A 57,671-nucleotide genomic window follows, 5' to 3' on the forward strand; every position below is an offset into this window, starting at 1 on the left:
CGGAACTCCGCCCCATACGGCGTGGGCATGGTCAACATCCTTCCACGAGCACAAGCTCGCTAGATCAAGGAGTCAACAAAACCGGGGGCAGTCCCCTGTGTTGGAACTGCAAACAGGATTGGTACGACCAAAACGAACCACTGGTCCTAGCCACGCGAGACAGCCTCCTTCCAGACGCGCGGGTGCTGGCAGAAAGACTGATGGAAACAGAGCAGGTTCCCGAGCTGTACAAGAGTCTGATTCAAGGAAAGCTCGCCCATATCGTTGCCTACCGAACAGCCCTTGCAGCGATCGAAGGGAAAGAACCGCCGGCAGTGGGCGACATTCCAGACGCTGTGCGTCTGCTCCGCCGGCCGTCTGCCGCTGACGTCGGTCGTAGTGTCGCTCACGCAGAACCAGTCGAGATGTTTGGTGTGCAGTTCTGGGCGGAGGGCTTCGGTCTCCCTACCGGCGTTACGGAAAACTATGGGCTAGGTTTGCCCCTTGCTCGAACAATCGCCCTTGAAATCCATGCGTTGCTGCCCGTTCCGCAGGGAATCGAAACTGCTGCCGCAACACGTGCTCTCACAGAGAAGATCAAGACGATCCTTTACACCCACCGGTTCATGGAGAACCTGCGCGTCACAGTGGCCAAGGAACTCCGGCTACCAGTCCCCGCCAGCGTCGGCGACGTCAGACCCGGAAGAATCGACATCACTGCCATGTACGGCCTGATCCCGAGCATCGTTATCGAATTGGATTCCACAAACAAAACCTCAAGCCTGGACAAACTCGAATACGCGCGAGACCACGGCGCCTACCCGATATGGGTTCGATGGAACGCATCGGCCGCAAGCCCAGCAGGCAGAGCTGGGATCGTCACGGTCAGCCCATCAGGAATCCACGGCTTATTCCTAGGAGAGGACACCTGTACGTAAGCCACGGACAACGGCTGAAGTTCTGGTTACTGGCCGGACTGGGTGAGCCCCGTTGCATGGGTAGGCTGGGCATCTACCTCCTGCCCTTGCTTGCCGCCATCTTCCTTTCTATGGCGTACCGCTTCTGTTCGGGAAGAAGTTCGTAAACCGACTGAATGCGGGCAGGGCGTGTGATCAATTCGTCCACAAGCTCGTTGATGGTCACAAAGAAAAGGTCTATGAGGTCCGACTCGCTGCCATCCATGTAGATGACAACCGACGCATCGTCGTCCCTTGCTCCATGGAGCGCTGTGTTTCCGGCATGTCGGATGATCTGAACGCCTTTAGCGAGAGCAGCCGTGGTTTTTTCAGACAATACAATCAGGCGCTCATCCAAGGAAGCCGTGGGATTCATTTCCGGGGTAAGCGTCTTGGATAGACGCTCCAAGGAAGCACGGCAGAGTGCAGCCGCTGCTCGGCTCGAATGCGGTAGCACGGCAGAGGCCTCCAGGTAGAGCTTTTCTACGTCTTGGGGCATACCCTCTACCGGCTCAGGCACCTCCAGTCCCGGGCGATCGGCAGGGTATGTCAGTTCCCCGTCCAGCCACAGCGAGTGGTCGTCGCACCCTGCGCAAAGGCTGGCTTCCCAATCACCGCCTATGTTGTCTCGGACCGGCTCATAGTATTGATGCCCCATCTCGTCTTGGCCAGCTGGGTATGACAATCTCCGCCACTCCTGCGCGGCAAAAGCACCACACTTGGGGCAGTTGAATCGCGGGACGTGGTGTTCTGGAAGAGCAAACCTTTTTGCCATGCGTTTAGCATTCCATACGCTCTTGGCACGCCGGTGCGTCTCAAAATCGATCCTTTACTGGTGCATCACTGGTCTCACGCACGCCGCTTGGTCGAGGCGTTCGGCCTCTCCGCATGTACCATGAGCAAACTTGTTCATTGCTTTGGGGAGTGCCATGAGTAGCGCAATACCGATCGGGTCGACGTTGTCCCCAAATGCTCGGAAGGGCCGATACGGAATCGCCTATTTCCAAAACGTTTGCGCGCAGTTCGGTGTCGGTTTTGATGAAACTTCCGCAGACGAAGATGTGCTTGCCATCGACGGCACAGTTCAGTTCCCCGCACTCCCCGTGCGCATCCAGATTAAGTGCACCAAAAAGGTCTTCGGACCAGCGGGCAAGCTCTCCTGGCCTGTAACGGAAGAATGGAAAACCAAGTGGGCAAGAAATTTTGGTCCTGCCTACTTCGTAGTGGTTCAAGTCCCAAATGACATACCTGGTGACTGGATAGAGTACGGCGGAGCCGACATCACAACGCATCGTTCAACAGCGTACTGGGCAAAGATCGATACGAGTTCAATGGGTGGTTCGATTTCAATCCACCGAACGAACCGTCTAACGCCCGATACTCTCGCGCAGTGGAACGCCGACCTCTGGTCATGCTTCTCGGAAGAAGCAGCATGATGGCCACGGAGGGCCTCGAGTGGTTCCTAACCAAACACGAATGGCGACCGACAGCCCAAGGTTCCGCAGGTAAGCTCTGGACGCATGAGAAGGGTGCCGTGGTTGCCATCCCCTGGCAGCTTTCCCCGTCTGATTTGCAGTGGGACGGCGTGATTTCCCGTATTGCCGCCCCACTGAACGAGCCCACGCCGACCGTGGCGACTGCCATCCGTAACGCTTACATTGATGTAACAGATTTTCGGGCGGCGGACGACATCCTCATTGAAGGAACGATCCCCGTTGAAGCCGGTTTTTCCCTAATTTCGACCGCTAGAACAATCCTGAGAGCCAGTGCTACGACGTCGCGCGGCGTTAGGTCGCAGATCGGCGGAAATTATTCCAAGCCGGCAGAGAGGATCGTGGAACAGGCGCGCTTTGGACACACCAAGAAGGGTTCGTACATACTCCCCATGCTTGTTCCTCTGGACGCCAACTCGATCAGGGGCAAGGACTCGGACGGACATCAGCTGTTTTCCTATGATCATGAACCCGAAGAACGACGGGCAACTAGGACGATGGCACAAGCTCTGACAGCTGTGCAGCAGCTGGTTGTTGACCCAGGGAAGGAGCCCTCCATAACTACCCTTGATGACTTGGTCACGGCTGGCGTCAGCCGCGAGATGGTTGCAGCATTGCATGACGTTGTTTCTACTGAAGCCGTCTCCACTTTCTCAGCCACCTTCCAATGGGCGGCCGCGCTGGAATCCAATTCGACACTGCCCAAATCTGTGTCCATCGCAGCGGGAGCCTCAGATCTACTCCAGCTGACTGCCAAAAAGATGCGCCCCTCTCCAAAAAAGCAGACGGAATCATTCACTGGGCCCATCGTGCAACTGCGCGACGAAGAATCCCTGACGTTTGGCGAGGTGAAGATACAAACCGTCCGGAAGGGGCGCAGCTGCGAAATAGCCGTTTTCTTGGCCGACGACAACCTTCGGAAGTCGCATGAATGGTTCAGCACTAAGGAAACGCTTGTCGTGGAAGGAGAAGTCACCTCGGTTCCGGGCAAAGGACTCCGTATCACGTCCCCCGCGAGGGTCCAACCACTACGCGAAACGATGCTGTTCGGCGCCACCTAACGGAGATTCTGACCGCGCTGTCCCAGGAAGGCAACAGACAAAGCTGCCGACAGGGCGTCGGTCCTCCGCCGGACACAGCTTGGCAGTTGCGCGCCGTTGCTCCGGACAGCCATCGGACAGTTCCGTAAGACCTGTCCGAAGATGCGGCCTGGTCGGACGAGAGGACCACTTACGGTGTTAGGGCTCGTGACCTTCTATAAAACGTTGCTCGGGACATTCCGAGATCGCGGGCAACCTGCGCAGCGGGATCGCCGCCTTCGACCAAGCGGAGAGCGCTTCGAATCTGACTGTCAGTGACCCGGCGGGGTCGGCCGCCGAGGTCCTTTCCAGCTTCTCGGCGTTTGTTGACGGAATCGATAACGCGTTCGCGTTTGATCTCGTGTTCCATTTGCGCGAGAGCCGCCATGATCGTGAACACCATCGAACCCATGGGCGTCGATGTGTCGACGTCGCCACCGCCGAGGTTCAAGACGCGCAAGCCGGCGCCTCGGCCGCGGAGCTCGTCGGCGAAGGCGAGCATATTTTGGATGGACCGCCCCAGACGGTCCAGCGTGGTGATAACGAGGGTGTCGCCATCGATTAGCGCGTTAAGCGCCCGATCGAACTGGGGGGGTACATCGGCCTTTGGCGATCCTCTGCCCAGAAACGCATTCAGCCCTGACCGGCGGTCACCATACGCGCATGGCACCCAGCTTGCACGTTCGCCCGCAGGCCAGGTGAGAACTGACCTTTCCGCCACCTGAGGTTTGAGTCCAAGCTCCACAGCTGCTGTGTGGTCATGGGGCAGGCTGCCCCTGTGGCTCACAGCAGCTGTCCAGCACACCACTCCGGGAGCAGCCTCGACACCTAACCAACACCTTGTGGCCGGCGGTCAGTCGATGCGTTTCTGGAACGAGACCATGACCAGGGCCGACGCGATGTACCGGGTGACCTGGACGTTCTCATGACCAATGAGTCCGGTGGGTCGGCGTTCAGTGAAAGGCACTGGCGTGACCGTGTGTGATGCAGGCTCCGCGGTCCATAACTGCTCCCCCGCCTCCTGGAATACGGTCACCAGGTCTTTGAGGTTCTTGTCCAGGCGTTGGGCGAGCTCCCGGACCGAATCCTCAACGGTGGGTTGCGGCTCGCTCACGACGTACACCGTTTCAATGCGGCTCATCTGTTCTTCTTTCTCAGCAGTCGTGGGCGCCGGATGCCGAACAGGCTTCCGGCATAAACCAGCACCGACCAGCTCACCAGGCCGGTAACAAAGGAAACCGCGGCGTCGCCCAGGAACGACACGTTCGTCCGCGCTATCGCATTCCCCAGAGCCTGACCGGTAAGGATCAGATAGATCCCGGCGCAGGCCCACCCTGACAGTGCCAGGATCAGGCCGATCATCGTTCGTCTCATTGCGTGCCTCTTGGTTCGCGCAGCGTGCCGCCGGCCATGGGGCAATCGCGGCGGGAAGTGCCGTCACCAACAAAGGCCGCCTGCACGGGAATCCAAATCCCCCGGTTACTGTTCCGGCGTCCCCTCCGGCTTCCCTGCCGCCCTGCTTCGGCGGGACCGGGATTCGGCCAGGGCCGCGCGGGCTTGGGCGGCTTCGGTTCGAAGCTGGTCCACCTGGCGCTCATAGGTGGCCCGGAGGTCATCCACCCGTTGGTTGCCGTGGTCGCGTTCGCGTTCGGTGTCGGCCCTGGCGGCATCACGCTCTGCCGTGAGCACGGCCACGGATGCCCGCAGCTCGGCGGTTGTTTCGCGGGCACGGTCCAGATCCGCTCGGACAGCCTCCAGCTGCGCGTGGGCTTCCCCCGCTTCGGCTTCGGCACGCTGTGCGCGTCCTGCCTCTGCGGCCGCGCGGCTCTCTGCATCTGCTTTCCCGCGTTCCGCGGTCCCGGCCCGGGCAGTGGCCGCATCCCTTTCCCGCTCGGCGCCGGAGAGCTCGGCGCGGGCGGCCTCGACGTCGGCGCGCAGCTCCGCCGCGGCGGCTTCCGCCTGTGCCCGGTCCTGCTCGGCGTCCGCGCGGGCCTGGGCAAGCTCTTCCCTCAGGTCCTCTCCCGCAGTTCGGGCAGCCAACAGCTCTTCCCGGGCGGCCGAAAGCTCTTCTTGCAGCCCGGCCAGATTCCCGGTCAGCTCCTCGACCTGCTGCGTGGCCTCCGCCGCGGCGGCGTCGGCCTCGTCTTTCTCGACCTCCGCGCGGCGCTGTGCCTGCTCGGCACGCGTTGCCCGGGCAGCCGCGGCGGCGATCTTCTCAGCAGCCTCGGTCGAGATCGACTCGATCTGAGCTTCTGCCGCGTCCGGATCCCCCACCGTGCGCAGTTCCTCGACCAGCGAAGCCAGCTGCTGTCCCAAGTGCTCGATCATCCCCGCAACCTGACCGCCGATCTCGCTCGCGCGCTGACGCGCCGCATCCACGGGCCGCGCCTCTTCGGCCCGCTCCTGGTTCTCGCCAAGCCGCTGCCGCGCCCGCCACGCGGCGGCACGGTTATGCCGCGGGTCATCGCAATACTCCGGAGGCCGCCCCGTGCCAGCCTCGCCAGCCATCGCAGGACGCCGGCAGCCAGGAAACCGGCAGATGCGCTCCTCGGTCTGTTGCTCAGTCATGACGTTACGGTAACACAATACGGAACATAACGAAAGACGAAATACGGAACGAAACAAAAGGGACGATACTTGTGTTGTTGATCGCGGCGTTATATGGCACGGATTTAGCGGCGCTTTTTGGCACTTCACGGCATATGCTCCGGATTATGGAGGCGATCGCCCGGACGCCGGATCGGCGCCCGCTGGCGGAGTTGAGCGAGGGCCAGCGGCGCAGGGCAATGACGCGCCTGGAAGTACTTGCCCCACATCTCCATGAGGGCGTGCCTGTCACCCGAGCGGCGGCCGCCGCCGGGGTGCCGTTGCGGACGGCGCGGAGATGGCTGTCGGCCTACCGGGCCCGGGGGCTTGCCGGGCTGGTACCAGCGCCGCGTTCGGATCGGGCTGCGGCGGTTTCCGGCCGATCTGATGACATGATCGAAGGGGCTGTACCTGCAGCGACCCGCGCCGTCGGTTGCGACGGTGCACCGCGCGCGGCCGCTGTCGCCGCCGTCCAGGGCTGGCCGCTTCCCAGCTACACACCGTGCGGGAGATCGTCAGCGGCATGGACGTATCGCTGGTGATGCTGGCGCAGCAGGCGCTACCTTGACGTGAACCTCGCCGCGTTCGTCGGCGAGCCGGTCACCATCCGCCACGACCCGCGCGATCTCGCCGAGATCCGCGTCTTCCACGCCGGAGCGTTCCTATGCACGGCCGTCTACCAGGAGCTGGCCAACTTCACGATCAGCCTCAAAGACCTTCAAGCAGCCCGCACCCGGCGCCGGCGCGAGCTGCGCGAAGAGATCAAGGATCGGAAATGCCTGGTCGACGAGCTCCTCGCCGTGCACCAGGCCGCCGCCCTACCCTCCCCCGAGGCACCGCGCACGAGGCTAAAGCGCCGGTTCACACTTTCCGAGAGCCGTGAAGATGAACGCTCAGCATCAAGGACCATTAATTCTGTCCAGATAGATTTATTAACGGCGAAGCCTGTCCCGTAACGCCTCGTCCAGCAACTGAGTAATGGTGATTCCGGTTTCTGCGGAGTAAGCATCCAGCTCATCACGAAGACCGATCTCGATCTTCGACGAGAAGGGCTCCATGCGGCGCTTTCCCCTCGGACGTCCTGGACCGGGCCGCTTCACTTCACGTCCGGCGGCAGGCAGTTGCTCCGTTGGAGCGTACGCCCGTTCGCCACTGCCATGAGTGGGCTCATTGGGTTGGGCTCGGTCGGCCCGGGCCTCAGGTGCGGTCAGCACTTCAACAACGTCGGCGGCGGGAGCTTTTCGTATTGACGACTTACGTTCCAACGCCATGGCTAGTTAACTCCATCCAGGTAGCGCGCGTGGGCGACAAATTTTTCCGTCATGATGGCGGCTCCCCTCCCTGAGAGCTTTGTCAGCGGCGATCTCGTGCTGACGGAGTCTTGCATTGCTGTCCTGAGAGGGAGGTGGGGCTCTCGAATGTCCTCGCCGTAAGTGTTCTCCAGCTCGCCAATCTGAAAGGAATGCTCGGAGGTCAGGGGTGAACTGGTTTTGTTGATGATGATGCCCAGGAAGTCCAGCTCGGGGTTCAAGTGCGGCAGTGACTTGACCTTCTTTACGGTTTCAAGAAACTCCGTCACGCCCTTAACCGAGAACGCCGCCGGTTCAGTGACTGCCAGAACTCGATCCGCCCAAATCAGTCCGTTCAGCGTAAGCCGGCCTAGTGCCGGAGGGAGGTCGATGAGGACATGGTCATATTGTTCTAGCTCTTCGGCCCCCCAGGCTGCCGTCTTAAGGCGCATTTCGGGCGTTAGCAAAGCCTCTGACTCGAGTCGCGCAAGCGATTCGGAGCTTGGGACGAGGTCAATACCTGCCCACGTGGTGGTAGTGATTGCCTGGCCCAGAGTGCCGGCCTCTCCCCCGTAGAGCACGTCGAAGACGTCGAACTCCCCTGATCCTTCAAGCGCCTCTGTAACGTTTGCTTGTGGATCAAGGTCGATAACGAGGACACGCCGTCCTATCAAACGCAACCCCGTTGCCAGTCCCAGCGTTACTGAAGTCTTGCCGACACCGCCCTTACGGTTACCGATCGCCGTGATCTTCATGCCCTAATCCTCCTCAAGCTTTTGAGACGAAAGGATGGGGGCTACGCTCGCCATCCTTATTTTCGTCAATCAATCTGTCCTTATACCAATCTATCAGCCCATCCGTCAGAACATCAATCTATATGTATGTCTATCTATCCTTACATCAATCCATCAATCTTTCATTATTTCTGTCATGACAGAAATAATGAAGAGTAGACGATCTCGCATTGGACGTTGACCTGAGGCAATGCTTGAACCCTCCCTCCGAATCACCCCCCGGGGGGGCTCGGGGCACAGTGCGGTCGATCATGCGTGGCGCTCCAAGGGATTTTGTGATCCACTGAGCCTATCCATCAATCTTTCAATCTTTCTGTCATGACAGAAATATTGAGCAGCTGATCATCGCGCACTCAATGGTTCACCTGGCAGTTACCCTAGAAAACCGGGGGACCTCCGTGGATCCTTGGAAGACCCCACCGGCCGTTCGCAGCAGAGTGCAAACAGGGGAGTGCTTCGGGGGAGGCCCGTTACAATCTTTCAATATTTCTGTCATGACAGAAATATTTAATCCATTTCTTGGCGGGATAACCTACGGAGCTCGAGAACATTCGGCGGGTCAGCGAGCATCTCGAGGGCGGCCGGCTCGCTGAGTTGAGTGAGGCCATAGCCAAGGCAGGAAACGTCCTCATCGTTGGGTTCCGAACGGGCTATCCGGTTGCCATGCGGCTACGTGAGTCCCTCGCCCAAGTGCGTCCCCGGGTACTCCTCGCGCCCCAGCCGGGTCAGTCTCTGGGTGAAGAGCTCGTCCATGCCGGCGCCGGCGATGTCGTTATCGTTATCGGGTTTCGCCGTCGCGTCTCGGGCTTCGGGGACATCATGCGATTCCTGCCCCGCACCGGCGCCAAGACGGTGCTGATCGCCGACTCAACCGCGCGCAGGTATGCTCGGTCGACGGCCGGAACCCGCGCACAAGTCACCAGCATCCCGCCAACAAAGGTCGCAGAGTCAAAGTTGACAAGGAATCCTGACAGTCAAGACAACCGATGGAATGGGATTTTAGAGACGGCTTGCAGGTTGGGAAGGTTGGAAACCTCGCCTCCGACGGACGTCTGGGATGGGACCGTGTAAACGCATTACAACCCATCAAGTTCACGCAAGTCATGCTGCGTGCCATAAGTGCATTTGCTCATCTGGTCGTATCCAGTGTTCCTCGACCTCAGGATCAAAGAAACTTGTCTCATCGATCCGATCCTTCAGGAAACGATCCAAAAACGCATGCCAGACTGCACGTTCGTGGCGGTTACGGCTGATGTGTTCAAGGTAGTCGTCGAGAACACCGAGGCGATCAGCCAAGGTACGGAGGTTGACCGTCGTGGTCTTCCACGTTCGTCCGTCACGAGCGATCATGCCCAAATCTTCCATCGCTGCCAGGGCAGCTGAGGATGCGTTGCGGCTGATCCCAGCAGTCCTGGCAATCGCGGCCGTAGTGAGGCAATGCCGGCCGCGTTCGATGGCCTCATAGACGAGGGCAGCTGGGTCTCCCAGAGCCCGAAAAACGGGACGAACAGCGTGGATCTTTCCTTTGCGCCAGCTCAGCTCTTTGGCCAGTTGCTGGTAGTGCTCGGGGAGCTGGATGAGGTACACGTCCGCTGCTTTGTGGCGTGCGTCAGCTATCTTGGTGAGAATGCCATCGGACGCTTGAACCAGAACGGGCAATAACCTGGCAATGGTGACATGGTGTTTTCCCATCGAAGCGGCCAAGGTACGGCAACCGACATCGAGAATGTCTGTTTCCTTAGCCCTCATGTAACCCAGCAATCCCCGCATAAGCAGTCGGAGACTAAGTCCCTCCCTACCCCGTGTTTGCAGTCTGTGATCCAGTACCGCGTAGAGGATATTTTCAAGATCATTCACAAGCTGGTGCACACCAGCGCTGGTCCGGTTTCCTGCCCCCCCTGTGGGTAAGGGCGGGCTTGTGTTGTTAATAAGGGCACTCTTTTCCCGGTCTCTACGAGGGAGTGGTTTTTGGGGTGCCTTGCTTCCGGTGAATACCTGGGCTTTGGCCCATTCATAAGGAAGGAGCCGGCCCTGACGCTCCGGGTCACCATAGAGAGCGGCAAGGCCGGGGAACTGGCCGGCGAGTTCGTTTTGGATGTCCTGGATGGACCAGCCGCAAGCGCTGAAGTGGTTCAGGACAGCCATGCGCGCTTCGGAGGGGCTCTTGTACCTGGCAGTGTCGTATAGCCCGGTTCGGGCGGCCCTGCGGAGTGGCGCCTCGCTGCCTATCCTCAGTGATAGTGCCTGCAAGCCGCCGGTCCTCTGAGTGGCCACGGCTTTGGCTTCCCGGGCTTTCAGCGCGCGCTTGCGCGCCAGCTCTGGCGCCAAGGCAGTACGCAGCTCTATCACGGCGTGTCGTGGGTTGCGGCGGCGCAGGATGCCATACGCCTGGGACAGGGGAGTGATGAGCGTTTGGTGGCCACCGGACTTATGGACCGAACCAGGGACACGAATACACCCATCTGTAATGTTCTGGTGCGGGCTCGGGTCCAAGCTGGTAGCCATCAGGGCCAGCGCTTCGACCAACTCCCGGGCCTCGGCCGCGTCCATGCGATCCTGAAGCGGAACGTACAGGTGTCGTCCACCGTTGGGGGAGAAGTCCTCCACAAAAGACATGCCGGACGCCGACAACAGTCGGCCTACCCGGGCTGCGTCAGAGTCCACGACGCCCTTAAGGGCCTTCGAGGTATCGAAGTCCAGGCAGAGGGTGGCAACACTGCCATCCGTTCCGTGCACCATCACCGCTGCAGGGCGCTCCGGCAGCGAACGAGTGATCCTCGGTGCATTCTTCGGCCGTGGATACTGAAACCTTTGGCCAAACCAACGCCCCAGACGGTACGAAGGCGCCCCGGCGATCAGCGGAGCAAGGCTCCATTGGTCCGATGGGGACGCTTCTGCCGCGACACTCGGATTTGGATGTGTTGACGCCAAAACGGCATCCGGTACCATAGACAGCAACAGCCTCTCTTTGAGGGGTACGGAAAATCCACCCACCAGGGTGGGTGTTCTACAAGTTCAGATCTGATCCCGCCAAGAACTGGATCTGAACAGATACTTTGATGAAGGCCCGCATAATGCGGGCCTTCAGTTTTTAACTAGCCTGTGCGATAGGCAAGATCTCCTGTGTGTGCTCGGCCCGAAACTTCTCCAGATCGATGGAGTCGATGTGGGCAGCAACTAGGGGGGTTAGGTAGTCCACCGCGTTGCAGTCAAGAATGTCTAGGATGTCGCGCAGTTTTTCAGCGCGAGTGATGTCCGGTTTGACGTTGAATGTATGCCGTGGGCCCTTTGACGGGCGTCCACCCTGTGCGAGCTTTCGGAGTGCCATAGTGCTATCTAATCGGTTTTTGTTATCGAAACCTCTGATAGCGTCGGGCGTGTCGCGTCCTTTGTTCGACGGAGTGTTCCACAGCTCACATCCCCATGGCGTGGTAATCGCCATCGAAGTGAGCGGTCTCTCCAGTTGTAACTTGAACCAGTCGGAGAGTGGGGCGTCGATTGCTTCGGCTGTTGGCCGAAGGTTGGTTCTGTCACAGCCCAGGGTTGCGCGGATTTCCCCCACGCCATCTTCGCCATCGATGTTTACTAGGGCCTGGGCTGGCAACACAAGGCAGTTCAGTGGTGCCTTCGCCCCAATAAGTTTGGGGGCACAGTATTCCTGCATGTGTGAATCACCCGAATCCGGCTTGAGAGAACCTGTGGTTACACAGGGACTTGTTGCGGCGGCATTGACTTGAGTCCCCCAAGAACCCAAGTAAGCGACAGACTATATACATGCTCCGCACATGTACAACTCACGGCCTGTACCCCTCGGGGGATCCGGTAATATTTTGAGTCAGCTGTCCGCCTTCTCTTTGTGGCGGTCTACACAAGTGGCCGAGCTTGGCTAAAGGAGCTGTAACGATGGCAAATGGGGGCCGCAGCGTGTTTCTTACGCAGCAACAGAAGAAGGAGCGGCTTGCGGATCGCATGGGCATCCTGGTGGATATCTGGGAGTCAGATAACAACACTGCCCTCACGTACCCTCACGTCGAAAGCGCTCTTTCCTCACACGGGATCCACCTGTCACGGACACGCTGGTCCTACTTGGTCAATGGCACTGGCAGCCTGGTGACGGATCAAGAACTCCTGACGGGCATCGCAGAGTTCGTTTTTAACGTGTCGGCTACTTATCTCTGCGATCTCAACAGTGAGACCCCGCCTGAGGTAGAGGCCCGGATGGACTTCCTTGTTCAGTTGCGAAAGCTCAAGGTGAAGAACTTCGCCGCCAGAAACCTGGGAGCCATGTCGCCTGAAACGCTGAGGACAATCACTGAAATCATCGATGCGTCGATGAATGAGGAAAAGTAAATGACTCTCCCACCGGTTCAGGACAAGGTTCGGGAATTATGCGGGGACGGTACGACGTCAATGACGGAAGTCCTCGAGCGTCTAGCCGTAATCTGCGAGAAACCGATCAAGCTGATCGAGCAGGAGGGGTCGTGGGGAACTCTGACTGCCTTCAAATTGGACTTTGAAGATCACTTCAAGATCTTTGTCCCGCCGCAAGACTCGACGCAGTACAAGCTTCACTGCATCTATCACGAGCTCGGACACATATATCTGGAGAGCTTCCAAGGTCCCTTGGTTCTGCCGGATTTCTCTGAAGAGATGCTGAAGGCGGCTGCCGGCGCGAAAAGCATGAGCTGTTGTTCTGTTCCGAATCATCCCGTAGAGCGCTGGGTGGAGGATTTCGCATTCGAGATGTCAAAGAAGACCCGCACACGCAGCTCGTCCGATCCTGATCCGTTCCTCTGATAGACCATGAAACAGTTGCTCTTTGCGCTGCTGAGTGCCCTGTGCCTCCTTCGGATCCCTTCGGTAGTCAAGGTGGCGGAAGCCCGGGCATCGTGGGTGGCATCGATGTTCGGCCTGACGGCGCTTTATGTCCTGGGAACGGTTACGCCGCTGGCGTCCATCGACAGCTACCTCGGTGGCGTCAACGTGACGAACCTGCTTCAAGCCATCTTCGCGCTGCTCGCGATCTTCTTCTTCAACGACAGCGTGCGGCGGTTAGCGCACGTACCAGTCAGGTGGACTTACTACGCTCCGTTGCTGAGCATTCCCATCATGATTGTCAGCTTCGCCCTCATTGAGGACAAAGCTCCAACCTCTGCGGACTTCATTGATTACCGAATGGACCAGCTCGCAACTACCGTGTACAGCGGCACGTACATGTTCGCTTTGCTATTCACCGTGCTTAGGATCATCTACATGCTTCGGCACAAGGCGAGGGGTCTGTACGCAACATTCTCAGCGGGCCTGCTCGTGGTTGCGGCGGCCGTCTCGTGCCACATTGCATATGTGCTGCTGTTCCACTTCACGCCCTGGCATTCCTTCGCAGAGGCGATCGGAGCCTGGTTTGACCGTCTTTTCTATGCCGGCCTCTCGGTGACGGCTGCGGGGTGGCTGATTCTTTTCCTGTCCAAGCAGCTGCCGAAGTTACGGCTCTGGATGATCGATGCGCTTTGGCTTACTGCGTTGAGGATCCGGGTAAATGCAGATCAGACTCGGGTTAGTCCGGCCTGGGACCTGTTCAATGAAACGCTCGAAAACGGGGTCTACAAAAGCCTCATTGTTCTTCACAACTACCAGCGGGGGAACAAGTGCCCGTTCCCGGAGTCTGTTCAGGGCAGGATCAGCCAGATCGAGGCCAAGCTGGACGCGCGGGTCTAGCCTTCGGTCAGGATCGTTTGGTTGATCCAACTCGTGAGTTCGTTGGTGAAGGTGTGAGGTGACACATTCCACTCCTGGGTGTGGTGCGCTTCAGGTAAAGGAACCAAGGTGACGGTGTCGGGGTTCGCGCGTTGGAACGCCGCCGAGATTTCCCAGGGAACCTCCTGATCCGCGCTCGAGTGCAGGACCAAGGTCGGGATTGACACCCGGTTAGGTATGTCGACCCATTCAAGGGCATCGAAGTTAATCGGTTCGTCCAGCCCGAGCATCTTCGCGAACGGGGGAGCCTGCAGCAGGGACATGACAAGGCCGGCACCTACCGCAGGCACGCCGGCGGCCTGCGCTCCTGCCGTGATGGTCTTACGCCAGCTCGTGACCGGTCCTACCAGAACGATCCCGGCGATCCGGCCACGGTAGGCGCTGTGCTCCGCTGTGAGCAGGGCGATCGTCCCACCCATTGACCAGCCCGAGAGGATGATTCGCTGCGCGCCGTGAGCCACGGCGTAGGCCACAGCGCTTTCCACGTCTCGCCATTCCGTCTGCCCAAGGTGGCTCGATTCGGCCTGTGGTGTGCTGACCTCCACGTCGCTGCGGAATGAGGGCACCAAGGAGGTGAATCCCAAGGGGCTGAAGGCGTGGACGTCACGGAACATGATCGAGCGGTCGGTCCAGCTGCCATGGATGTGGATCACCCATGTGTCCGCGTTCTTACCCTCGAATAGCCATGCCGGCGCCGCACCGTACGCGGTGGGGATGTGTACCTCTTCATAGCGTGGGCCGACCGCAGACGGTTCGAAGAACACGTCGGGGGTCCAATCCACGATTGGCCCAAGGGATCCGGGCACGGAACCAGGCGGATAAATCCGCCGCTCTACGTACTTTTGATCCTCATTGATCAGCGTGATCTCGCCGACTCGGGTGTATTGCTCTGTCGCGGGGTCGAAGACCGCAAAGTCGCCCGGGGCTTTGGTGTAGTCATCCAAATCGATGCGGACTCTACGGCCGTCATCTGTCACTTGGGCGCGACGGTAGTCCTTTGGGCCCCGCTTGACGATCTTGCGGGCCATGACGACGGCGAACCCGAATAGTCCGGCAGCGGGCAGGAGGAAACCGACGCAGATCAGCATGCGCCGTGTCGTCAGCATTACTTCTTCATCCTCCAGCGCGGGTCAAGGCTGAGCAATGGAACCCACACATCGTAGCGTCCCTGCAGATTCTAAGTATGCATAATCCATGACCACTACAAGCGTTGCACATGTTCATTGCATGCGTGTAACGTGCTTTATTGGATCAAGAGGTATTGCTCTTTGACAGGCTTGTTATGAGGTGCGGGTGGTCATCTATCCCGGAGGTAGTCGATGTAGGCAGGGAGCAACTCAAACTCCACAGCATCAATATTGGCCTCATACTTTACTCGTTTGCCGCGCCGTTCACCCGCGGGCGAGTCGGCTTTAACAGCGCCGGCAGCTTCAAGCGCTTCCAGGTGATGTTGGAGGCTGGGCCGAGTCAGCTTCTTGTTGCCGTCCAGGATGATTCCCTTCAGGATCTCGCCGGTGGTGCACGGGCCCTTCTGATGCAGATAACGCAGGATGGCCGCGTGGGCTCGGTTCCCGAGAACTTCGATGGCTGCCTCAACCTCCTGCGGGTGATTGGGCTGTATGAGGCGCGGCATGCGTCTATCTTGCCCGATTATTTGGATTGCCTGAGTTCCGGTAGCGAGTGTATCGCTAAATGATCATCTTTGGTCTACAGTCGGATTGTAGGCGCTATGGGGGAGGGGGCGCATAACGAAGAAACCGTTGGCAGCGCACATAAAACGCAGCGGTATGCGAATGCAATGACAAAGCAAAGCGGGCTTTCTCAAAATGTCCAGCGGTGGAGTTTGTAAGGTGCCGGACCCCAAAAGGGTTCGATTTGGGGAACTAGGAAGGTGGGACCTTTCCATGACAGAGTTGAATTTTCCGGGCGCTCGACGCTCGGATATGTATGTAGAAACGGACGAACGGCCTGAGCCGGCAGGCGTGGCCACGAAAGCTTTCGAGGAGCCTGCGGATCCGTTTGTAGAGCGGGAAGAAGTTCGGGCCGCAGCTCCCGTCCAGGCTCCCAAAAAGAATGCGGATGATGAGGACACAGAGCCGATTGAGCCTGCCAAGAGCGGTTTGAACGGGTTCCTGAATCGGCTCTTCAGGGGTCTATTCAGGTTTGCTCCGTCGGCAAAAGAACTGGATGCGCGTGAACTTAAAGCATCGCAGGGCCGCTTTGAGGATCTGATCCGCCAGTCCACCTGGACTCGCGCCGTCGGGGTCGCCGTGGCCAACAAGAAGGGCACGGCCGGGAAGACACCCCTTTCCATTCTCCTGGGCGGCGTCCTGGCCGCCATCCGTGGCGGGTCCGTGGCAATCCTTGAAACCTCGGACGACAAGGGCCAGCTCGCCTACCGTGCTGAAGGTGATCCCCAACTGGGTATGGGAGAACTGGTCGCGAACGTTTCCAACGTCCGCACCCAGTCCCAATTACGGGGCTACACAGTGACGCAGACAAGCTTCGCCTCAGTGATCGGTTCCACGCCCCAGTGGCGGCCACCGCTGACCCGCGAGAACGTGCTCGATGTGGCCTCAATCGTGGACGAGCACTTCACGATCCGCGTCATGGATACGGGTAACCAATACAGCTCAGGGCCATTCGGCGCTGTCGTTGAAGTGTCCGACGTCCTTGTGATCCCCACGATGCTCGCTCAGGACGCCGTGTCTGAGGCGCTGGAGCTGCTGGAGTTTCTGGAACACCAGGGCCGGGACGCGGCGCGGCTAGCCCGGACGGCCATTGTGGTGATGATGTCCGACGGCCGCCCGGAGTTCAAACCCTCCCGCCTGAAGAAGCAATTCATGGACAAGGGCATCGCCGAAGATCACATCTACGCCGTCCCCTACGACACCCACGTGGCCGAGCGCGGTGCGCTCACGCTCAGCAAGCTGGCTCCGGCCACCCGTCAGGCATTGACGGCCATCGCCGCCGGCGTCGTCGCCCAAACCAACCAGAACGCCTTCGCAAAGGATCGGAACCGATGAGCGTCATTCTTTCCACACTCGTAGAACTCTCAGCGCACGTTGACCCTTCCACCGTCGTGCAGGCCGGCCCGGTGCCAATGATCGCGAACCCCTTCCCAGGCATCCCCGATTTCACCTCCTTGGGTGGGAAGTTCACCGAATGGTGGCAGAGGCTTTTTGCTGCCGCGTGGGGTATCGCCATCATCGTGGCGGGCGTCTACCTGATCATCGGTTTGACCGCGATGGCGAAGGCCGACTCGAACAACCCACATGCTCACGCAGAGGGCAAGAAGAAGGCCGTGGGAGCGGGTATCGGTCTGGGCTGCCTCGCCGGGTTTGGAGTCATCGCCGGGGCGATCCTCGCGGTGGCGGGCTGATGGTGCGCCGGAGCCCCGCGGCCGGCGGCCGCCGCGGGCTCCCGCTTTGGGCATGGATCGTGACCGGCCTCGTCGTCGTGCTCGCCCTAGTCGGCGGCGTGAGCGCCTGGTACCAGGGGAGTCCGCGAACAGGCGAGCCTGCTGCTGACACTCCTGCTCCAACTGCTGACGCGGCAGCGATACCCAACGGCTGCTTGGCAGGTGCACTGAACGATGCCGACGGCCTGCTGCAGGCACAGAAGGATGCCCCGCACAGTCAGACTGGGGCGGTGGGATTCGGCGCCGCCGTTCTGCGCTGGACCGCACAGTATCCTCGGGCCAGTGCTAACGACGCGGCCACCGTCGCACAATCCATTCTGGCGAGAGGTGCATCCGGAACGATCGCTGATTTGGCCGCGAACGGCGCAGCTCCAAAGAGCTACCCTGGCGTGACGTCTGCATCGTTGAATCTGGCTGACGGCCGATACGTGGTCGAGGAGGCCACCCCCGACATGGTTCGGGTCACGGTTGGGGGCGCCGAGATTGTCAACGGAAAGTCGACTGACCGTAAGTTCGGCTCCACGCTGACGATGGTGTGGGAATCCGGAGTGTGGAAAGTTCGCAGCGATGGATCTGAGCGGAGCCTTGATGAGCTCTTCGCCGAAGGTTCCGCGTTCTCAGGGGGGTGCTGATTCATGCTGACGCTGGTTCCTTCGGAAGACAGCCCGGATCCCGGCGTTCTCGGAGGACTGGTCAAGGGGGTCACCGAAGTCATAGGGGCTACTAAACCCGTGGCGGATGCCGTAGGCGGGGCAGTGAATTTCGCTGCTGATCCTCTGGGGGCAATCTTTACTGCCACCCGAGCTGGCGCTCAGGGCTTGGCGAAGGATCTGCTGCCGGCGTTGTCCAAGGCCACAGAGCCGGATCTGTCGGTGGATTGGTTCATCAAGGCCTATGCGATCAGTTTCGCCCTGTCCATTGTGGTGTGGGGTTTCCTGCTGGTGTTCCAGTTCGTTGCAGTCGCACGGGGCGCTTTGGCCGGCCAGGAGTTCGCAGAGGTCCTGACGACGAAAACGGCGCTGTTCTTCGGCGGTGCGCTGTTCGGTCCGTTGATCGGTGTGATGGCGGTCAAGACCTTGGGTTCATTGTCGGACAGCCTGATTTCGTGGGGCATCGTTTCATCGTCTGAGCGGATGCTGGCAACGATGGACTCGATGCTAAAGACCGACGCGGCCGCTTTCCCTGGCGGCGTGGTCGTGGGGATCGCGCTGATGGTCTGCATGATCATCGGCCTGTTCGTCGTCGTGATCATGCTGGCGGTGATGCTGGTGACGCTGTATTTCTCCGGGGTTATGGCGCCGCTGGGCATGGTCTGGTTCACGTCGGCCAAGCACGGCTCGTTCGGCCGGAAGATCCCTCTGTTGTGGTTTGGCATTCTCGCTTGCCATCCGCTGCTGTTTTTCATGCTGGGTGTTGCGTACAACATGATTGCCGCGTCCGCGTCCTGGATGAAGTGGAGCGATGGGCTCGGAACGCTGATGAACATCATCGCGTCGTTTATCGCGTTGATGATCGCAGGCTTGGCCCCGATGATGCTCATGAAGTTCGCCCCGGTCATTCCCTCGGGGGCTGGCGGACAGAACGGCCCCTCACTGACTCCTCCTCAAAAGGACTACGGGCCGCAGAACATGCGGGACGTGAAGGACATGAACCGCGGCGACTCTTCTGCCGGTGGTGATTCCGGTTCCGTGGGCTCCGACTCGGCTTCACAGGATCGGGCTGCGTCTGCGGAAGATGGGTCGCTGGTCCGAAAACTCCGCGAGCTGAACGGCGATTCGCAAGCTGACGCGGCTGCAAGCCCGGATGGCGTCCCGGTGGCACCCAAGGCGCCCATGGGAGGCGGCCCCAAGGCCAGTGTCGGCGCTGGTGCCGAAGCTGGCGCCGGTAGTTCGGTTGCCGGTGCCGGTGGTGCGGCAACGGGCGCTGGCGGTGCGGCGGCCGGCGGTGCGGAGGCGATGGCGGCCGCGGGTGCCGCCGAATCCTCGACCGGTGTTGGTGCAGCGATCGGTATTCCTACCCTCTTGGCTGCGGGCACGATGGCGGCCGCGGAGAAGGCCAAGGATATGGGCGAGGCAGCGGCACGGCTGGGCGCGGCAGGTGGAGAGTACGCGGCCGGCGGTATGGACGACGAAGCGGAACGGTACGGGGGATAAGACGATGGCGACACGGTTCATTGGCGGGGAATCGGGGCACCGGAGTTTCTTTGGCGGTATCAAGTCTAAGTCGCAGCTGATCGGCTTGGGCGGGTGCCTGGCTGTCGGCTTCTTCGGGATGATGTTCACCGGCTGGCCCGGGCTGCTGGCCGGCGTGCTCTCGGGCGTGGTCGTTTACCTGCTCACGGCATCGACGCACCGGGGCTCGTACTGGGAGCGGCGGACGCGGCGGGTCCGTTGGAAGGCGCGCCAGAAGGCCGGCACTGACCGGTTCGTCCCGTACACCGCAGCCGCGTGGGACGAGGCCAGCGCGTTGGCCGACATGGCCACCGGCAGTGCCGAGAAGGCGCGGATCATGACAGCGGTCCGCTCGCGTCCGGACGGGGCCGACGGGATGGGCTGGCTTGACGCCCGCACCGGCAAACCCGGGATTGCCTGGCACGCCCCGGTCGGGGAGCAGCCGTATCTGTCGGTGGCGTTCGAGGTGTCCGGGCAGCTGCGCGGCGCAGAATCGCAGCGTAAGCAGGAGCAGGCGCAGGCCGGTTTCGGGGCCTTGCTGGCAGGCTTCGCGCCGGCTTCCAAACTGGTCAGCGGTATCCAGTCCATCACGCGTGTGCTGCCGCCGGACCTGGCGCTGAACGAGGCCTGGGTCCAGGACCACCTGGCGGCCGACGCTAATCCTGCGGCTGTGCGGTCGTATCAGGAGGTTCTGGAAAGGACCGGACGCGACACGTTCGTGCAGCGGCACCTGATTGTGGGCCGCTGGCCCCTGACACCGGATTTCTATGCCACCGCCGCCCGTTACGGTGCGGGGCGGGATGGTTGGCGACTGTTGATGGCCGCGGAGATCTCGTCCCTGGCCCGGTCCCTGCGGGCCGGCAAGCTCGGTGAAGTGCGGCCGCTGACCGCACGGGCGGTCGTGGCGATGATGCTGCACCAGCAGAATCCGTCCCGTCCGCCCTTGATGGTGGCCGGGGTCCGGGCCGACCGGATGGGTCTGCCGTCCCGGGATGAGTGGAACTCCACCTGGGTCACCGGCACGAACCCGATCACCGGCACTGAGGTGGTGTGGGGTCACCGGACGGCGATGATCAGCGCCGAGAACATGGAAACGGGGGAGCGGACCCCGTACTGGCTGCTGGCCCTGCTGCACAACGCCGGGTCCGGGGCGAGGACGCTCAGCTTCCAGCTGGAAACCGTCCCGGCCGATCAGGCCCGGCTCCTGGCGTCAAAGGACGTCGTCCGTGACATGGCCGCCGTGATCGCCAAGCAGAAGAAGGGCCAACTGGTCGATCCGGCCACGGATGTGAACCTGAAGTCGGCCCGAGCCCGGGGTGCTGACCTGATGCCCGGCACCGGCCAGCATGGCGTGAACTGGGTTGGCTTCATCACCATTTCCGCCCGCACCCAGGCCGGCCTGACCGACGCCGCCCGGCGGCTGGAGGAATCGGCCGGAACCGCCGCCGGCATCGGCAAGCTCGAATGGCTGGACACCTACCAGTCCGCCGCCTCCGGGACCACGTGGCCGATCTACCGGGGCACGAAACCGGCCACACCAACCCTCGGCGCCAAGATGATGGACCAGCTGGCAGGACGCGGCGAGAAGGAAGAGAAGGTCGCCTGATGGGCACGATCGAAAAAGCCGGCGTCGCCGAACACAGCAAAGACGCCATCACCGAACCCGACACCACAGCATCCGAAACCACAGCACCGGCCCAGGCTGATTTTCCTTTGATCCCGGAAGCGGGTCAGGCAGCCGTGACGGATCCGGCTGGGACGGGATCCCTTACAAAGGATTCCTGGATCCGCCGGATCCCGCTGCTGCGGGTGTTCGCTGCCCCGCACATCGCACCGGCCCAAACCCTGGAATCGGGGGAGTGGCCCCCGTACGCGGAGCAGGGAACCAGGCTGCGGGTCCGGGAACGGGCGGCCCGGAACGGGTTCTACGCCCCCTTGTTCCAGGGCGCTCCGACCACCACCCGTCAGGCCGAGGTCCTCAACACAGCCCTGATCGCCGCCCCTACCGGCGTTGAAGGTGTCGCGGCCGGCCGGGACGTTCTGTCCCAGACCGCGATCAGCAAAGACCCGATCACGGATTACAACTCCACGCCCCGGCGGATCACCTCGACCAACGTCCTGGTCGTCGGAGACGTCGGGGCGGGGAAGTCCGCCTACACGAAAACGGTGTACGTGATGCGGCCACTGATCCTGCGGCATCGCCGCGCTGTCGTCTTTGACAAGAAGAACGAAAAGGGCGAGGGCGAGTACTCACACATTGTCCGGGAGTTCAACGGCGACCACATCAAATTCGCCATGGACGGGTCCGGGGTTATTTTCAACATCCTGGACCCCGCCATTTCCGGGGTGAACGATGACGGGCTGAATAACCAGCTCGTGTACCTGAACACCATCCCGGCGCTCATGCGTGAAGGCCAAGGCCCCAATGAGTGGGAGCGGAAGGCGCTGCGCCTGGCGTACCGGGCGATGATGAAGAAATTCGAGGGGACCCGCACCCCGACGACGGCGGACCTGCACGACCTGCTGGGCCTCATCGACCCCATGGATCCCAGCCTTCACGGCATGAGCGGGGCCACGCTTGAACAACTGCACCAGTCCGGGATCTCCATGAGGTTCTGCTTCAACGAGCTGCTGGAGACCTATGGGGCGATCTTCGACGGCGAAACCTCGGCCGACGTCCGGCTGAACCGGAAGCTGACCTCGTTCGATATTTCCCAGCTGCCCGACACCGGGCCAGCCATTCCCATGGTGATGGGGCTGGCGAACCTGTGGCTGCTGGGCACGGTCCGCCGTCCCGAAAACCGGGGCATCCGCACCAACGTGATCAACGAAGAGGCCGGGCACATCCTCGCAGGTCCCTTGGCCGTCCAGCAGCGGTCGAACATCAAGCTCTCCCGCGGCCTGGGCCTGTCCAACATCTACAACATCCACAAGGGCGCCACCGACGTGCCGGCCGGGTCCCCGGGCATGGCGGTCATCGAAGAGGCACAGACGGTGCACATCTTCCGGCAGGACAAACCCGAGGCGGCGCAGTGGTGCGTCAAGACGTTCGGCCTCAACCCGGACTCCGCCGCGGACATCATGGTCCTGCGCAACGGCCATCACCTCCTCAAATCCGGTGCCGATGTGCCAGAGGTGGAGATCGAGCATGTCCGCTCCGCCTGGGAAGTGAAAATGACCGACACCGATTCGGCACTGCGCGAAACCGACTCCGCCTACGCGGACGTGGCCTGAGGGGAAGACCATGACTGAGAACATCACCGTAGAAAAGCACAACCCGGGCGGCTCGAAGGTCAAACAGACCGAACGTGAGCTGATTGCCTTGGCGGTCCTGGCCGCCGGTCTGTGGCACGTTGCCCTGGTCTGGACAACGGGTCTGCCGTTCCGGGACTGGCCGGCGACCCTGAAAGCCCTGCTCGGCTCGATCGTCAGGCTGATCGCCCCCTCTTCTGGAGCAACAGCCGGGACGGCGTCCCCGGTGGCGGTGAACGGCCACCCCGGGGATCAGTGGGGCTGGCCGGTCACGGTCTGGGCCGTCCTCGTGGTGCTGGTCGTCGCTGCCTACATTGGCGCGTTGTTCGGATTGAAGGCGGCCCGTGTTCGCCGCCGGAAGGCCAGGACGGGCGAGAAGGGCATGAGCACGGCCAAAGGCATCCGGACACGCATCGAAGGCGCCGAAGGCTCTTCCCTCGCCCCGGCCGTGTACGTCCTGGACGGCCAGGAGATCGCCATCCGCCTCGAAGACACCGCCTGCACGGTGGCCCCGCCCAAATGGGGAAAGACCACCTACATGGTCGCCGGCATGGTCGCCGACGCTGACGGCGCGGTGATCACCACGTCCACCCGGCCCGACGTGCTGCGCCTGACCGTCGGTGTGCGGAAAGACGCCGGGAAGGTCTACGTCGCCGACTTCGACGGGCTCAGCCAGTACCCGGACAAGCTCCGCTGGGACATGGTCGCCGGCTGCGAGGACCCACAGATCGCCTCCGAGCGGGCCTCCGCCATGGTGAACGCCATGCCCCGCACCGGCGCCCCGTCCTCGGCCGACCGGTACTTCGACTCCGGGTGCGTGATGATCCTCGAAGCGCTGCTGCACGCGGCCGCGCTGAAAGACGGCGGGTCGATGCGGGACGTGCTGCGCTGGTCGCAGAACTTCTCCGAGCACGAACCGGCGAACATCCTCCGGCAAAAGTCGCCCACGGTGAAGACCTGGGCGGGGAACCTCGATGAGTGGTGCCGGCAGAACAACCCGGACACGATCGGCAACACCAAGACCACCCTGGGCAAGATCACCGGGCCGATGAAGAACGAAAACGTCCTGTCGATGCTGTGCCCCACCGGGGATGATCCGGGGATCAACGTCAACACCTTCACGGACGAGGCGAACACCTTGTACTGCCTGACCCGTGTGTCGATGAACGCCTCCACCGCCCCGATCGTCACGGCACTGGTGGAATCCCTCGTCCAGGCCGCGATCCGCCGGTCCGGTGCCATGGCCTCGGGAAAACTGGATGTCCCGTTGTCCGTGATCCTTGACGAGGCCGCCAACACCTGCGCGCTGCCGTCCCTGCCGTCGCTGATGTCCGAGGGTGGCGGCAACGGCATTCACACCTCCGTGTTCGTCCAGACCTACTCGCAGCTGGTGAACCGGTGGGGTGAGGAAGGAGCGGAAACGATCTTCGATTCCGCGGCCGCCAAGACCATTTTCGGGGGCATCTCCGACGTGAAGTTCCTGACCAAGATTTCCGACCTGATCGGCCGGCACTGGGTGGAGCACACCTCCACCTCATCCTCAACCGGTAAGGACGGTGTCCCCTCGGTGAACATCTCCAAGTCCAAGCAGCTTGATCAGAAGATGCGCGTCGATGAGATCCGTAAGCTCCCTCAGGGCAGGGTCCTGTTGATGTACCGCGAGATCGAAGCGGTCGTCAATGTCGTGCCGTGGTGGGAACGGCCCGACAGCGCCAAATTCAGGGCCTCCCGTGTCTGGTGCCTGAAGCAGGAAGGCATCACCGCCGAAAGCGCCGCCCAAGCCGCCGAGACCGAGAACACCGCCGAAGCGGAACAGGCGGCCGCATCATGAACCACGAACCACCACTGAACCCCGAACCATCATTGCGCCCTGAACCATCACTGAGCCAGGAGCCGCCTCCCGAGGAAGACACGATGCCCGATGACGCCTGGCTCCCGCCAGAGGACGCACCACCAACCCCGGCACTGTCGGCCCCGGCCAACGCCGGGGAAGCGGCCACCGGAACGGGCGAACTGGCCGGGCCGCCGGAACTGACTGGGCTGCCCGGGGTGGAGGCTATTCCGGAGCTGCTGGACCGGATGGAGGCCGTCGAGGAGCTGGCCGCGGGGCTGTACGAGGAACTGACCAGCCATCCGGCCGGCGGGCCGTGGTTCTGGAAGGGGCTGAAACCGAAACAGCGCAAAGAGCTGTGGATCGAGCTGGACGGGTTTGTGGTCTGGCTGCAGAACAGGATTCTGCGGCACTCCTCCAACTCCGCCGGGTGGATCCCCGAATGCTGGTACCGCCACCCTGACGCCGTCGAGCTGCTGACCGCGCTGATGGTGGCACACAAGGCCGCCTACCAGGCCAAGTCCACCAAGCCCGGCTTTGAGCTCACCGAGTGGTTCAGCCGTGCGCTATGGCCGACGATGGACTCCCTGTCCCAGCGCATGACCTTCAAAAACTGCATGGAAGGCCAGGGACACTTCGACGCCACCAGCCCCGGCCTTCAACTCACCGCCGCCAGCCCGGACTTCACAGCGTTCGTCCAACGACAAACGGGCGGCACCCCGGTCCCTGAAGCTGGGGCCACTGCAGGGGAACCTGCCCATGCGTAAAGCCGGGCTGTTCCTGCTGATTCCGGCGCTTCCCATCCTCATCGTGTCGTGCCTGCTGCTGGTGGCCGTTCTCTCCGTGGGCGGCGGCACCGCCCCCGCCCAGGCCGCCTGCACCAGTGTCAACGGCAAGAGCTTCAATCAGGAGCAGATCCCCAACGGCTGGGGCGCAGCCGTGGCCAAGGCCGCGAAGACCGCCGGGGTGCCGGCCTCCGTGCTAGCCGCGCAGCTGGAAGCCGAAAGCGGCTGGAACCCCAACGCCAAATCTCCCGTCGGAGCCTCAGGCCTGGCACAGTTCATGCCCGGCACCTGGGTCACCTACGGCGACGGCGGAGACGTGCTGAACCCGAGCCATGCCATCGCCGCGCAGGGCCGCTACATGGGCGCCCTCGTCAAGCAGCTCCTCCCTGTCGCCAAGAACACCGGGCAGGACATTATCCGGCTGGCCCTTGCCGGCTACAACGCCGGTCCCGGCGCCGTTCAGGCGGCCAAGGGGATCCCGGCGTTCGCCGAGACCCGCGATTACGTGGACAAGATCATGCGCACCGCCCAGGAAAAATACGGCGACTCGTGTCCGGCCAGCGGGTTCGAGATCGGCGCGCTGACCGGCAAATCGTCACACCCACTGCCCGGCTCAACCTTCACCTCAGGGTACGGGCCGCGGCCCACGCCCGCGGGGACATTGAACATCGGCGGGAACTTCCACTACGGCATCGATTTCGCCACCCCCGGAGCCGCCGGCACCGTCGTGGCCGTGATGGACATGAAGATCGTCATCGCCCACGAACTGCAGTCCAGCTCCGGCACGTGGGTCGCCGGGGTGAGCCTGGACGGCAAGCTCACCGCCACCTACTCGCACATGGAAGCCGGGTCCCTGCGCGTGAAGGAAGGCGACACGGTCTCCGCCGGCACGCCGCTGGGCACCGAAGGCGCCACCGGCAACGTCACCGGCAGGCACCTGCACTTCGAAATGTACCAAGGTGCCCCGAAGGATCCACGACTGGGGGCAGTTGATCCCAAGCTGGGTGAAGTGAAACCCATTGACCCGACACCCATCCTGAAAGGCAAGGGCGTTCTATGAGGTTCACCAAGATGCTCGCCGCTGCTGTCCTGGCGGCCGCGCTGCCACTGGCCGGCTGCGGGCAGACAGGGACAGGCGAACAGCCTTCCCGGGCCCCGGCCGTGACAGAGACCCGGAAGCCGGCACCGTTCGACACGACAGTGGCGCAGCTGCTCGAGGTGGACCGGGCCAATCCGGACAAGGTCGCGACTGCGTTCTCCACCCTGGTCACGAGCTGGGACGTGGCCAATGACCGAACGGAGACGGCGGCCGCGGTCCGTGCCCGCCCGCTGATGACTCCTGCGCTGGCGTCCCGGACCGTGGAGCCGCAGCGCAACGCTTCCCAGGCGTTATGGCTCGAGCTGGGACCGCTGGGCGCCTTCTCAGCCCCCACCATCGGTCCCGGTGTACCGGTCGACGGTGATGAAGGCACCGACACCGACGACACCGCGTACCGGAACTTTACGGCCACGTGGACGTGGCGCGATGCCGACGGAAAGCACCTGAAGGGCGATGAGCGGAAGCGGAACATCTTCCTGGTCCTGACACGGTCCAAGGGTGCATGGTCGGTTGCCGACTATGTGACCGAAGACCTGCCCGCCTGACGAACGAGAGACCTCAGACTGTCCCCTGCCCAGAGACCCGCAGGGCCGGCAAGCCATCCACCTTCTTGCCGGCCCTTCGTTCCCCTCCCACCTTTGTGGGAGGAATAGAAGCCATCGTCCCGGTTATCGCCGGTAGCCGGGACGATGGCTTCGCTGTTGCTCTGCTGGTTCAGTGGCCATGACTTTCTCCGCTTCGGCCGCACGCTGCCGGCGCAGCTGCTCCAAGGCGGCCTTGACCTTTCCCGCACCCTGCGGCTGCATGATCGTCTCAGCTGCCCGGGAGATGGCTTCCTCCGTGCGCGGGCGCGACTGCCCCTCCGGTTGCCGGGACTGCCTCAAGTAGACGTTGGCCGCCGCCACCAGCCGACGCGGTTCATTGGTGGCCACAGCCAGTGTCACTTCCTGGTCAACGTTCTTCCCGGCGGCCGCGGCAATGCGCCGTATCCGGCCCAGCGCTTCGCTTTCGGAACCGTCGAACACTACACTGGAGGGCGAAGCAACAGCGGGCCCTCTGCCCCGGTCACGACCGGATTCATGGGAGACAGTCTGCTGGACCCCCGGACTTGGCTGCGGCAGATGGGGGTTGCTTCGTTTAACGGATACATCCGCGCCGTCCACGTGAAGCACGGTCGAGATTCCCTGCAAGGGTTCGAACCACTGCTTGTCCCCGACGGCCAAGTTCCGTCTGAACGCCCACACACTCAGGTCAGCTGCCCACAGCAGGGGCTCTTTGCCCGGCGAGGTGTGGTGAACGTGCACAGCACGGTCGATGCTGCCCGCTGACCTAAGCTGCCTGATCACGCGGGTGTCGTCGGCGTCCCCACCAGGATGGACTTTCGCGTTCCGGGACTCCGCCACCAGGAGCCGTACTGCATTGACGCCTGAGCCGCGGGTCAGTTCCTTCGTCAGGGCGCCCAGACATTCATGCCTCGCGGTTATCATGCCTGGATCGTCCCGGCGGATCTGGGTCTGGACAGTGACGATGTTGAAGTCAGCAGCCCCTGCAATGTAATCGATCATTTCCTTAATGACCCGTTTGCCGGCCGGTGTGCGGTAAGCCTCAGTCGTGTGCCAGTACCGGCTACCGGGAATGTCCATCAGCACATCACGCACCAGCGCACCCTGGTCGCGGCCCACGATGACGGCCGACATCGAATAAAAGGGCCGTTCGTCCGTGTGCAGCGGCTCCCGGTAAGACTCATCAATGAAGGCCACCGGCCCCGTCGTCGTCCGATATAACTCCGCCAAGGGCCTGTCCGTCAGGCCGAAACCATGCATTCCCCCCACGGGCCCTGCCTTTTCTAATCGGAAGCCTCAAGCCTATCGGGGCGTCAGGGGTCAGGGTCTACACCGGCGGCCTGAGCTAGACGCCGCGTTCGTTCTGGCAAGTTCGGCACTCCCGCCGGCCACCCACGGTGCTCATGTCGATGACCACTACGCCCCTGGCGTCATTGTCCAATTTGTCTGCACGACGCTGCACCGAAGTCGACATGTTCACCCGCGGAGGCAAGGACAGCACCAGCATCCAGCACAGGTCCATTCCTGTGTATCTGCATGCACCCTCACACCTGCTCGGCCTCGTCGCTCTGAGGCTGGTCCTCAATCACCTCCGGCGCCTGGCCCCTCCTGAGGGTGTTCCGGTTTTCCCAGACCCAGTCCTTGACCTGATCCCTGGAGATCAACCATGTCTTCTCGACTTGGTAAGCAGGAATCACCCCGCTCTGGAGCCAGCGGTACACGGTGTTCCGGGAAAGCCCGAAGAGTTCTTCGAGGTGCTGAGGTGTCAGACGCTCGGGGTACTTGGCGAAGAGAGCTTCAAGGTACTTGGGGTCCACGCTCAGTCCGTCCCACCGCATGAAACCATCTCAGACCACAAATTGGTACTTTGCGGTACTGAGAGAGATTCAGAGTGCCTAATGCTGTTGTTCGGGGTCATCTTCGCCCTTTCGCGTCGGAGGGTACCGATACGATCTTTGCGGACATTCCCAAGGGATGTGAAATGCCGGTCCCAAGAATCGCTCCGAGACCCTCGGCATGACTGTCTCGGAACACTAGCGTTTCGCGACTGGCGGATTCAGGGGTGTTGCACTCACCGCCTGAACTCGCCACTCAGGGGTTTTGAGACACAGTCCCCGGTTTAGGACGGTCCAGTGTCTGCCGTCGAGGCTCCCGGCGAGACTGCGATGCGCGGCGCCAAGGGTTCCGGATAGTGACAAATCGTCGGGAACCCCGGCGCCACAGCCGCAGGTTATCCTCCGAGTATTGGTTCTGCCGGGTCTGCCGGCCTCGTCCCGACAGTGCGCGGCTGGCTGTTGGCTGCGCCCATAGCTGCGTCCAGAAGGATGAAGCCGAGCGGGCTCTAGGCGAGCCGCGGCAGGAACATTCCTATGGTGATCGTGACCATGATCACGGCCCGATGTGCGCAGAGGAACGCTATGGGGTGCGGGCTGCGCAAAGGCCCAGGCGCTGCCGCGGACGGGACGGCGCTTCCACCACAGCACGTAGCCCCAGATGGCCATGGCGATCAGGCCACCGGAACGTTTAGCAAGGAAAGATATTCTCTCAGGTCTCCAAGCCATACGCGTTCGCTATTCACCCGGAAGACTGCCGACTGTGCCTGAAGGAGAATGCCCGGCGATTTGCTGCTTCTGTGACCGGCAGTGGCAGGGTTCGGCTGCAAGTGTTGACTTAGAAGTCGGGACTCGGGCGAAGAGAAGCCTGTGATAGTGATTTTTGCCGGCTCCACACTGAGCGTGAAGTCTAGCCAATGCGTGGTCCTGAGCCCGTTAGTCTGTTCAGGAGAGCACAAGCGGGTGCCCACTGTCATTGAGGATGCCATGAACGACCAGAATTCTTTTGGAGCGATGCTTGCGATTATTTCCGCCGTTCGTGATGCTCGCATCGGTCCTGCCTTGATGGCGACCGTGGTGACCACCCGCAGCGGAGTCCTTCGAAGTGTGGCAACGGCGCGTGTTAGTTTGGGCGATCGGCTCTGGTCCCTGACTGACGAACATAGCGCGTCCGCCTTTCACCCGGAAAGCGGGTGGACCATCAGCCACAGCGACGGAGTCGTTGAGACATTGCCCAGAGAGCGTGACGATTGGATACCACCGCGATTGCGCCTGTTTTTCCCCCTTTCCCTCCCCATTTGGGGTGAGCAGATGGACAGTTGGAGGGTCATTGACGCTGAAGTGTCCGGAGGGGATGCGCATCTGCGCTTCCAGCACAAAGAAAATGCGGAATTTTTTGGCCAGGCAACCATCGACCTCGAATGGGGTATTGCGACGGAGTTCACGGAGCCGTGGGAGCGGACGACGCTTCAGGACATCAAGAGTCCCTGGCAATAGTTCCAAAAAAGCGTCGGGGTGTCATCCACAGTTGGATGTTCACCCCGACGCTTCTTCTCGTCCTGGCAAAGCCGAATCAGCTATGCCTCCCTGCCGTAGGGGTATTTACATGGGGCGGTGATGTAACACTGGAAGCGGGGGAGCTTGATGGTCCCGGCGACCTTGAAGACCCGCCCGGCGCTGCGGTCATTGATGGACATGTTGTACATTTCAGCGAAGAACTTTCCAGGCCCGTCTGTCTCAGGGAACTGTGTCTGAGTGAAGGATGTTCCAAACGAGAACGGTCTGAACACTAGGGTGTCCACATCCCTGTCCCACCAGAGGGGGATGCTTTCACGCATCCGCAGCGGAATGGTCACCGAGATTTGCCGCTTGTTCATCGACGTGTAGAAAACGTTGAAGGAGTGGCGCGTTTTTTGCAGGGAAATCCAGGTATTGAGCTTGATTGATGACTTCCAGATGACCACCTTTGCTGTCGTCATTTGGCCCCACCAGAGGGTGTCATTGGAGGAAGCTCGGTATTGGGAGTTGATCGTCGTGCTGAGTGGTTGCATTTCACCTGCTTGGGTGGTGGGTGATTCCGCGACGATCTCGGTATTAGTCAATTCAACTTGCGGGAGCAGTGCTGCCCGATCCTGTGCATCCAAGCCGGTAAGGTCGATCGGCTCTTCGGTCGGGCCTTCCTGAACCACCTCGGCGACAGAGTCCCCTGAGTCATCAGCTACGGCAACCGTGACCAGGTCAGCCACGCAGGTAAATCCGATGGATCGATCTGCGTCTTCAGCGACCGCGTCTTGGATTGATTCCTGTGAAGCAAGGTCGCTCGCGGTGTCCTCGCAGTTTGTGGAGGGCGCTGGTTGGTCTTCGCTGGTGTATTTTGCGGAGGTTGTGAAGCTGTAGACATTGCTGGTGCGTGTTATGAGGTCTTGTCTGCCCTCGACCCGGCCGGTGGCTGTCGCCGTCCAGTAGTAGGTGGTGCCAGGTGCGAGCAGTCCATCTGCTACCGGCATGTCTCTTGTGGTCCCGTTGGAGGTTTGGATCGGGTTTGATTGCCCGTCTGGATTGGTCGTCAGGGCAAAGACCAGGGTGCCGTCGTCGGGGAACGAACCATAGTAGGGGGCGTAGTCGAGAGTCGGCGGAAAATCCGTGGTGGACCCGTTAGCCAGGGAGGTGCCCCAGCGGGATGTTGACCAGTTACCAACGGCGAACTCGTAGGTGGTCATGACCTGTTCCCCGATAGGTGTTGTTGTTTCAGCGCTGATGACATGTTCACCGGTGTGCGCCGGGACCGCAATTGCGGGGCTAATGGAGGATCTAGCCGGCACCGAGTAAAGACCGTAGGAGGTGCCGTCATAGGCAACGGAAACGCTCAGTGGCGAGCCGTAGGGGTTCGTGGCCGCCAAGGTGCAATCGACCATCGTCGGTGTCGTTCCTTCCGTCCAACTTGCGCCGACGAACGGGGTGGGGCAGGAAAACGCAACGGTGGGCATTTTGGTGTACCAGCCGTTGAGGTCAAGGATGTAGTCCACGGTGTCGGTTGAGACGTTGTGGATCTTGATTGCGTTGTCCGAGCCCACCGGGATGGTGGCCAAGTTAGTGGTAAGAGCACCTGCCGTTCCCTTGTTGAAGGTTAGCGTGGCGACGTTGGTCGGTTCGGTTGTGCCGGATGCATAGGCACGGGCGTAGCCGCCGGCAGTGCCACTATCGATCACAATCAAGTTCGCCACGATGGCCGAGAGTCCGTTGTCGGCCGATGGTATATCGTTTGTTCCCCCGACAGGGATCGTCACTGTAGCGCCTGGTGCCACGTGGCCCGTGGCGCGTGTGTCATAGATCTTCGCCACGGCCGGAGTGAATACCCCTGCATCGGAGCTGCTACCGCCAGGCGTGAAGTAGCCTTCTACGTCCATCAGCAAGTCGATCGTATTGCCGGTTGACAGGTACACCTTGATCGTGCCGTCTGCGGCCAGTGGGACGATCGCACCGATGGACGTGAATGGGCTTCCGTCGAAATTCAGGGACGTTCCTGGCCGGGAGGTCGCGCTTGTGGCGTATGGATTGAAATAGCCTGCAGTGGTGTTGGCGTTGTTGACTTGGAAGTTTACGAATGCGGCCTTCGCGCCAGCAGGAACGCTGGCTGTGCCGGTGACCTGAATGGTAGAAGTGCTGCCGCCGGTTAGTTTTGCCTTGGGCAGTCCAACACCATTGACGGTGTCCACCGTTCGGGTTTGTTTGACTGGCGAGTATCCACCCGCAGCAGTCACCCCATTGCCGGCAGTGTAGTAACCCTGCACGTCCACCATGACATTGGCCGTCGTGGTGGCCTGAATCTGAATCTGTCCGACGTCGGACATCATCACGATCGCACTGTTCGAGGTATAAGGGCTGGCGTCATAGCGCATCACGCCGGTCATCGCGCCATCGGCAGGGCCAGCTGACATCTGTCCGGCCGCTGTCGGGGCCACCGCGGTCATCGTGACCAGCACGGCCGACACCCCTTCGGCCGGGATCCCGGCTGCACCAGTGGCCTGAACCGTCCGCGGCGTATAGGGAGCCAGCGGTTCCTTTGACACGCCCGTCCCCGTTCTGGAATCGACCAGCCGTCCCTGCGTAGGAACGAATAACCCTGCTGTGCCTACGGTCGCTGCGCGTGCGGGGGTAGCCGAGAAAAGAGGTGGTATCAGTGCCGCCAGCATGACCATGACGATTACCAAGGACATCAAGCCAGCTATTCCGCCGTCAGAAAAACGTAGACGCCACCGCCCGATGGCGGTCAGAACAAAAGAGTGCATGAAAAATCCCCCCTGACGCACCCCCAGGTGCGTCTGAACCACAATCACAAGACCAAAACGGCAGCAAACCCACTGCCTGACTGCAGTTCTCGGATGAAGAATCCAAGCCAACTGAGCTAAGGAGAAAGATAATCCATGGAATGGAAATTGCCCTAAATAGCACAGCTTACTGAGTGTTTACTGGAAAAACGTTAGTCCTCCGTTCAAGATCCTGCGGAGAAAATGCGGATAACCTGCGTTTTCCCCGCCTTTGCAAGACATGAGCGCCATCGACGGGTCATGCAAGTCGTGGCACCGCAAGGGATTGCCGGCCCCAGCCTTTTCCAAGATTTGGCATCAGGCTTAGGGAGGATAAGCGGCCGGCAACGGGCCTCAAATCCCGCTTGTGTGGCGAAAGCGGGAAAGCCCTGGACGACGAGGCTTACGAAATTGTCGCGGGCATGACTCGCTTGTCACGCCTTTGTCTCACCTAGCCGAACAGCATCCCTCGTCCCGATCAAAAGCGTGTTCTTTCGTTTACTCCGGACGGCGCAACCGACCTTTTTCACACCCTCGAATATGTGCAGTTATCAGGTCATTCAGCACAGCAAAACCAGACAAACAACTGCCGGCAAACATCCGCAATCATCAGCATGCTTTTTTGTCATGTGACTACTGCCCCGGCTGGCTCGGCCACTATGTTTTCCGCCTCGGAGTAAAAAATAAATGGTTGCTGGGTATTGATTTGCGTGAACGCTGCCACTCATGCTTCTGCTGTGCTCAAGGGGGAGCACGAAGTCGCTCGCTGGGGAGCGTATAGAAATGGGGGCGCAGCATGGCTGCACAACGATCTCTTTTGTCATGTCTCGTTTTATCCGCCGTGGTTTTAACCGGGGTGTCTGTTCCGGCGCGGGCCCAAACACCAACATTCGCGCAAGCCGCGGCTGTTTTGCCGACGACGCTGGCGCCGGCAGTAGCGGAACCGATGAACCTTGCGGTGGCGCAGAGCTTGCCGCTGGATGATGACAATCCGCCCGCTACGGGGCCAAACGGAATCCTCTCGGGGTCAAGGAAGGCTGCCGGAATGGTCGGCCGCGACCTGACGGACAGGATGAAGCTGGCGTGGAACCCGACCACCGGGAACGTCCTGGTTACGGGGAAGCTGCTGCATCTGGCCGGTAACGACCGGGGCATTGATTTGTCCTGGCGGTACAACAGCATCAACGATGACCGACCGACCCTCTCGGAAGGCACCAGCGAATCTGCGGTGACCGTCGGGGCGGACAACTCGGTCACTTACACGGCCCCTGATGGGGGAACGTACAAGTTCGTGCCGAAATCCGGCGGCGGCTGGACCTCCCCGCCCGGTGTGAATGCCACCGTCACGGCTTTGAGCCCCACGGCCGTGACCTTGCGGTTCAACGACAACGGGTACAACAACTTCTACGAGAACGTTGGCGGCGTTTACCGGCTGGCGTTTGCCAGCGACCGGTACAGCGCGACCGCCAACCGGATGGCCTACGCCTACGACACCGACGGCCGGCTGGAAACCATCACGCTGGCCAACGGACGGCAGGTTCTCTTCGAATACAACGACGCGGACAACACCGGCCAGCCATCCAAGATCACCGACCAGACCCTAAACCGGGTCATCAGCATCGATTACGACAGCAACGGCCGTATGCAGGACCTCACCGACGCTGCAGGCGAACACACCGGGTTCGATTACTCCTCCGGGCTGGTCGATCAGATCACCGACGGGCGCGGCAACACAACCGAACTGACGTACGCCAACGGCAAAGCGTCCAAGATCCGGTACGCCGCCAACACGACTGATCCGACCGTCCACACCCTCGCGGCCGTAGACGCCACGACGTCGACCCTGACCGACACCGATAACCGGGTGACAACGTACAAGTTCAACGCCTCCCGGCAGATCACCTCGATTACTGACCCGCTCGGCCACGTCACCGGCAAGACCTTCAACACCCACGATGACCAGCTCACCCAAGTAGATGCCCTGAACCAAACCACGACGGCGACATTCAATCCGAACAACACGCTGGCAAACATCACCTCCCCGATCGGCGGGACCGGCCCGGGCAAACAGGTCGCCTACACCTACCCTGCCTCCACCTCAGCGGAGACGTATCTGGAATTCCAGCCAACATCCTCCAGCGACAGTGAAGGGAACGTCACCAGCTACACCTACGACAGCGTCCTGAACAGGCCGTACCAGACCATCACACCGGGAGGGGCTGCCGGGTCGGGCACCCTGGTCAACCGGTACCAGGGGGACGCCGCGGCCACGACGTGCGGGGCCCTGCGCGGTCAACTCTGCAAGACCTTTGACGGCAAGGGCAACACCACGTCCATTACCTACGACGCCACGTACAACCCTGCCACCATCACGCGGCCAGCCCCGCTCGGGGTCATCACCAACACCTTCGATGCCGCCGGCCGGATCGCAACCAGGAAGGACGGAAGGAACCAGACCGCGACCTACGTCTACGACGGGAACGACCGGCTGCTGCAGACCCGCATCGGCGCGACCTGCGTTCCCGCTACCTGCGTGACCAACACCTACGATGACAACGGAAACCTGGTCACCAGGGTTGATGGTTCCGGCACCACCACCAACGTCTACGACGAACAGAACCGCCCGACGTCCAAGACCATCGGCGGCGTCACGACCACGTTGGCCTTCGACCACAATTCCAACGTCACTAGTTTCACCGACCCGACCGGAACGGTGGGCTACCGCTATGACGATGCCAGTCGGCTCACCGCCCTGGCTGAACCCGGAGGCTCCTGCCCGGCCACACTGGTCTTTCCGAACAGCACCGGATGCACCGGCTTCACCTACGACAACAACGACCGGCGCATCGCTACGCAGTATCCGAACGGGGTGAAGAACGCCACCGTTTTCGACAATGCGGGACGGATCAAGTCCATCACCGCAACCAATACCTCCGCAGCCGTCCTGGCCAGTCGGGCCTACACCTACACTGCCCATTCCACCACGCTTCGCGAAGGAGCTCTGAGGAAGACCATGACCACCGACACCGGCGAGGTCACTACCTACGGCTATGACGCCGTACGGCGGTTGACGTCGGCAGTGACCGGTGCGATCACCGAAAACTGGACCTACGACCTGAACGGCAACCGGACTTCAAGGATCAAGACCGGGGCCACCACCGTCAACTACGCCTACAACGCGGCCGACCAACTCTGCTGGACCTCCACAGGAACCGGCACATGCGCCGCACCGCCCGTCGGTGCGACCACCTACACCTACGACGCCAACGGCAACCAAACCAAGGGCGGCACACCCACCAGCACTTGGAACACCTTCGACCAGCTCGCAACCCACAACACGACCAATTTCACCTACGCCGGATCGAGCAACACCGAACGGCTCACCTCCGGGGCGACATCCTTCTTGAACGGATCCCTCGGCATCACCCAGCAAACCAACGCTGGCTCCACCACCTCGTTTATCCGTGACCCGCAGGGTACCCTGATCAGCATGCGCACAGGCGGGGCGAGCTTCTACTACACGGCCGACGCTATCGGCTCCACAATCCTGCTCACCGATACCGCTCAAGCGAAGGCGGCCACGTACCTCTACGACTCCTGGGGCAACACCACCACCCAAACCGGCACTCAAGCCCCAGTCAACCCGTGGCGGTTCGCCGGCGGCTACAAAGACGACGCCACCGGCTACACCAAATTCGGAGCACGCTACTACGCCCCCGGCATCGGCCGCTTCAACCAACCCGATCCCTCAGGACGAGAAGCCAACCGCTACGCCTATGTCAGCTGCAACCCCATCAACGCAACTGACCCCAGTGGACTTAGTGCCGGGGGCTGTTTCGGAGCTATTGCTGGATTTGTCGGCGCCTACGGACTTTTCGTGGTGTCCGTCATTGGAGCAACGGTGGGAACAGCAACGGCCCCACCCGTGGGGGCCATCGGCTGGTGGGGAGCAGCATTCGCCTTCAGTGTCGCCATCGGTGCTGGTACTGCAGCAGATGAGGCGTGTTGAACATGGTGTGGTTGAAAAAATACGGCTTGATAGCCCTTTTTACCCTGCTTGGTTTTATCTCATTCCTAATCGGACTTTACAGCCAGAACCTCGTCCTCATATTCACGGGTGGATCCACCACCGTCCTCGGTTGTCTGATGGTCCTAGTCGTATGGAGGAACGCTAGGCGTAAAACAAGCAGGTGAAGGCCCTCGGAACCAATCATTAGTCAGAGGGCTCAGCGAAGTCGAGGAGCTAGCTGTATTGTCCCGGCAGGTTGATGACACGGGGATTGATTTGACGCAATAAGAGGACCTCCGGGTGTTGTGTGGTGCTTGTCGAGAGCGAACACAAACCAGGAGGTCCTCGTGTCCCACCGTAACGCGTTTTTAGCTCACTCGGGGCGTTTGCAGCTGGCCCGGTGCATCGTGGTTGATGGATGGCCGTTGCGGCGGGCCGCGGAAAGATTCCACGTTTCCGTCCCGACTGCCGCGCGCTGGTCGGGCCGCTACCGGGAGCTGCCTGGCCGGGCGAGATGATCCACGTGGACATCAAGAAACTCGGCAGGATCCCCAACGCAGGCGGGCACCGGGTGCACGGCCGGGTACACGGCGAAGCCAACTCCCGGGCCCGGAACCTGGCCGAAGGCCGGGGCAGGGACCGCGGCCAGGTCCGGGGCTACACGTTCCCGCACCACGCAGTGGATGATCATTCCCGGTTCGTCTACTCCGAAATCCTGCCCGACGAAACCAAGGAGACCGCCTCCGCGTTCATGCGCAACGCCATCGCCGCGTTTGCCGCTCAAGGCGTCAAAGTCCAGAGGGTACTCACGGACAACGGCTCCTGCTACCGCTCCCGTGCCTTCGCCGCTGTCCTGGCCGAGTCCGGGATCACGCACAAGCGCACCCGGCCCTACAGGCCCCAAACCAACGGCAAAGTAGAGCGTTTCAACCGCATCCTCCAGGAAGAATGGGCCTATGCCAGGGCCTACGGCTCAGAAGCAGAACGTCAGGCCTGTTACCAGGACTTCGTCGACTACTACAATCACCGCAGGCCCCACACTCCCCTCAAAGGCGCCTCACCAGCCAGCCGCGTCACCAACCAACCGGGTTAGTACAGCTAGCTGGCCGGGGGATGTATCGGGGTGCCGTCGTGGCTGTCTGTGGTCGGGGGATCGGTAAAGGTGCAGGATTCGGTTGGCTAGGGGCATGAACGACGTCTACATCATCAGTCTGGCTTCAGGCCTGTTCGTTGGCATGGCAATCCTGCTGACAGCCTTTTTTCGACGCAAAAAGAGTGAATACCTCGACGAACCAAAACATCGGGCGTTTTTGATAGGCGCGTTCCTGTTCTTCGGAGTTGCATTCGTCTGTACGATGCTGCTAATTTTCAGCAACCTCTAACCAGCGATGTTGCTGCAGGGCGCCGAGTCCTACCTTCGTCGCTCTTCACGCACGTTTTCCGGAGAAGACGCGCGGGCCGCTGCCTTACATGGTGCAGATTACAACGCCCACCGTGGTGTCAGATTGAGGTCTAAGAGCTTCTCGCGACCATGTCAGAGAAAGAAGATCGGGTTCTATTCTGACGGCCCTGGCCCACTCACCTGACGTCAGGTTGAGGTGTAGGTAAGTAGGCGTCACCCACTCAGGGTCCTCATACCCCTGCATGCATTGGAGGAAAATCTGTCCTGCGCCACTCAATACCGGGTATTAAAAGAGCACTTTCTCCTGGGCCATCGTGTCAGCGGTCCGATGACGATGCATAGTCGTTCGGTTCTATGCGCCAAAGGGTAGCCGCGGGTCGATCTCCTGACCATCCCATGTCTGGCGTATCCAGCCGTGGTGGGGGTCGTCGCTGATGAGCCAGTCCCGCACACGTCCGGGGCCGGCCATGACGTTGAGGTAGTAGAGGTCATATCCGGGAGCGGCCATGGCGGGACCGTGCCAGCCGTAGGGGACCAAGATGACGTCGCCGGTGCGGATCTCGGCGGAGACATCAATGGGTCGCTCGTCGGAGGCATAAACGCGGGCATAGCCAATTGGGTCGGACTCCCCGGGGACCAGAGATCCGGGAGCCACGCGGGTTTCGAAGTAGTAGATCTCCTCGAGACTGGTTTCGCCTTCCTTCTCCTCGTCGTGCTTGTGGGGAGGGTAGGAAGACCAGTTGCCGGAAGGCGTGATGACTTCGCAGACGATGAACCGGTCGGCTTCGAGGGCGCCGGGTGTGCCGAAGTTGTGGACCTGGCGAGAGCAATTCCCGGCTCCGCGGAGTTCCACAGGGGTATCTTCCGCTTTGATTAGCCGCGTAGGGTACTCGGCTTTGGCCGGAGCGGTCGCCACGGCGACCCTGCCGCCGTCATGGGAACTGATGGTGACGGCTTTGTTGATGCCTGTGTACAGGACATCACTTGGCCCGTGGAATACCGACTGGCGTCCGGTAAGGCCGTACCCGCGGCCGGAGACCGTCACGGTGAAGGCACCGCTGAGAGGCACCACAATGCGCTCTTCCGCTGCGGCGGGAAGTTCTATTGAGGCACCCGGCGGGAGCGTGCCGACCTTCAAGCCGGTATGGGCCCAGCCCGCAACGGACAACGTGGAATCGGATGCGCCGAGGGAGACGTCCCACTTGCCATCGGCGGCTGTTCCGAGCGGGTATACCCAATTCATGATGATCGATTCTCATTCTGTAGTGCCTGGCACGGCATGCGCCTAAACGTGCGTGCGAAGGGGCCGGACAGCGACTCGATGCTGCCGGCCCCGCGGGGTGGTCAAAGGGGATCAGCGGAAGGAGCCGACCTTGAAACTTTCCATGATGTGCTTGTGCAGGAGCGCGTAAGCCAAGACCAAGGGAACGATGCTGATCACCATGCCGGCCAGCTGGGCGCCGAGGTCGACGCTGTATTGGGCGCTGAAGAGGAGCAGACCTGGTGCAACCGTCGTGCTCTTGGGGTCAACGAGCAGCGGCAGTGTGTGGGACAGGTTGTTCCACGCATAGATGAATGCCAGGAGCAGGTTGCTGAGGATAGCGCTCTTGGACATGGGTACTGCGATCGTCCAGAAGATTCGAAATTCCGAGGCGCCGTCGGTCTTCGCCGCTTCAATGACGTCGAGCGGGAAGGACGCGAAGAAGGCATACATGAGTGTCACGGTCAGGGGGAGCCATCCGGCTGCGAAAACGAGGCCGATGCCGAGCGGGTTGCTGCGCAGGCCGAGGGTGCCGGTGACGGAGAATAGAGGGATGATCACGGCCAGGAACGGCAGGGCGTAGAGGATGACAAAGTAGCGTTCGAACAGCGCAGCGAAGAATCCCGTCTTCCTGGCGATGGCGTAGGCGGCCATCGTGCCGGCGACGATGGACGCCAGCACGGCGGCTGCGGAGAAAACGGTGGTGTTGAGGAAGTAGGTGCTCATCGATTCGCCTACGGCCACGCCGTTCCAGCCGCGGATGTAATTATCGAACTGGATGGGGCTGGGCAGTCCGAGCGGATCGCCGACAATCTGCTGCGTCGTCTTGAGGGAGCCGAGGATGATGGTCAGCACGGGCAGGACGCTGATCAGCACGTAAGCGGCGATGATGATGGACACGACGACGGACCCTGGGCTCCGGAGCCTGAAACGCCTGCGGGCGGTGGGCGCCGTTGAGGGGACAGTGGCCAAATCTGGGCGGGCGGTGCTCTTGGTGGTTGTCATTGCTGGCTCATTTTGCTCGGGCGGAACACGAACGTGTACGCGAGGGAGATGATCACGATGATCAGCGTTCCGAAGAAGGCGGCCGTGGAGGCGTAGCCGAAGTTGCTGAGTTCGAAGCCCTCACGGTAGATAAAGGTCGCCATGATGTCGGATGCCAGGCCGGGGCCGCCCTTGGTCAGGGCGTAGGCGGTGTCAAGGGCCTTGAAGTTGCCGATGATCTGCAGCCCGATGACGACAACTAGAACGTCACGGGACAGTGGCAGGGTCACGTGCCAGATGCGCTGCAACCCGCTGACGCCGTCGAGTGTCGCGGCCTCATTGACGGACTCCGGGATGTCATTCAGCGCTGAGAGCATCAGGATCATCGGGATGCCCACGTACTGGATGGTAGAGACAAAAATGACAACGGGGAGGGCGGCCTTCGGGTCGCTAAGCCAGTTGATGGCCAGGTCCGGGTTGATGCCGCGCAGGATCGGGTTGATCCAGCCAAGGGTTGGGTCCAGGGCGTTCTTCCACGCCAGCGCGAAAACCGTCGGGGGGAGGATGACCGGCAGGAAGGCCAGGAACTTCAGGGTATTGGTCAGCGGAACCTTGCGGTAGAAGGCCAGTGCCAGTGCTGTTCCGATCAGGACTGTGCCGCCGGCTGCTCCGAGGGTCAACCAGAAGGTGCGGACCAGGGCATCGAAGGCCTGGGGGTCACTGAAGAGATCGGTGATGTTTTTCGTGCCGATCGGCCTTGGGGTTCCGAAGCCGGCCCAGCGCTGGAAGATCAGCTGGACAGAGACGGCCAGAGGATACATCGTGAACAGGAGTGTCAGAATCAGGGCCGGTGAGATGAAGCCCCAGAACAGTGGACCGGAAAAGCGGGACTTGTCTTGGGCGGCGCGGGCCTTGGGCCGGGCAACCGCCTCCTCTGCCGGTGCGGGGTGAGATGCAGTCGTCATTGATGTGCCTTTGAAGGTCGGGCGGGGCACCAGGGTGGGGCCCCGCCCGAAGTCGGTTACTTGTGGGTTTCCCGGTACTTGTCGGCCGCGTCCTGGAGCTTTTGGGCAGCTTGCTCGGCCGTCAGGCTTCCGGCCATGGCGCCGGAGACAACGTGCTGCGCGAAGGCCTGCTCGATGGACGCCGGGATGATGGAGAACCAGGCGGCCGTCTGCGCGCCGGTCTTCAGAGCCTCGGTGAGGGAAATTTCCGTCTTGGAGGTCATGACCTTGGTCAGGTCAACGTCTTCCCGCGCAGGGACACGGCCCATGCCCTTCTCCAGTGTGTCTTTCTGGATCATGTAGGAGATGAAGGACTTGGCCAGTTCAGGGTTCTTGGCCCCTGCCGGGACCAGGAACGAGTCGAGCGACACTCCGGCAGCCGAGGGTTCGCTGCCCAGGGACGGGAACAGTGCCCAGTCCCATTTGAAGTTCTTCGGCTCATAGACGGGCGGAACCCAGGATCCCATGATCCACGAGCCTGCCTTCTGGGTGTCGAAGAGCGTCTGCGACTGCTCGAACGACATGCCTTCAAGGCCGCTCGGGAAGTATCCGGCCTTGTTCCAGTCCACCATCTGCTGGATGGCCTTTACCGCGCAGGGCTCGGTGTACTTGGGTGCCGAATCGCCGTCGGCTTTCCAGTTATTGGAGATCTTCTGGTACAGCTCTGAGCCGCAGGAGGATGAGAACGGGGAACTGAACATGTACTCGGCGAAGGGAACACCGGGCACCGAGAACGGCGTGTAACCGGCAGCCTTCACTGCTGCCAGTGACTTGTTGAATTCATCCAGGCTCTTGAAGACATGCGTCTTCGGGTCCGGCGGGGTTGCGCCAGCCTTGGCCCAGACGTCCTTGTTGTAGAAGACGTAGGGCAGAAGGGTCAGTCCCAGCGGAACGGAGTACTTTTTGCCGTCGGAGGCAGTCGCAAGCTTGTTCGCAGTTTCGCTGACGGTAGAGGAGATCTTGTCCTTCTCCCAGACGTCATCCAAGGGCTGCAGCGCGCCAGCCTGAATCCAGTCCTCCATGATCGCGGACTGGAGCGTGTACGAGACGAGATCGGGGGCGTCGCTGGAGGTGAAGAGCCGACCGCCGGACTGACGCAGGTCCTCGTTGGTGATGCCTCCGACGTTGATCTTTGCCTGGGGGTGCAGCTTCATGAACTCTTCTGCATTTTTCTTCACGAAGGGCCAGTCTCCGTAGACCTGGACCTTCAGCTCACCTGCGAACGGATCGCTTTTTTCAGCCGATCCACCGCCGGCGCACGCCGTCAGTGCCAGCAAAGAAGCAACAACTGCCGGTATTGCGAAACGGACAGTTTTGGATGTGCGATGCATTCGCATCGGGTGACCTCCTCGTCGGGGCAGAGCCTTCGCTCTTGCCATGTGGGTAGCGACCGCTTTGTCACTGAAAGTGGAACTTTGGAATGGGGGAGCGAGGCGAGAGTATGTCTCGTTCTATGAATCGTGACACTGTCACGTGACAGATAGAATGCTATGTGAAGTGCGGCACATCGTCAAGGGATGACGCCCGAGCGTCAGGCGGGGGCGGGACCTGTCGAAGTTCGCACGGTCAGAGTGGGCTCAAGCACGAACGACTGGGTCTCGGTCCGGTTTTCGTCGAGCCTCTGGGAAGCCGCCAGGACGGCCAATTCGGCCATCTTCCGTACGTCCTGGCGGACGGACGTCAGATCGACGAAGGAAAGCCGCGCAAGCCGGGAGTCGTCGTAGCCGACCACGGAAATGTCCTCCGGCACACGGACCCCTCCTCGGCGGAGGGTATCCAGCAGTCCCAGGGCGCACCGGTCGTTCCCTGCAATGACGGCAGTGGGGCGATCGTCCCACGTCAATATTTCGGCTGCTGCCGCCGCTCCGCTCTCTTCCGTGTAGTCACCCGGGATCACCTTGACATTGTCGGCCAGCCCGTGGCTTGCCATGGCCTTTTCATAGCCGGTGCGCCGCTCGGTGGCGGATGGCATGTGTCCGCCGTCGATGTGGATAATCCTGCGATGCCCGAAGCCGACCAGGTGATCGACTGCCTGTCCGACGCCGCTTTCATCGTCGGTGCGCACCACATCGATTTTGGCGCGCTTGACCACACGGGCCACCTCGATAACGGGAACGCTTGCAGCGAGGGCGTTGAGCTGCTTCGCGTCGAGGTCCGGGCCCAGGAGGATCAAGGCCTCGGAATGGTAGCCAAGCAGTTCTTCCACCGCCTTGTACTCATCACGCGTCGCGGTCATGGCACCCAGCACCAGGTGGTAGCCATACTTCTCGGCCGCGGGATACAGCTCTTCGATGAACTCGAGGTCGAAGGCATGCCGCGAGGTAAACAGCACGCCCAGGTTCCGGCTCCGCGTGCGGCGCAGCATCTGCGCTGCCACGTCCGGGCGATAGCCCAATTCGTCAGCCGCCTTCATGACGCGCTCACGGGTTTTCGCGCTGGCTCCGGGGATCCCGCGGAAGATCGTGGAGACCAGCGTCCGTGATACGCCGGCGCGCTCGGCGACATCCGCCATGGTCGGGCGCTTCAGTGGTGCCTGCGATGGTTGGACGGCCACGGCGCATCACCAACCCTTTCGTCTTGATGGAAAGCAACTGTTCTTGACGTCGAGAACACGCTCCACATAGTATGACACCTGTCACGTGACAGTGTCACGATTCATAGAACGAAACAGTAAACATGTCGCGGCCTGCTGGACCGGCTTGCACCAGAGCAGCAGAACCGTCTTTCGAAAGGTTGGCCGCAGTGACGCGGACGATAACGTGCGGGGCACAAAGAGCCGGCGCGAAGCGGCCAGAGGCCCGAAAAACCGAAACGCAGTGCAGAGAACAACGCCGACCTGCTGCGTTCCCCTACGAACCCAGACCCTTGAAAGGACAAGCACGTGAGCGCAATTCGCGTTGGTACCGCCCCGGATTCTTGGGGCGTCTGGTACCCGGACAACCCCAACCAGGTGCCCTATACCCGGTTCCTCGATGAAGTAGCCGCCGCTGGCTACCAGTGGATCGAACTGGGTCCCTACGGCTACCTGCCCACCAACCCGTCCCAGCTGCAGGACGAACTTGAAGCCCGCGGGCTGCGGCTTTCCGCCGGTACAGTCTCGGAACGGCTTCACCAGCCCAATTCGTGGGATGTCGTGTGGAGCCAGGTCACCGATGTCGCAGCCCTAACCGCGGCCCTTGGCGGCAAGCACGTGGTCGTCCTGCCTGAAATGTGGCGCGACCTCTTCACCGGCGAAGAACTCGAGCCGGGTGAACTAACCGGCGAACAGTGGTCGGCGAAAACCGAGGGCGCGGACAGGCTCGGCAAGGCGATGTTCGAAGAATACGGAGTCCAGCTCCAGTACCACCCGCACGCGGACAGCCACGTCGACACCGAGGAAAACATCATCCGGTTCCTGGAGAACACGAACCCGGAATACGTGAACCTCTGCCTGGACACCGGCCACGTGTCCTACTGCGGGGGAGACAACCTCGCCATCATCAACCGCCACCCGGAACGCATCGGCTACCTGCACCTGAAGCAGGTCAACCCCGACGTCGTCGCCAAGGTCCACACCGAAAACCTCTCCTTCAGCGAAGCCGTCACCCTCGGCGCCATGACCGAACCGCCCCTGGGCGTACCGGAGTTCCCACCACTGCTCGAGGCCGTCGCCAAGCGCGGCGTTGACGTCTTTGCCATCGTCGAGCAGGACATGTTCCCCTGCCCGCCGGACGCTCCCCTCCCAATCGCCCAGCGGACCTTCAAATACCTTTCCGGCTGCAGTGTCGCCGGACTCCGCTTCAACTAATCCCAAAGGAAATACAATGTCTGAAAACCGCGAACTTCGTGTCGCCGTCCTCGGGGTCGGCCTCATGGGCTCCGATCACGTCAAACGCCTGACCAACAAAATCAGCGGTGCCCGTGTCTCCGTCATTAACGACTTCGACATCGAGCGCGCCAAATCGATTGCTGCGGGTGTGCCCGGTGCCCGGGTCGTCGCTGACCCCTTTGAAGCCATCACCGCGGACGATGTCGACGCCGTGGTGCTGGCAACACCGAGCCCGACGCATGAGCAGCAGCTGATGGAATGTCTTCGCACCCGCAAACCCGTTCTGTGTGAGAAGCCGCTGACCCCGGACGCAGAATCGTCGCTTCGTATTGTGAAGGCCGAAGCAGAGCTTGGCGTGAAGCTCATCCAAATCGGTTTCATGCGCCGCTTCGACAACGAGTACCAGCAGCTGAAGCAGTTGATTGTGGAAGGGGAGTTGGGAAACCCCCTCATGGTGCACTGCGTCCACCGCAATCCCGCAGGTCCTCCGGGCTTCACCAGCGCCATGGCTGTCACCGAGTCCCTCGTCCACGAGGTGGATTCCATCAGGTACCTCCTCGACGAAGAAATCACCTCCGTTCAGGTGCTCCAGCCCCGGTCAACTACCCTTGCCGGCGCTGAGCTGCGGGATCCCCAGCTGGCCCTGTACGAAACCGCCAGCGGGCGCCTGATCGATGCCGAAATCTTCATCACCACGGGGGTGGCGTACGAAGTTCGCACAGAAGTCGTGGGCGAACTAGGCAGCGCCACCATCGGTCTGGATGTGGGGCTGATCCGCAAGACCAAGCCGGGAACCTGGGGCGGAACCATCACCCCCGGCTTCCAGGAAAGGTTCGGACAGGCCTACGACACCGAAGTCCAGCGCTGGGTCAATGCAGCGCGGTCGGGCGCCGAAACCGGCAACTACGTCGATGGCCCGGATGCCTGGGATGGCTACGCAGCGCAGGCAGTCTGCGCGGCAGGCGTCGAGTCCGTCAAGACCGGACTTAAGGTTCCCGTCTCGATGGTCGACAAGGCATCTGTTCTGGGCTCCCGCGTTTGACCCGGAGGCTTGCCCAAAGAACACCCACTTGGTCTTTGGGCAAGCCGACCGGACAAGCTTGAAAAGAGGAAAACAGTCGTGCCACTGGACGCTATGCAGCAGATCACCTCGCACGAGCTTCGCGGGCTTTCACAAGCAAAAGCGGAAGCCCCCGCCCCCAGGGCGTCGGACAAGGGTCCTGTCAGTTATTCCCACATCCTGAAACTAAAGCGGTCGGGCCCTGAGCCCCTCTACTATCAGCTTGCCCAGAGCATCGAAGACGCCATACAGTCCGGCGCGATCGACCACGGCACCAAATTGCCCCCGCTTTCTGTCATGGCGGCAGAACTCACCATGTCTGCGCAAACCGTGCGACATGCATGGGACTACCTCGAACGCAGGGGAGTACTCATCTGCCGCCGCGGCCTTGGCACGGTAGTCACCTAGATAGGTGCCTCAAACCACCTCAGGAACGACCATAAGGTCCCGGCCAACGCCACTCTCCCAGCAGCACCCTTTTCCGTCCCAGCACGGGTGCAACTAAACTCTACGGATCCTGGCGGAATGCCAGAGGAAAGGTCCACGATTACCGTGACCCACGAACTGCTCACCATCGGGCGCATCAGCGTTGATATTTACCCGAACGACATCGGGGTAGGGCTGGAGGATGTGACCTCCTTCGGCAAGTACCTTGGCGGCTCCCCGTCCAACGTTGCCGTTGCCGCCGCCCGCCATGGCCGCCGCACCGGTGTCATCACCCGCACCGGCGATGACCCGTTCGGTACGTACCTGCACCGCGAACTGGAGAAGTTCGGCGTGGACGATTGCTTCGTTTCTCCGGTCCAGGGCCTGCAGACCCCGGCCACGTTCTGCGCCATCATGCCCGAGACGCATGAGTTCCCGCTGTACTTTTACGGCCGGTTCCCCACGGCCCCTGACCTGCAGATCAAAGCCGACGAGCTGGACACCGACTCCATCCGGGACGCGAAGATCTTCTGGTCCACGGTGACGGGCCTGTGCCAGGAACCCAGCCGCAGCGCCCATGTCGCTGCCCATGAGGCACGGCCCCGCACCGGACTGAAGGACGGCCAATACACGATCCTGGACCTGGACTATCGGCCGATGTTCTGGGCCTCGGAGGAGGAAGCCCGGGAGCAGGTGGCCCGGATCCTGCCGCACGTCACGGTAGCGATCGGCAACGACCAGGAATGCTCCGTCGCCGTCGGCCCAGGCACCCCGGACGAGCAGGCCGACCGGCTGCTGGACGCCGGCGTCGAGATCGCCGTCGTGAAGCTCGGCCCCGAAGGCGTGATGGCCAAGACCCGCACCGAGCGCGTGGTCTCCGCCCCGGTGCCGGTGGAAACCGTCAACGGCCTGGGCGCCGGCGACTCCTTCGGCGGCGCGTTTGTACATGGCCTGCTCTCCGGCTGGCCGCTCGCCCAGGTCCTTAACTACGCCAACGCCGCAGGCGCGATCGTCGCCTCCCGCCTGTCCTGCGCGGACGCGATGCCGACGCCGGCCGAGGTCACCTCGCTGCTCGCCGAACGCGGCCGCACTGTGCCGGACGCCGATGGCGCCGCACAACTTACCACCGAAGGAGTAACACTGTGACACTGACCCCGATTGCCTCGAACAGTGCCGTGGATGATGATCCCCGCCGTTATGAACACCTAAGCACTATTCGTCTGCAAGATCCGGAAGCTGTGGCCCGGGCCGCGAAGGCCCGCCGCCGCCACCCCGGCCTGAAATACGGTCGGCAGAACTTCATCGTCGCCGCCGACCACCCGGCCCGCGGCGCCCTCGCCGTCGGCAAGAATCCGGTGGCCATGGCTGACCGACGGGATCTGCTGGACCGGTTGCAGATAGCCCTGGCCAACCCGGCCGTGGACGGCATCCTCGCTTCCCCGGACATCATGGACGACCTTCTCCTGCTGGGCGCTCTGGAGGGCAAGCTGGTGTTCGGTTCGATGAACCGAGGCGGGCTCTCGGGCCTGGTCAACGAGTTCGATGACCGCTTCACCGGGCACACCGCCGCTGCCTTGGAAGAGCTGGGCGCGGACGGCGGCAAGATGCTGACCCGCATCTGCCTGGGCGACCCGGATACCGTAGCCACCCTCGAAGCGACCGCGAAGGCCATCGACTCGCTGGCCGAACGGAAGCTCATCGCAATGGTGGAGCCCTTCCTGTCCTTGCGGGAGAACGGCCGCGTCCGCAACGACCTCTCCACGGATGCCGTGATCAAGTCGATCGGCATCGCCGAGGGCCTCGGGTCAACCAGCGCCTACACCTGGATGAAGCTGCCTGTCGTGGACCAGATGGAACGCGTCATGGCCGCCACCACCATGCCCACCGTGCTGCTGGGCGGAGACCCGGCCGGCACCCAGGACGAGGTGTTCGCCACCTGGGGAGCCGCGCTGGCGCTGCCCGGCGTGCAGGGCCTCACTGTCGGCCGGACCCTGCTCTACCCGGCCGACGGCGACGTCGCGGCGGCTGTCGCCGCGGCCGCATCCCTGCTGAACCCAACGGAAAGGGCAGCACAATGAGCCCATCGCGGGGAACCCGCCGGATGACCGTGGCGCAGGCCGTGGTCGAGTATCTTTCCAAGCAGTACACGGTTGACTCGATCAATGGTGTGGAGTTCCGTGAGCGGCTGATCCCGGGCACGTTCGGTATTTTCGGGCACGGCAACGTTGCCGGTGTGGGTCAGGCCCTGAAGCAGTACCAGCAGCTCGATCCGCGGATCATGCCGTACTACCAGGGCCGGAACGAACAGGCCCAGGTGCACCAGGCCGTCGGTTACGCCCGGCACAGCCGCCGCCGCCAGACCTACGCCGTCAGCACCTCGATCGGCCCGGGCTCCTCGAACCTGCTCACCGGCGCAGCTTTGGCCACCACCAACCGCTTGCCGGTGCTGCTGCTCCCGTCCGATACCTTCGCGACCCGGGCGGCGGACCCGGTGCTGCAGCAGCTCGAACAGCCCTACGCCTACGACCTGACCGTCAATGACGCGTTCAGGCCCTTGTCGAAGTTCTTCGACCGGGTCACCCGGCCCGAGCAGCTGTTCTCCGCGTTCCACCACGGCCTGCGCGTCCTGACCGACCCTGCCGAAACCGGTGCCGTGACCATCTCGCTGCCGCAGGACGTCCAGGCCGAGGCGTTCGAGATCCCCGAGGAGTTCCTCGCCGAGCGGGAGTGGCGGATCCGCCGCCCCGAAGCGGACGACGACGACATCGCCCGCGCCGCCGCAGCGATCCGGGCCGCGAAGCGGCCCCTGATCATCGCCGGCGGCGGCGTCCTCTACGCCTACGCCAACGAGGAACTGGCCAGGTTCGCCGAACTGACCGGGATCCCGGTGGGCAACACGCAGGCCGGCGTCGGCGTCCTGCCGTGGGACCACCAGTTCTCCCTCGGCGCGATCGGGTCCACGGGCACGACGGCGGCCAATGCCCTGGCAGCCGAAGCGGACCTGATCATTGGCATCGGCACCCGCTACGAGGACTTCACCACCGCGTCCCGGACCGCGTTCCAGAACCCGGACCTGAAGTTCATCAACATCAACGTCGCCCCGATCGACGCGTACAAGCACGGCACCTCGCTGCCGATCGTCGCGGACGCCCGCAAGGCCCTCGTCAAGCTCAACCAGGCGCTCGGCGGCTACCGCGTGGGCGCCGACCTCGAGCAGAAGATCGCCAACGAGAAGAAGCGGTGGGACGCGACCGTAGACGAGGCATTCGACACGCGGTACAGCCCGCTGCCGGCGCAGAACGAGATCATCGGTGCCACCAACCGGGCCATGGACGCCTCCGACGTGGTCATCTGCGCCGCCGGTTCCCTGCCGGGGGATCTGCACAAGATGTGGCGTGTCCGCGATCCGTTCGGCTACCACGTGGAGTACGCGTACTCCTGCATGGGGTACGAGATCCCCGGCGGCCTGGGGGTCAAGCGCGCTGCCCTGGCTGAAGCAGCAGCTGGTGGTCCCGAAAGGGATGTCGTGGTGATGGTGGGGGACGGCTCCTATCTGATGATGCACACCGAACTGGTCACCGCCGTCGCCGAGCGGATCAAGCTGATCGTGGTCCTGATCCAGAACCACGGCTACGCCTCCATCGGCTCGCTCTCCGAATCCCTCGGCTCGCAACGGTTCGGCACCCAGTACCGGGCCCTGGACGAGGAACACCACTCCTTCGACGACGGCGACCGGCTCCCGGTGGACCTCGCGTTGAATGCCGAATCCCTCGGCGTGAAGGTCATCCGGATCGAACCGGGGGAGAAGGCCATCGCCGAACTCGAACAGGCCATCCGCGACGCCAAGGCTGCCCCGGAGCGCGGCGGCCCGATCGTGATCCACGTCGAATCCGACCCGCTGCTGGACGCCCCGGGCTCCGAATCCTGGTGGGACGTGCCAGTCTCAGAAGTTTCGGAGCTCGAATCCACTAAGCAGGCCTTCCAGACCTATATTGACCGCAAGTCCCGCCAGCGCAAGCTGCTGGGCTAAAACAGAAAGTTCACAACCATGTCAACGACGACCGTCAGCACCACCATCAACCACTTCATCAACGGTGCCCAGACCGCCGGTGAGGGCGACCGCACCACCCCGGTCTATAACCCGGCGACCGGGCAGGTCAGCGCTGAGCTGCGCCTGGCCAACCGGGCGGACCTGGACACCACCGTCGCCGCCGCCCGCAAGGCCGCTGATTCCTGGGGCGATATCTCCCTGGCCAAGCGCACCGCCGTTTTGTTCAAGTTCCGTGAACTCGTCGCCGAGCACGTGGATGAGCTTGCCGAGCTGATCACCGCCGAGCACGGCAAGGTCCTCTCCGACGCCAAGGGTGAAATCGGCCGTGGCCTGGAGGTCATCGAGTTCGCCTGCGGCATCCCGTCGCTGCTCAAGGGCGACTACTCGGACCAGGTCTCCACCGGCATCGACGTGTTCTCCTTCCGCGAGCCCCTCGGCGTGGTTGCGGGCATCACGCCGTTCAACTTCCCGGTCATGGTGCCGTTGTGGATGGCGCCGATGGCGATCGCCACCGGCAACGCGTTCATCCTCAAGCCCTCCGAACGCGACCCCTCCGCCTCGCTGCTGCTGGCCAAGCTCTGGAAGCAGGCCGGGCTGCCGGACGGCGTGTTCCAGGTCCTGCACGGCGACAAGGAAACCGTCGACGGGCTCCTGACCCACCCGGACGTCGACGGGATCTCCTTCGTCGGCTCCACCCCGATCGCCAAGTACGTCCACGAAACCGCCACCGCCCACGGCAAGCGCGTCCAGGCCCTGGGCGGGGCGAAGAACCACGCCATCATCCTGCCCGACGCCGACCTGGACAACGCCGCCGACCACCTCGCCGCCGCCGCGTTCGGCTCCGCCGGGGAACGCTGCATGGCGATCTCCGTCGCCGTCGCCGTCGGGGACGCAGCCGACCTGCTGGTCAAGAAGGTCGAAGAACGCGCCACCGCGGTCAAGGTCAACAACGGCACCGTCCCGGGCGCCGAAATGGGCCCGGTCATCACCCCGGCCTCGAAGGAACGCATCATCAAGATCGTCACCGAAGCCGAAGCCGCCGGTGCCGCGATGGTGGTGGACGGCCGCGACCTCGTCATCCCCGGCCACGAGGAAGGCTTCTGGGTCGGCCCCACCGTCATCGACCACGTCAAAACCGAAATGACCGCCTACACCGAGGAAATCTTCGGACCCGTCCTCGTCGTCGTCCGCGTCGACACCCTCGAGGACGGCATCACACTGATCAACTCCAACCCCTACGGCAACGGCACCGCCATCTTCACCTCCTCCGGCGCCGCAGCCCGGAAGTTCCAGCGCTCCGTCACCGTCGGCATGATCGGCATCAACGTCCCCCTCCCCGTCCCGGTCGCGTACCACTCCTTCGGCGGCTGGAAGGCCTCCCTCTTCGGCGACAAGCACATCTACGGCCCCGAAGGCGTCTCCTTCTACACCCGCGGCAAGGTCGTCACGTCCCGCTGGCCCGAACCCACCCACGCCTCCGGCGCCTCCTTCAACTTCCCTTCGCATGCAGATGAGCATGAGGCGGATCAGGGCGGTGCGGAGACCGTCCCGGGTCGAGCAGACGACGATACGGAAGCCCGGATCGACCGCGACTAGCGGCAGACTGATCGGGATCAGGCCCTGCGGTATACCGCAGGGCCTGATCCCGTTGTGCTGCCAACAGAAGACAGATCGGATGGACGTTGTCGGCCCGACTTTCATCCTGTCGACGGTGGCGGTGAGACGTACCCTCGCGAGGTACAAAGCAAAGCAATTCGCGTGGTGGATGCCAGCATCGCGCGTCTTCCAAGTGCCTAACTTGGCTTCCAATCGCGCACGTCATGACAAGTGAAAGCACAGGTAAGCAGGAGCAGAACAAGACAATTTGCAGCAAGCCTCGTCCGAGAGGCCATAAAGCCGACAACTACTGATCCAGGGGCGCGCGCGAAGCATCATCCCCGGTTTTTTAATGGTCATGTCTGCTGTGAAGAGGCTGCGTACGCTTGCCGCCTCAGGTGGAGACCGCTAGTTCTGACAGGCTTCTCTGGGGTCGTGGCCTCTCACGGTGTGCTGGCGTTGGTTTCCCTCGTCCCGAATCAATCGTTCGGTCGTTCGGCGTGCCCGGCGGCGGCAGCGTGGGACGGGAAATTGAACGAGGCACGCGAGGTTGCAGACGCTTCTGGCCGGCGGGAGGTGACCACCTTGCCGCAGGTGTAGAAGGAAACGCCTTGGCGGATTGCCGCTTATTCCTGACCGACGGGCCCAAGGTGATGTGAGGGGATCCGGTCTCGGTCGGAGGTGATGTCCGTGTAGCCGTGCGGCTCAGGGCGGCCAGACGGGCTGAGGTTCACGAAGACTATCTTTTCGATGGTGAGGATGCTTTGCCTGGTAATCATGTTGCGAACCTCTGCGCGCATTGTGAGGGAGGTCCGTCCAAATTTCGTGGCAGCCAAGCCCATTTCGATCAGGTCCCCTTGGAGAGCAGAGCTTACGAAGTTTATTTCCGAGATGTACTTAGTTACGGCTCGGCCGTTTCCAAGCTGAAGGATGGCGTAGATTGCCGCTTCCTCGTCAATCCACTTGAGCAGGCTGCCGCCAAACAGGGTCCCGTTCGCGTTCAGGTCCTCAGGGCGTACCCACTTACGCGTGCGGAAGGTGATGTCAGCTGTCTGCGTTTGGAGGGTTAGCCGAGGCTGATTTGAGGGCGAGAGGATGCCGTTGCCTCCCGCCTCCACTGCAGCGTGCGCCTGGCCATGGCGTTCTACCATGCTGATAGCTCCTGAGTAACCCCAAATGGCACCGACCCGCTGACGGCAACAGTAAACCGTGTTTGGCTGTGCCGCGTGATCAGGATCCCGCTGCGGTGCTTCATCGCCTCCTGGCGAAGAAGCATCTCTGCTCGATTTAGGTCGCGTTCTATGCCGTTCGGGTCGATGCCCGTAATCTCAAGCATCGCCTCGGTGTTCCTGCTGGTCATTATTATTCCTGGATGAGAATCGAAGAAGAATGCGTGAGAGCGAGTACGTCGTACTGGGTCTACGGCGTTTCATAGATAGGGCCGGACTCAGCTACGCCGGCATGGTTATGGACGTCGCTCTCAGACGCGCTTTGAGCCGGTAGGCCACGCTTTGACCTGGTGGGTAATGGTGGCATTCGGTGCCTGCTTGCAGCTCCCGCCTACGGTTTAGGAATAGTAGATCAACCCAGAGCTCGCATGCAAGACTTTGTACTAACATCCCAACATAGTCACTGCTTGTTCATGCCAAGCAGGGCCGATTAGTGGGCGGCCGTGCTGAACCTCAAGCGGGCAAAGCTGGCGCTCAGCGCAGGAGTGGCCGACTCGGCTTTCCCTGCTGCCATCCCAGCGATCCTCCGCGCCGGATACCAGCCAAGCCGCTCGCGTATGTCACGATACATAGACATTTGGGCGCTGATGTGTCTAAACTCTCACTGACACTTATTACTGTCACGTGACAGTTGCAGCGAAGCAACGCCTCCCGGCACTTCCGCGACATCGACGGCATTGACATCCTACCCGAGGAAGCATTCAGCCTGTGCCGCACACAGACATCAAGCTAGCTGGCTCTGCACACCGACGAAGGTGCGGGAGCAACAGGACGATAGGACATATTCGATGAACTACCACTTCCTTGTTGAGGAAAACGCGGGGAGCGGACTGTGATCGGCGCCGACAAAGAAACCGCCCGGTCTTCCAACCGATTCCTCATTAAGCTCACCGCCATCGCTACCCTAGGCGGCCTGCTCTTTGGTTATGACTCCGGTGTCATTTCTGGCGCATTGCTCTATCTCAAAGACGACCTGCAGCTCGACACTTTGCAGGAGGGCATCGTTGTCAGCTCCCTGCTGTTCGGCGCCATCTTCGGCGCCCTGCTTGGCGGCAAGCTCTCTGATGTAATCGGTCGCCGCGGCAGCCTGATGGTTTGCGCTGGACTGCTGCTCTTCGGTGCACTGGGCAGCGCCGTGGCCCCCAACTATGAATTTATGGTCATCGCCCGCATCCTCCTCGGCCTGGGCGTAGGAGCTGCGTCAGTTACAGTGCCAATTTTTCTCGCGGAAATGGCACCGGCTCATCGACGCGGTCGCATCGTCACGATCAATGAACTCATGATCGTTACCGGCCAGTTTCTGGCGTTCGTGACAAACTCGCTTCTGGACCAGCTCATCCAAGACCCCCAGGTTTGGCGCTGGATGCTAGGCGTCGCGACCATCCCTGCGGTCGCTTTGTTTGCCGGCATGATGCTCCTTCCGGACTCCCCCCGCTGGTATGCACTCAAAGGCCGTTACGCAGACACCCGTCGGGTGCTCGAGCTCAGCCGCCCTTCTCGGCAGGCCGCCGAGGAATATGACCTAGTCGTCGAGCACATTCGGCGGGAAAAGAAGATCGACCGGGGCGCAGCCCTGCGCGACCTGAAAACATTCCCGTGGATGCGGCGACTCTTGTGGGTCGGCGTCGGACTCGCCGTGGCCTCCCAAGTCACCGGCGTCAACACGATCAACTACTTCGCACCCACTATCCTGCGGTCGACCGGGTTGGGTACGAGCGCGGCACTGGTGCTCACGATCGCAGTGGGCGTCATTTCGATTGCCGGAACCCTCATCGGTATCTATCTGCTCGGCCGATTCAACCACCGTCCGCTGCTCCTTACAGGGTTTTACGGAATCATCGGATCGCTGGTCACCCTCGCGGCTGCCTTCCAGCTTCCCGAATCCAACGGCCGCAGCTATGCCGTCCTCGTCGCAATGATGATGTTCATGTTCTTCATGCAGACGTTTGTCGGAATCGGCACATGGCTGATGCTCTCAGAGCTCTTCCCGATTGCCATACGTGGATTTGCCATGGGACTGGCCGTGCTCATGCTCTGGACAGCCAACACCCTCATCTCGTTCATCTTTCCCATCATGAACGCCGGCATCGGCAGCACCGGGACCTTTGCCATCTTCGTTGGCCTGAACATCATCTCCACCATCTTCCTGGTCAAGTTCCTGCCCGAAACCAAGGGCAAGACCCTTGAAGAGTTCGAGGAAGATTACGCCGCCAAGCACGGAGGATTCCTTGGCGCGCCACTTAGGTCCTCGGTAACGACCTCCCACTGAGAGACATACCCCCAAACCAACAATTGCTGCACTTGCTCCAGCGGAGCAAGTGCAGCAATTCGCGCCTCCAGGTTCGTGTACGGATCGAGTATCGCCTTCACTACACAGACAGATAGGCATCCCGCCCCTGCCCGGACCCGCCAATCGAAACCTGCCCGGACCCGGTATCAGCGCACGAACGACGGCAGACCACATCATGGGCGAAGATCCACGGGAACTCCTCGTGGAAGGTCCGCGTGGCTGGATGGGTAATCATGCCCGATCGGCTGCCGAAGCCGAGACTCAGCGCAACCAACTGCCGAGGGCCTAGCAGCTACTTCTACTCCCGTGGTTTAAACGCCGATAATGGAGATTATGTAAAGTTGATAATATGACAAGACATTAGACGCCACTTCTGGTATTGCCTTTCCTCACACTCCTGGCCATCCCTGCTCAGCCCCGGCGCCCGCGGCGTCTATTCCGAGCTTGCCTGAGCGCCGGCAGCCCCACGTCCCGCACCATCGAGTCGGGCGCTTATGACGCCCATAACCGCCTCGACTTGGGCCGGGCCCGGCGATACTATAAGGAATATAAAAGGTTTAAAAAATTTATAGCCGTGTAAAGGGTGGCAGTGAAAAATCCGTTCAAGCCGACTGCCGGTGCCCGGCCTCCGCTTCTTATTGGCCGCGCTGACATGCGTCAGGACTTCGCCGAGAGCATCGACAACGGGCCCGGGGCACCAGGTTTGCTGTCCATCTTCACGGGGCCCCGCGGCATCGGCAAGACGGTCATGCTGGGGGAAATCGAAGACGAAGCGCTCGAGCACGGCTGGGTTGTCATCTCCGAGACGGCTACCGCGGGTCTGGTCACCCGCATAGCCAGCGCTGTCCGCGCGGCCGCCGAGGAACTCGGAGACGGCCCGGCCGGCCGCCGCATTACCGGGGTGACCCTGGGGGTTGTCCGTGTGGACACACAACTCCCGCCCGTCCCTGAGGTCCACTGGCGCCGCCAGATCACCGAACTTCTGGAAACGCTCAATGCGCAGGAAACCGGGCTGCTGATCAGCATCGACGAAATCCACGCCGTGGACAGGACCGAACTGTCCGAGATCGCCGCCGTCGTCCAACATCTGATCCGCGAAAGCCTTCCTATAGGCCTTGTTCTCGCCGGCCTGCCCAAGGCCGTGGAAGACCTCCTCAACGAAGGCGTCTCGACCTTCCTTCGCCGGGCCGAAAAATACGACCTCCACAGGACATCCATCGACGAGGTGGCTGAAGCCTTTCGGGACACGTTCTCCGAAAGCGGCGTCAACATCAGCGACCGGCATCTGCTGCAGCTGGCCGAGGCTACCGGCGGCTACCCCTTCCTGATCCAACTGGTCGGCTATCACGTGTGGAGCCAG

At 61.7% G+C, this 57,671-nt stretch carries 50 protein-coding genes and 3 pseudogenes (1 of these 53 running past the window's edge); 32 read left to right on the forward strand and 21 right to left on the reverse strand.

All coding sequences use genetic code 11. The features are described 5' to 3' along the window. Nucleotides 1-200 precede the first annotated feature (200 nt). A complete protein-coding gene (locus tag ACFQ50_RS10465) occupies nt 201-917 on the forward strand; it encodes a hypothetical protein (RefSeq protein WP_377995464.1) in 717 nt (238 codons plus the stop codon). A gap of 73 nt (nt 918-990) precedes the next feature. On the opposite strand, the gene ACFQ50_RS10470 is transcribed toward ACFQ50_RS10465, so the two are convergent. After that, entirely contained in the window at nt 991-1,710 is a 720-nt protein-coding gene (locus ACFQ50_RS10470; protein ID WP_377995465.1) for a DUF4145 domain-containing protein, read from the reverse strand. Nucleotides 1,711-1,864: 154 nt separating this feature from the next. On the opposite strand from ACFQ50_RS10470, the gene ACFQ50_RS10475 reads away from it, so the two are divergent. Beyond that, nucleotides 1,865-2,371: a DUF4365 domain-containing protein gene (locus ACFQ50_RS10475; RefSeq protein ID WP_377995466.1), complete on the forward strand. Its 507-nt coding sequence runs from the start codon at nt 1,865-1,867 to the stop codon at nt 2,369-2,371. A gap of 98 nt (nt 2,372-2,469) precedes the next feature. Continuing rightward, complete coding sequence (locus ACFQ50_RS10480; RefSeq protein WP_377995467.1) at nt 2,470-3,489, forward strand: hypothetical protein; 1,020 nt, start codon at nt 2,470-2,472, stop codon at nt 3,487-3,489. Between the two features lie 169 nt (nt 3,490-3,658). Here ACFQ50_RS10480 and ACFQ50_RS10485 read toward each other — a convergent pair whose 3' ends face one another. The 4 genes from ACFQ50_RS10485 to ACFQ50_RS10500 form a co-directional block, all read right to left on the reverse strand. Beyond that, a complete protein-coding gene (locus ACFQ50_RS10485; protein WP_377995521.1) occupies nt 3,659-4,228 on the reverse strand; it encodes a recombinase family protein in 570 nt (189 codons plus the stop codon). Nucleotides 4,229-4,360: 132 nt separating this feature from the next. Next, the gene (locus ACFQ50_RS10490) at nt 4,361-4,648 is read right to left on the reverse strand and encodes a hypothetical protein (protein ID WP_377995468.1); all 288 of its coding nucleotides are present in this window, start codon (nt 4,646-4,648) and stop codon (nt 4,361-4,363) included. Then, complete coding sequence (locus ACFQ50_RS10495) at nt 4,645-4,869, reverse strand: hypothetical protein (protein ID WP_377995469.1); 225 nt, start codon at nt 4,867-4,869, stop codon at nt 4,645-4,647. Before ACFQ50_RS10495 ends, ACFQ50_RS10490 begins: the two co-directional genes overlap by 4 nt. Nucleotides 4,870-4,986: 117 nt before the next feature. Beyond that, nucleotides 4,987-6,075 carry a hypothetical protein gene (locus ACFQ50_RS10500; RefSeq protein WP_377995470.1) on the reverse strand — a complete coding sequence of 363 codons (1,089 nt, stop codon included), beginning with the start codon at nt 6,073-6,075 and terminating at the stop codon, nt 4,987-4,989. A 218-nt stretch (nt 6,076-6,293) separates the two neighbouring features. Between ACFQ50_RS10500 and ACFQ50_RS10505 the strand changes: the two genes are divergently transcribed. Together ACFQ50_RS10505 and ACFQ50_RS10510 are read left to right on the forward strand one after the other, a co-directional pair. Next, nucleotides 6,294-6,635, forward strand: coding sequence for a helix-turn-helix domain-containing protein (locus tag ACFQ50_RS10505; RefSeq protein WP_377995471.1), 342 nt, complete (start codon nt 6,294-6,296; stop codon nt 6,633-6,635). A 15-nt stretch (nt 6,636-6,650) separates the two neighbouring features. Further along, nucleotides 6,651-7,049 (forward strand): annotated as a pseudogene (locus ACFQ50_RS10510) (Mu transposase C-terminal domain-containing protein); the annotation flags it as partial. On the opposite strand, the gene ACFQ50_RS10515 reads toward ACFQ50_RS10510, so the two are convergent. Both ACFQ50_RS10515 and ACFQ50_RS10520 read right to left on the reverse strand, forming a co-directional pair. After that, nucleotides 7,026-7,364 carry a ribbon-helix-helix domain-containing protein gene (locus ACFQ50_RS10515; protein ID WP_377995472.1) on the reverse strand — a complete coding sequence of 113 codons (339 nt, stop codon included), beginning with the start codon at nt 7,362-7,364 and terminating at the stop codon, nt 7,026-7,028. The pseudogene ACFQ50_RS10510 and the gene ACFQ50_RS10515 overlap by 24 nt on opposite strands. A 2-nt stretch (nt 7,365-7,366) precedes the next feature. After that, nucleotides 7,367-8,137 (reverse strand): ParA family protein, encoded by a 771-nt coding sequence (locus tag ACFQ50_RS10520; RefSeq protein WP_377995473.1) that lies wholly within the window; start codon nt 8,135-8,137, stop codon nt 7,367-7,369. A 633-nt stretch (nt 8,138-8,770) separates the two neighbouring features. On the opposite strand from ACFQ50_RS10520, the gene ACFQ50_RS10525 reads away from it, so the two are divergent. Further along, complete coding sequence (locus tag ACFQ50_RS10525; RefSeq protein ID WP_377995474.1) at nt 8,771-9,247, forward strand: MurR/RpiR family transcriptional regulator; 477 nt, start codon at nt 8,771-8,773, stop codon at nt 9,245-9,247. A 30-nt stretch (nt 9,248-9,277) separates the two neighbouring features. Here ACFQ50_RS10525 and ACFQ50_RS10530 read toward each other — a convergent pair whose 3' ends face one another. After that, nucleotides 9,278-10,792, reverse strand: a complete 1,515-nt coding sequence (locus ACFQ50_RS10530; RefSeq protein WP_377995475.1) for a hypothetical protein — start codon at nt 10,790-10,792, stop codon at nt 9,278-9,280. Nucleotides 10,793-11,267: 475 nt separating this feature from the next. Then, entirely contained in the window at nt 11,268-11,840 is a 573-nt protein-coding gene (locus ACFQ50_RS10535) for a hypothetical protein (RefSeq protein ID WP_377995476.1), read from the reverse strand. 239 nt (nt 11,841-12,079) lie between these two features. On the opposite strand from ACFQ50_RS10535, the gene ACFQ50_RS10540 reads away from it, so the two are divergent. Genes ACFQ50_RS10540 through ACFQ50_RS10550 form a run of 3 tightly spaced genes read left to right on the forward strand, consistent with a single transcriptional unit; the run spans nt 12,080 to nt 13,891 of the window. After that, nucleotides 12,080-12,526: a hypothetical protein gene (locus ACFQ50_RS10540; protein WP_377995477.1), complete on the forward strand. Its 447-nt coding sequence runs from the start codon at nt 12,080-12,082 to the stop codon at nt 12,524-12,526. Further along, the gene (locus ACFQ50_RS10545) at nt 12,527-12,973 is read left to right on the forward strand and encodes a hypothetical protein (RefSeq protein WP_377995478.1); all 447 of its coding nucleotides are present in this window, start codon (nt 12,527-12,529) and stop codon (nt 12,971-12,973) included. A gap of 6 nt (nt 12,974-12,979) precedes the next feature. Then, entirely contained in the window at nt 12,980-13,891 is a 912-nt protein-coding gene (locus ACFQ50_RS10550; RefSeq protein WP_377995479.1) for a hypothetical protein, read from the forward strand. Here ACFQ50_RS10550 and ACFQ50_RS10555 read toward each other — a convergent pair. Together ACFQ50_RS10555 and ACFQ50_RS10560 are read right to left on the reverse strand one after the other, a co-directional pair. After that, nucleotides 13,888-15,036, reverse strand: coding sequence for an alpha/beta hydrolase family protein (locus ACFQ50_RS10555; protein WP_377995480.1), 1,149 nt, complete (start codon nt 15,034-15,036; stop codon nt 13,888-13,890). The genes ACFQ50_RS10550 and ACFQ50_RS10555 overlap by 4 nt on opposite strands. 191 nt (nt 15,037-15,227) lie before the next feature. Beyond that, the gene (locus ACFQ50_RS10560; RefSeq protein ID WP_377995481.1) at nt 15,228-15,563 is read right to left on the reverse strand and encodes an ArsR/SmtB family transcription factor; all 336 of its coding nucleotides are present in this window, start codon (nt 15,561-15,563) and stop codon (nt 15,228-15,230) included. Between the two features lie 217 nt (nt 15,564-15,780). Here ACFQ50_RS10560 and ACFQ50_RS10565 point away from each other — a divergent pair, with 217 nt between their 5' ends. Genes ACFQ50_RS10565 through ACFQ50_RS10610 form a run of 10 tightly spaced genes read left to right on the forward strand, consistent with a single transcriptional unit; the run spans nt 15,781 to nt 27,034 of the window. Beyond that, a complete protein-coding gene (locus ACFQ50_RS10565; protein ID WP_377995482.1) occupies nt 15,781-16,956 on the forward strand; it encodes a MinD/ParA family protein in 1,176 nt (391 codons plus the stop codon). After that, on the forward strand, nt 16,953-17,312 hold the full coding sequence (locus ACFQ50_RS10570) for a hypothetical protein (RefSeq protein WP_377995483.1): 360 nt from the start codon (nt 16,953-16,955) through the stop codon (nt 17,310-17,312). The genes ACFQ50_RS10565 and ACFQ50_RS10570 overlap by 4 nt, the downstream gene beginning before the upstream one ends. 59 nt (nt 17,313-17,371) lie before the next feature. Then, nucleotides 17,372-17,983 carry a hypothetical protein gene (locus ACFQ50_RS10575; protein ID WP_377995484.1) on the forward strand — a complete coding sequence of 204 codons (612 nt, stop codon included), beginning with the start codon at nt 17,372-17,374 and terminating at the stop codon, nt 17,981-17,983. Between the two features lie 3 nt (nt 17,984-17,986). Continuing rightward, complete coding sequence (locus ACFQ50_RS10580; protein WP_377995485.1) at nt 17,987-19,504, forward strand: hypothetical protein; 1,518 nt, start codon at nt 17,987-17,989, stop codon at nt 19,502-19,504. Between the two features lie 4 nt (nt 19,505-19,508). Beyond that, on the forward strand, nt 19,509-21,128 hold the full coding sequence (locus ACFQ50_RS10585; protein ID WP_377995486.1) for an SCO6880 family protein: 1,620 nt from the start codon (nt 19,509-19,511) through the stop codon (nt 21,126-21,128). After that, on the forward strand, nt 21,128-22,756 hold the full coding sequence (locus tag ACFQ50_RS10590; protein ID WP_377995487.1) for an ATP/GTP-binding protein: 1,629 nt from the start codon (nt 21,128-21,130) through the stop codon (nt 22,754-22,756). The genes ACFQ50_RS10585 and ACFQ50_RS10590 overlap by 1 nt, the downstream gene beginning before the upstream one ends. Before the next feature lie 10 nt (nt 22,757-22,766). Further along, nucleotides 22,767-24,605: a type IV secretory system conjugative DNA transfer family protein gene (locus ACFQ50_RS10595; RefSeq protein WP_377995488.1), complete on the forward strand. Its 1,839-nt coding sequence runs from the start codon at nt 22,767-22,769 to the stop codon at nt 24,603-24,605. After that, nucleotides 24,602-25,372: a DUF4913 domain-containing protein gene (locus tag ACFQ50_RS10600; RefSeq protein ID WP_377995489.1), complete on the forward strand. Its 771-nt coding sequence runs from the start codon at nt 24,602-24,604 to the stop codon at nt 25,370-25,372. The genes ACFQ50_RS10595 and ACFQ50_RS10600 overlap by 4 nt, the downstream gene beginning before the upstream one ends. Continuing rightward, a complete protein-coding gene (locus ACFQ50_RS10605; RefSeq protein WP_377995490.1) occupies nt 25,365-26,450 on the forward strand; it encodes a peptidoglycan DD-metalloendopeptidase family protein in 1,086 nt (361 codons plus the stop codon). The genes ACFQ50_RS10600 and ACFQ50_RS10605 overlap by 8 nt, the downstream gene beginning before the upstream one ends. After that, entirely contained in the window at nt 26,447-27,034 is a 588-nt protein-coding gene (locus ACFQ50_RS10610) for a hypothetical protein (protein ID WP_377995491.1), read from the forward strand. The genes ACFQ50_RS10605 and ACFQ50_RS10610 overlap by 4 nt, the downstream gene beginning before the upstream one ends. A 123-nt stretch (nt 27,035-27,157) precedes the next feature. Here the strand turns inward: ACFQ50_RS10610 and ACFQ50_RS10615 are convergent, their stop codons facing one another. Together ACFQ50_RS10615 and ACFQ50_RS10620 are read right to left on the reverse strand one after the other, a co-directional pair. Further along, entirely contained in the window at nt 27,158-28,282 is a 1,125-nt protein-coding gene (locus ACFQ50_RS10615) for a hypothetical protein (protein ID WP_377995492.1), read from the reverse strand. Nucleotides 28,283-28,596: 314 nt separating this feature from the next. Next, nucleotides 28,597-28,869 carry a helix-turn-helix domain-containing protein gene (locus ACFQ50_RS10620; protein WP_377995493.1) on the reverse strand — a complete coding sequence of 91 codons (273 nt, stop codon included), beginning with the start codon at nt 28,867-28,869 and terminating at the stop codon, nt 28,597-28,599. An 891-nt stretch (nt 28,870-29,760) separates the two neighbouring features. On the opposite strand from ACFQ50_RS10620, the gene ACFQ50_RS10625 reads away from it, so the two are divergent. Beyond that, nucleotides 29,761-30,381: a hypothetical protein gene (locus ACFQ50_RS10625; protein WP_377995494.1), complete on the forward strand. Its 621-nt coding sequence runs from the start codon at nt 29,761-29,763 to the stop codon at nt 30,379-30,381. 80 nt (nt 30,382-30,461) lie between these two features. Here the strand turns inward: ACFQ50_RS10625 and ACFQ50_RS10630 are convergent, their stop codons facing one another. Further along, entirely contained in the window at nt 30,462-32,954 is a 2,493-nt protein-coding gene (locus ACFQ50_RS10630) for a hypothetical protein (protein ID WP_377995495.1), read from the reverse strand. Between the two features lie 1,282 nt (nt 32,955-34,236). On the opposite strand from ACFQ50_RS10630, the gene ACFQ50_RS10635 reads away from it, so the two are divergent. From ACFQ50_RS10635 to ACFQ50_RS10645, 3 genes and pseudogenes are all read left to right on the forward strand, one after another. After that, entirely contained in the window at nt 34,237-37,200 is a 2,964-nt protein-coding gene (locus tag ACFQ50_RS10635) for an RHS repeat domain-containing protein (protein WP_377995496.1), read from the forward strand. Nucleotides 37,201-37,547: 347 nt separating this feature from the next. After that, nucleotides 37,548-38,293 (forward strand): annotated as a pseudogene (locus ACFQ50_RS10640) (integrase core domain-containing protein). A gap of 94 nt (nt 38,294-38,387) precedes the next feature. Beyond that, nucleotides 38,388-38,582 (forward strand): hypothetical protein, encoded by a 195-nt coding sequence (locus ACFQ50_RS10645; RefSeq protein ID WP_377995497.1) that lies wholly within the window; start codon nt 38,388-38,390, stop codon nt 38,580-38,582. 372 nt (nt 38,583-38,954) lie between these two features. Here the strand turns inward: ACFQ50_RS10645 and iolB are convergent, their stop codons facing one another. The 5 genes from iolB to ACFQ50_RS10670 form a co-directional block, all read right to left on the reverse strand. Further along, nucleotides 38,955-39,848 (reverse strand): 5-deoxy-glucuronate isomerase, encoded by an 894-nt coding sequence (gene iolB / locus ACFQ50_RS10650; protein WP_377995522.1) that lies wholly within the window; start codon nt 39,846-39,848, stop codon nt 38,955-38,957. A gap of 108 nt (nt 39,849-39,956) precedes the next feature. Further along, a complete protein-coding gene (locus ACFQ50_RS10655) occupies nt 39,957-40,868 on the reverse strand; it encodes a carbohydrate ABC transporter permease (RefSeq protein ID WP_377995498.1) in 912 nt (303 codons plus the stop codon). After that, nucleotides 40,865-41,812: a carbohydrate ABC transporter permease gene (locus ACFQ50_RS10660; RefSeq protein ID WP_377993234.1), complete on the reverse strand. Its 948-nt coding sequence runs from the start codon at nt 41,810-41,812 to the stop codon at nt 40,865-40,867. Before ACFQ50_RS10660 ends, ACFQ50_RS10655 begins: the two co-directional genes overlap by 4 nt. Nucleotides 41,813-41,868: 56 nt before the next feature. Next, on the reverse strand, nt 41,869-43,029 hold the full coding sequence (locus tag ACFQ50_RS10665) for an ABC transporter substrate-binding protein (protein WP_377993235.1): 1,161 nt from the start codon (nt 43,027-43,029) through the stop codon (nt 41,869-41,871). Nucleotides 43,030-43,382: 353 nt separating this feature from the next. After that, the gene (locus ACFQ50_RS10670; RefSeq protein WP_377995499.1) at nt 43,383-44,405 is read right to left on the reverse strand and encodes a LacI family DNA-binding transcriptional regulator; all 1,023 of its coding nucleotides are present in this window, start codon (nt 44,403-44,405) and stop codon (nt 43,383-43,385) included. A 327-nt stretch (nt 44,406-44,732) separates the two neighbouring features. Between ACFQ50_RS10670 and ACFQ50_RS10675 the strand changes: the two genes are divergently transcribed. The 7 genes and pseudogenes from ACFQ50_RS10675 to ACFQ50_RS10705 form a co-directional block, all read left to right on the forward strand. Next, the gene (locus tag ACFQ50_RS10675) at nt 44,733-45,638 is read left to right on the forward strand and encodes a sugar phosphate isomerase/epimerase family protein (RefSeq protein WP_377995500.1); all 906 of its coding nucleotides are present in this window, start codon (nt 44,733-44,735) and stop codon (nt 45,636-45,638) included. A 16-nt stretch (nt 45,639-45,654) separates the two neighbouring features. After that, a complete protein-coding gene (locus ACFQ50_RS10680) occupies nt 45,655-46,701 on the forward strand; it encodes a Gfo/Idh/MocA family oxidoreductase (protein ID WP_377995501.1) in 1,047 nt (348 codons plus the stop codon). A gap of 93 nt (nt 46,702-46,794) precedes the next feature. Beyond that, nucleotides 46,795-47,127, forward strand: coding sequence for a winged helix-turn-helix domain-containing protein (locus ACFQ50_RS10685; RefSeq protein ID WP_377995502.1), 333 nt, complete (start codon nt 46,795-46,797; stop codon nt 47,125-47,127). 144 nt (nt 47,128-47,271) lie between these two features. Next, entirely contained in the window at nt 47,272-48,291 is a 1,020-nt protein-coding gene (gene iolC / locus ACFQ50_RS10690) for a 5-dehydro-2-deoxygluconokinase (RefSeq protein ID WP_377995503.1), read from the forward strand. Then, on the forward strand, nt 48,288-49,223 hold the full coding sequence (locus tag ACFQ50_RS10695) for a deoxyribose-phosphate aldolase (protein ID WP_377995504.1): 936 nt from the start codon (nt 48,288-48,290) through the stop codon (nt 49,221-49,223). Before iolC ends, ACFQ50_RS10695 begins: the two co-directional genes overlap by 4 nt. 23 nt (nt 49,224-49,246) lie before the next feature. Beyond that, complete coding sequence (gene iolD, locus ACFQ50_RS10700; protein ID WP_377995523.1) at nt 49,247-51,175, forward strand: 3D-(3,5/4)-trihydroxycyclohexane-1,2-dione acylhydrolase (decyclizing); 1,929 nt, start codon at nt 49,247-49,249, stop codon at nt 51,173-51,175. An 18-nt stretch (nt 51,176-51,193) separates the two neighbouring features. Continuing rightward, nucleotides 51,194-52,702: pseudogene (locus ACFQ50_RS10705) on the forward strand (CoA-acylating methylmalonate-semialdehyde dehydrogenase); the annotation flags it as partial. Nucleotides 52,703-53,418: 716 nt separating this feature from the next. On the opposite strand, the gene ACFQ50_RS10710 reads toward ACFQ50_RS10705, so the two are convergent. After that, nucleotides 53,419-53,943 carry an acyl-CoA thioesterase gene (locus tag ACFQ50_RS10710; protein WP_377995505.1) on the reverse strand — a complete coding sequence of 175 codons (525 nt, stop codon included), beginning with the start codon at nt 53,941-53,943 and terminating at the stop codon, nt 53,419-53,421. Further along, nucleotides 53,937-54,152 carry a hypothetical protein gene (locus ACFQ50_RS10715; RefSeq protein WP_377995506.1) on the reverse strand — a complete coding sequence of 72 codons (216 nt, stop codon included), beginning with the start codon at nt 54,150-54,152 and terminating at the stop codon, nt 53,937-53,939. Before ACFQ50_RS10715 ends, ACFQ50_RS10710 begins: the two co-directional genes overlap by 7 nt. 701 nt (nt 54,153-54,853) lie before the next feature. Between ACFQ50_RS10715 and ACFQ50_RS10720 the strand changes: the two genes are divergently transcribed. Next, nucleotides 54,854-56,290, forward strand: a complete 1,437-nt coding sequence (locus ACFQ50_RS10720; protein ID WP_377995507.1) for a sugar porter family MFS transporter — start codon at nt 54,854-54,856, stop codon at nt 56,288-56,290. Between the two features lie 610 nt (nt 56,291-56,900). Beyond that, on the forward strand, nt 56,901-57,671 hold the 5' portion of the coding sequence (locus ACFQ50_RS10725; RefSeq protein ID WP_377995508.1) for an ATP-binding protein. 357 nt of this gene lie beyond the right edge of the window; the window shows 771 of its 1,128 coding nt (coding positions 1-771); its start codon is at nt 56,901-56,903; the stop codon falls past the right edge of the window.

The organism is Arthrobacter sp. NPDC056493 (assembly GCF_042795115.1).
Classification (GTDB): domain Bacteria; phylum Actinomycetota; class Actinomycetes; order Actinomycetales; family Micrococcaceae; genus Arthrobacter.

What these genes read in the sequence shown, in the direction of transcription:
- ACFQ50_RS10465 (WP_377995464.1), top strand. Translation starts at nt 201, where the DNA reads ATGGAAACAGAGCAGGTTCCCGAGCTGTACAAGAGTCTGATTCAAGGA.
- ACFQ50_RS10470 (WP_377995465.1), bottom strand. Translation starts at nt 1,710, where the DNA reads ATGGCAAAAAGGTTTGCTCTTCCAGAACACCACGTCCCGCGATTCAAC.
- ACFQ50_RS10475 (WP_377995466.1), top strand. Translation starts at nt 1,865, where the DNA reads ATGAGTAGCGCAATACCGATCGGGTCGACGTTGTCCCCAAATGCTCGG.
- ACFQ50_RS10490 (WP_377995468.1), bottom strand. Translation starts at nt 4,648, where the DNA reads ATGAGCCGCATTGAAACGGTGTACGTCGTGAGCGAGCCGCAACCCACC.
- ACFQ50_RS10495 (WP_377995469.1), bottom strand. Translation starts at nt 4,869, where the DNA reads ATGATCGGCCTGATCCTGGCACTGTCAGGGTGGGCCTGCGCCGGGATC.
- ACFQ50_RS10500 (WP_377995470.1), bottom strand. Translation starts at nt 6,075, where the DNA reads ATGACTGAGCAACAGACCGAGGAGCGCATCTGCCGGTTTCCTGGCTGC.
- ACFQ50_RS10505 (WP_377995471.1), top strand. Translation starts at nt 6,294, where the DNA reads ATGACGCGCCTGGAAGTACTTGCCCCACATCTCCATGAGGGCGTGCCT.
- ACFQ50_RS10515 (WP_377995472.1), bottom strand. Translation starts at nt 7,364, where the DNA reads ATGGCGTTGGAACGTAAGTCGTCAATACGAAAAGCTCCCGCCGCCGAC.
- ACFQ50_RS10520 (WP_377995473.1), bottom strand. Translation starts at nt 8,137, where the DNA reads ATGAAGATCACGGCGATCGGTAACCGTAAGGGCGGTGTCGGCAAGACT.
- ACFQ50_RS10530 (WP_377995475.1), bottom strand. Translation starts at nt 10,792, where the DNA reads ATGTCTTTTGTGGAGGACTTCTCCCCCAACGGTGGACGACACCTGTAC.
- ACFQ50_RS10535 (WP_377995476.1), bottom strand. Translation starts at nt 11,840, where the DNA reads ATGCAGGAATACTGTGCCCCCAAACTTATTGGGGCGAAGGCACCACTG.
- ACFQ50_RS10540 (WP_377995477.1), top strand. Translation starts at nt 12,080, where the DNA reads ATGGCAAATGGGGGCCGCAGCGTGTTTCTTACGCAGCAACAGAAGAAG.
- ACFQ50_RS10545 (WP_377995478.1), top strand. Translation starts at nt 12,527, where the DNA reads ATGACTCTCCCACCGGTTCAGGACAAGGTTCGGGAATTATGCGGGGAC.
- ACFQ50_RS10550 (WP_377995479.1), top strand. Translation starts at nt 12,980, where the DNA reads ATGAAACAGTTGCTCTTTGCGCTGCTGAGTGCCCTGTGCCTCCTTCGG.
- ACFQ50_RS10555 (WP_377995480.1), bottom strand. Translation starts at nt 15,036, where the DNA reads ATGCTGACGACACGGCGCATGCTGATCTGCGTCGGTTTCCTCCTGCCC.
- ACFQ50_RS10560 (WP_377995481.1), bottom strand. Translation starts at nt 15,563, where the DNA reads ATGCCGCGCCTCATACAGCCCAATCACCCGCAGGAGGTTGAGGCAGCC.
- ACFQ50_RS10570 (WP_377995483.1), top strand. Translation starts at nt 16,953, where the DNA reads ATGAGCGTCATTCTTTCCACACTCGTAGAACTCTCAGCGCACGTTGAC.
- ACFQ50_RS10580 (WP_377995485.1), top strand. Translation starts at nt 17,987, where the DNA reads ATGCTGACGCTGGTTCCTTCGGAAGACAGCCCGGATCCCGGCGTTCTC.
- ACFQ50_RS10585 (WP_377995486.1), top strand. Translation starts at nt 19,509, where the DNA reads ATGGCGACACGGTTCATTGGCGGGGAATCGGGGCACCGGAGTTTCTTT.
- ACFQ50_RS10590 (WP_377995487.1), top strand. Translation starts at nt 21,128, where the DNA reads ATGGGCACGATCGAAAAAGCCGGCGTCGCCGAACACAGCAAAGACGCC.
- ACFQ50_RS10595 (WP_377995488.1), top strand. Translation starts at nt 22,767, where the DNA reads ATGACTGAGAACATCACCGTAGAAAAGCACAACCCGGGCGGCTCGAAG.
- ACFQ50_RS10600 (WP_377995489.1), top strand. Translation starts at nt 24,602, where the DNA reads ATGAACCACGAACCACCACTGAACCCCGAACCATCATTGCGCCCTGAA.
- ACFQ50_RS10605 (WP_377995490.1), top strand. Translation starts at nt 25,365, where the DNA reads ATGCGTAAAGCCGGGCTGTTCCTGCTGATTCCGGCGCTTCCCATCCTC.
- ACFQ50_RS10610 (WP_377995491.1), top strand. Translation starts at nt 26,447, where the DNA reads ATGAGGTTCACCAAGATGCTCGCCGCTGCTGTCCTGGCGGCCGCGCTG.
- ACFQ50_RS10635 (WP_377995496.1), top strand. Translation starts at nt 34,237, where the DNA reads ATGGTCGGCCGCGACCTGACGGACAGGATGAAGCTGGCGTGGAACCCG.
- ACFQ50_RS10645 (WP_377995497.1), top strand. Translation starts at nt 38,388, where the DNA reads ATGAACGACGTCTACATCATCAGTCTGGCTTCAGGCCTGTTCGTTGGC.
- ACFQ50_RS10655 (WP_377995498.1), bottom strand. Translation starts at nt 40,868, where the DNA reads ATGACAACCACCAAGAGCACCGCCCGCCCAGATTTGGCCACTGTCCCC.
- ACFQ50_RS10660 (WP_377993234.1), bottom strand. Translation starts at nt 41,812, where the DNA reads ATGACGACTGCATCTCACCCCGCACCGGCAGAGGAGGCGGTTGCCCGG.
- ACFQ50_RS10680 (WP_377995501.1), top strand. Translation starts at nt 45,655, where the DNA reads ATGTCTGAAAACCGCGAACTTCGTGTCGCCGTCCTCGGGGTCGGCCTC.
- ACFQ50_RS10685 (WP_377995502.1), top strand. Translation starts at nt 46,795, where the DNA reads ATGCAGCAGATCACCTCGCACGAGCTTCGCGGGCTTTCACAAGCAAAA.
- iolD (WP_377995523.1), top strand. Translation starts at nt 49,247, where the DNA reads ATGACCGTGGCGCAGGCCGTGGTCGAGTATCTTTCCAAGCAGTACACG.
- ACFQ50_RS10710 (WP_377995505.1), bottom strand. Translation starts at nt 53,943, where the DNA reads ATGGTAGAACGCCATGGCCAGGCGCACGCTGCAGTGGAGGCGGGAGGC.
- ACFQ50_RS10715 (WP_377995506.1), bottom strand. Translation starts at nt 54,152, where the DNA reads ATGACCAGCAGGAACACCGAGGCGATGCTTGAGATTACGGGCATCGAC.